We start from the raw sequence: 56,594 nt of genomic DNA on the forward strand, positions 1-56,594 counted from the left end.
TCATCAATGATAACTGTGTTTGATGGGCGCTTGCTGCCTATCGTTCACGCAGCCGCGCCTGATACAAAAACGCCCCGAGAAACCGGACAGGCGTCCGGCGCTCGGGGCGCGGATTCGGGCCGCGGCGTTTCAGCCGGGCTGCAGCCGGATCAAAGAGCCTTGATCGACTTGGCTTGCGGGCCCTTCTGGCCTTCGGCCACTTCGAACGACACGCGCTGGTTTTCTTCCAGCGACTTGTAGCCCGTGCCGAGAATGTCGGAATGATGCGCGAAGAGATCCTTGCCGCCAGAGTCGGGCTTGATGAAGCCATAACCCTTTTCGCTGTTGAACCATTTGACGATGCCGGTTTCCATTACTGTATATCCTTGATAAATAAGGGAGATGAAAGGCGATATTGCCAGACAAGACTGTCAAGGACTGGAGATCCGAGCAAAAAAGCGGCTTTTCCATCCGCCCGGCCGGACAAACCGGCCAAGCCGAAAACCTTAGGCTGCCGCCTGCACGGCCGGTACAAAACAGGATCACTGTCAGGCCCGGCGCACCTGCGAGTCAAGCTTCGGAAAGCGCTGGATTGAGCAAACTTCGACGCACTTGAAAATCTAGGCGTATATATTAACTCGGGAACATACCACAAGTCCAAACGGCCGCCGGAGGATGGCCAGGGTACAAGGCCCCTGGCCCACCCGGCTCACAAGCGCCGTCGCGGGGCTGTTCTAAAATCCCCCAGCCGGCCCTGCCGCTACGGTCGACGCGTCTTATTTTCCCACCGCCCGCCATGAAAAAACTGCCCCGCCGCTTCTACGACCGCGACACTACGCAAGTCGCGCAGGATCTGCTGGGCAAACTGCTGGTTCGGCGCAGCGACGGCCTCACCCGCGTCGGTCGCATCGTCGAGGTGGAAGCCTACCTCGGGCCGCACGACTTGGCCGCACACACATCCAAGGGCCTGACTGCCCGCACCCGCGCCATGTTCGGGCCGCCCGGCCATGCCTACGTCTACCTGATCTACGGCATGCATCACTGCATGAACGTGGTCACCGAAGCCGACGGCACCGGCGCCGCCGTACTGTTGCGGGCCATCGAACCGGTGCGCAACATCGCCGGCAAGACCAGCGGCCCGGGCCTTCTGTGCAAGGCCATGGGCGTCACCATGCAGGAATACGGGCACGACCTGTGCAGCCGGGATTTCTACATTGCCGAAGACCCCGCCGCCGCGCCGCCGGCCATCGTGGCGCGCCCGCGCGTGGGCGTGGACTACGCCGGGGAATGGGCGGCCAAGCCGCTGCGCTTCTACATAGAAGGCAACCGCTACATATCGAAGAAGTAACGGCGGTGCAGCGGCGGCAATACCGTGCTGCCGGCGGCACCGCCCGGCGCCGGAGCGCCGGGTCGCCCTACAGGGCGATGTTCAACAGCGGCTGATCCAGGCACCAGCGCTCGAGATTCCGCACGAAAATATCCGCGACGCGGCCGTAATTGCCATCCGAATGGCCGGCTGAATGCGGCGACACGATGACATTGTCCAGGCCCCACAGCCGGGAATCGGGGCGCAGCGGCTCGTGCGTGTAGACATCCAGAAAGGCTCCCGCCAGCCGGCGGGATTCAAGCGCTTCGAGCAGCGCCGCCTCGTCCACCACATCGCCGCGCGACACATTGACCAGGTGCGCGGTATCCGGCAGCCGGCGCAGGAAATCCGCATCGATCAAGCCGCGCGTCGTCTCGGTCAATGGGCAGGCCAGGATCACCCAATCGTAAGGCGGCGCCGAGCGCCGCAGTTCATCGTAGGAAATCATGGCGGCAACCGGGTCTTCCGCTCCGCGCCCCGGCGCGACGGCGCTGTGCCGCACCACGGTAATTTCCATGCCCAGCATATGCAGGTAATCCGCCACCTTGCGCCCGATCGCGCCCCAGCCGACGATCACCGCCTTCTGCCCGGCCAGGTCGCGCGGCATCAGCTCGCCCAGCAAAGGCCGCCAGACCTTGTCGCGCTGCGCCTGCTCCAGCAGCCGGAACCTTCGATTCAGCGCCAGCACCGCAGCCAGCACGCTTTGCGCGACCACACCGGCATTGCTGCCCGTGGAAGTGGTGATAGTCATTCCGCGCCGCTTCAGATCTGCATAGAAATGCCTGTCTATGCCCGCCGAATGGGTATGCACCCAGCGCAGGCCCGCCCCGGCGCACAGCATGTCGCTGAACAGCTCCAGGATCGGCAGCACCGTGTGCTTGGTGGATTTGCCGGTAATGTCGCGCGACAAAAAGGCGACGTCGGCCGTATCCAGCACAGCGGCCTCGATACGCTCTCCCTCTGTGTAGGGAACGGCTGCTTCCACATAGCGCGACCAGGCATCGGGATGGCGCGCCTCGAGCAGGCGCAAGGCTTGATGAGAGGCCAGGAGACGAACTTTCTTGTGCTGCATGGGGTGCTTCGCAATCACGGGTAAACCCGCATTTTACAAGAGTAGAGACCAGCGGAACCGATTCCCGCCACAAGCGTTTGGCTCGCACCCGCTCGGACGCATCCGATATTAGGCGGCCCCGGGCAATCACTGATCGCCAAGTCGCCCACTTACCGGGCGCATCCCGTTCCTGGCTCAGGAAGCTGGTTCGAGCCGGTAAATTTCCCAAGCCTATGCAACTCTCTGCACGCCGCACCCGCTGGCGGCTGCCCGCAGTGGGGCGAACTGAGCCCCACCCCCGAGCATGGCGGGCACACCAAGCCTGTTTTTGCCAAGCTCGAACTGTTGAAAACGGATTTTGCCGCACTGAGGGCGGAAGGAGTGATATAAGAATCATGTTTGCCACTTTGGCTCTTGGCTGCCGATATGTTCACTTCCTTCGAAAGACCCGACAACCTTCCCGACGCGATTGCCCAGCAGATCCGCTTGAAAATTCTGGCGGGCGACTTCGAGCAGGGCGCAAAGTTGCCAACGGAGTACGAGTTGTCCGAGATTTTCAAGGTCAGCCGCAATGTCGTCAGGGAGGCTATTGCACGGCTCAAGCTCAACGGCCTGATCGAAACGCGGCGCGGCATCGGCTCGTTCGTATCGCAGAACGCTCGCGCCCGCAGGTTCGAAGTGTTGGCGGAAGACCTGCTAGATATCGGCCAGCTTAGGCAGATATACCAGTTGCGCATCGAGATCGAATCAGGAGCCGCAGCCCTAGCCGCCGAGAATCGAACCGAGACACAATTGCTTGCCCTCGAAGACGCCCTGGTTCGCGCGGACGAGTCAAAAGGGGATTGGGAGCGTGGCGTCGAGGTGGCAATCAAATTCCATCTGGCCGTCACTCAATGTTCGAACAATTTCTATTTCATCCGCCTGATGGAGCACTTGAGCTATGTCATCCACAAGGCGGTTCGCACATTGCGCTACAGCAGCACTGGCACCGAAAGAATAGGCCGTGTCGAATACGAACATCATGCCGTAGTCGATGCGATCCGGCTGCAGGATGCCGAGCAGGCACGGCAGGCCATGCGCATGCATCTGAGCAACGGCATGGCGCGCTACAGCTGTATGCAGGAAAATACCAAGAATAAGTAGGAAACGTTTGTTCGAAGGGCTGATTTAGTCAGCCAGCTTGGCCGTGCGCATGGCCTGCAGCGCCCGTTTCAGGTGCTATTCACCGCTGCTGTTCGAGCCATCTCTGCATCCCCGGTCGTGACGGCCTCATCACCGCCCTTTTTAACGCTAATTGGAATAACACCAGGCGAGCTTAAATCTGGCGAAAGCGACACCACCGCATACTCCCGCCAGATCTGCCTACCGCCAAATACCAAGGGCTATTTCAGCAACGCGTGCGCCATGATTTCCACCAGAGCGCCCTCACCCGCATTAAGGCTCTGCACCGTCGCGCGCACAGGCTTGGCGTGGGGATCGACCCACGCATCCCAGGCTTCATTCATCTCGTTGAAGTCGTTGATATCTTCGAGCCAGATGCTAACGCTGATCAAATGCTGCTTGTCACTGCCCGCTTCCGCCAAGCGGCGTTCGATCTGAGCAAGGATGTCGGCCGTTTGCTCTTTGACACCACCGTTTCTGTCGTTGGCCATCAAGCCCGACAAATATACACACCCCTGGACTACCACCGCTGTGGCAAAGCGACCCTCTGTACCGAGACGTTTTATCATTGAGTTACCCTTTTCCTTCTATAAATAGCTGATTAATTATCGAACCGAGGTCGCGGTCATTATTCGAAGCCTAGGGCTTGGCGCCGGAAGCCCGTATCGTATCGCCCCATTTTTTATCTTCTGCTTGTTCGAACTTCAACGCGTCTTGAGGCGTTCCACCCACGGCTATCGCGCCGACATGCGTCAGCTGCTTTTGCACTTGTGGATCTCGCACGGCTCTGCTGGCTTCTTTCGCAAACTTTTCTATTATTTCGGCGGGTGTGCCGTGAGGCGCAAGAATAAGCACCCAAGAACCCATGTCGAAATCGGTAGAAGTCAGTTCGCTGATGGTGGGTACGTCGGGCAGCCCCTCCCAGCGCGTGTTCGATGTAATTGCCAGGATGCGTATGCGGTTGCTTCCCAGCTGCGATGCAAACGTCGGCAGGCCATCGATGACAAAATCGACATGGCCACCGGCAAGCGCCAGCGCAGCCGGCCCGCCACCGCGGAAGGGAATATGGTTCGCCTTTGCTCCAATCGTCGCCAGAAAGCTTTCGGTAATCAGGTGCCCGGTCGACCCATTGCCCGATGAACCAAAATTCAGCCCCGTTTTACTCTTGCGCAGCTGCTGGATAAATTCCTTGCCGCTGCTTGCACTGAACTTCGAGCTCACCACCAGCATCTGAGGAAATTTCGCAATCTGTACAACCGGGACGAAGTCCTTGACGACGTCGTAAGGAATAGAGTTGAAAAAGTTCGGATTGATGGATATGGTTCCGGGCGATCCCACCAGGAAGGTGTATCCGTCTGGTTTGGCCCGCGCAACGTCCTCTGTGCCGATAATCCCACTAGCGCCGGTGCGATTATCGACGACGAACTGTTGCCCCGTTTGTTGGCTTATCTTAGTCATGACGATTCGCGTCACGACGTCAGCGGCCCCGCCGGGTGCGAAAGGCAGCACCATATGCACAGACTGTTTTGGCCATTCTCGAGCGTTCGCCTTGAAAAGCGTGCACGCCAGAAGCAAAAACAGCAGCAGAAGCTTCTTCTTCATCGTATGCCTCGACTAGATATGTTCGGCCCGCACAACGCTATGGCGGCATAGGCGCAGGTGCGAGAAGTCACTAAAAGTTCGTCGATATGAACTCGCTCGTCGGGAGCCGGCCATTCCGGGTACAGCTTGATATTCCCAGGGCCAAACTGCACCGAGGGAATGCCAGCGGCATGAAGAACATTGCCATCGCCGAAATTACCTATGCGCTCGACGCTGCCCACATTGGCAGGTTTTCCCGTTGCCAGCTCGACGCCATCGGCTATGGCGCTTACCAGCGGGTGGCTGCGCGGCAGTTCGGTAGGATCCATGAAAAATGGATCATCGGGGCCATTTGCGGGAATGGTGATTTCGCAGTCCAGCGTCGGATGATCTTTTTTTAGTTTCTTGATAAGATTTTCGACATCGCGACGCACCGATTCAAGCGTCATTCCGGGCACAGTGCGGATCTGGAATACGAGATCGCACCAGCGACCATAATGATCTTTGTGTATGGCATCGTAGCGGATCATCGGGAAGTCTTGCAGTTCGGGATGGCGCTTGAAAGTCAGCCACCCGCCTTCGGGTACTGGTTCCAGGCTACTGCCTACTGCAGCCATGCATACGGCCTGCTGCTCAACGGGGTTCCAATACGCGTTTCGGGCCTCGTCGGTGAAGCGGAAGAACAGCCCAGGCGATGAGGTGCGGATCTTTACCCTGACAGATCCAACAATGACGGAGCCCACCGTGTTGGCGGCGTGCTCTATATTGATGCAATAGTCGGCGGTCACACCTTTTTTCAACATTGTGCGAGTGCCGGTGCCGCCCAATTTATGGGTTGCGACCGGGCAATAAAGCAAATCGCCCTTAAGCTTGACACCCGACCGGACTATGGCCTGGATAGCAACAAAAGCGGCAGCCATGCCGCCCTTGTCGTCTTGCGCGCCCAGCCCCCATATCCAGCCGTCTTCGAACCGCCCCTCGTTGGGATCCACAGTCCAGCCGGGCATGGTGACGTTGACGTCCATATGCCCGTTGAACATCAAGACGGGGCCTCCGCCAGTTCCACGCAAACGTCCTATGGGCTGCCTCGTCATTTTGGCTTCGGTAGGATGCTCGACTTCCATCATGGTTGTTTCCATGCCGAGCGCTTCCATCTTCTTGAACATGAAATCAGCTATCTCACCCTCGCCGAAATTAGGGCTCGGGATAGCGATCATTCGTCGCGCTAGATCGACGATCTCGCTATCGTGAATTTCTGAGTAAACCTTCTCTACAAGGTCTTTGTTTTCCATCTCTCCACCTCTTTTTACGAAAATGTTGGCGCTATTTACTCCGCCGAAATATTCTTTTTCTCGATCAACGGCTTCCACTCTTTGGCCTGGTTATCCAGGAAAGCGCGCGCATCGCTTGCGGATCCCCCGCCAGGCAGCACGGATAGGCCCTTCAAATGTTCCACGACCGCCGGATCAGAAAGCGCTTTATTGAAAGCAGCATTGAGCCGTTCAATGATCTTTGCCGGCGTACCGCTGGGCGCCACCACCATGGCCCAGGCAGCCACCGAGTATCCGGGCACGCCGGCCTCTTGTATGGTGGGGACGTCGGGCAGGCTGCTTGCGCGTTTTTCAGTACTGACGCCAAGAGCCTTAAGGCGCCCGTTCGCCAGGTAGGGCATCGCTTCAGGGACGCTGACAATCATGTAGTCCACCCGGCCACCAACAATATCCGGCAACGCGGCGGAAGAGCCTTTATATGGCACGTGCAGGACATTGATATTCGCCAGGTCGTTGAATCGCTCTCCCGCCAAGTGCGACGCCGACCCGATACCAGACGATGCCATGGTCAATGATCCAGGTTTGGACTTAGCCAGTGCAATGAATTGCTCGACACGATTGACATTCAGTGCTGGACGAACGACCAGCACATTCGGAACCTCGCCCGCCAGCACAATTGGCGCGAACTCGGAAGGACTCCAGGCTATCTTCTTATAGAGAAACGGGTTGGTCGAGCACCCGAACGTGCACATGAGCAAGGTATATCCGTCAGGCGGTGCCTTGGCGCCCAGCGCAAAGCCGATATTGCCGCCAGCGCCCGGCCTATTTTCAACCAAGACTTGCTGGCCCAGATCCTTAGACACCTTTTCTGCCAAGACACGCCCGATGATATCGGGGGCGCCCCCGGCGGAAAAGGGAACGATCAAGCGTATAGGGGAGGTTGGGTATTCCGATTGAGCCTGTGAAAGCCCCGGGTTAAGCAGCAGCCCAAGTGCCGCCACAGCGCAATACATTATGGCTTTCATCTACTATCTCCTATCTACATCGGAAATATCCGATGAACTAGTTAATCGCGATGGGTGTTTTGATAGCCGGGAATCTGCTTGGAGCCACTCGAGTTGTCGACCACACTGGTGCCGCGGTCTTCAATCTTTATGGCGTGGGCCCGATTCCCTAGTCCTCGAGCTGGCGCGTTGCCGCGAGATCGGGCCGCACGCAAGTCAAGCCTGGTACAGTAAAGCGTTGAAGCGGCTTAGCGGCTCCTGATCCGCAACCTCTTCTGTCTCCTACCTGAAAGTTAATTTTGATTATTTACTTGTTGTTGGACATTCTATATCCTATAAATGAAACGCGTCAATCATTATTCAGCTGGGGGGCGAACTGCCAGGTTCATGCGATTTGTGCCATTGCCGCAGACAGAATCCCCCACTCGGGAAGGAAACGGCAGTCCGAAGCAAGTCTCGTCAAATACGGCTACTTTGCGGCTGATCGCGACTCGTCCAGCCAGCAACCATACAGATACAGCCCCGTGCGCGCCGTTCGCCCGTACCTTCGTGCAAGCCGTCACATGGAACGCAGCCTCGTGCTCGGAACCTCAGCGGCTGCGCCGAAAGCGTTAATGAAGATTAGTGCGCGCATGGCTGGCACAACGAAGGGAAAAGGAGACCGAAGAATGGAACGATCTGAGCTGGAATTCGCCACATCCGAAGCCGTCAGGCTGGCAATTCGCGAAAAGCGCTGGCGCGGCGTGACGAAGCGCCTGGCGCTTGGCTATCACCAGGCCAACGTCACGATCGTCCCCAAGGACTTGGCTTTCGATTTCATGCGCTTCTGTTTCAACAATCCCAAACCCTTACCGTTGCTGGACATATGCGAACCGGGCAATCCCTCGCCTCCGCGTGCTGCGCCTAATGCCGACTTGCGTACGGATGTGGGTGGCTATGTGATACTGCGCAATGGAGAAGTCGTAGAAACGGTTTCGTCGCTGGAAAACCACTGGCGAGACGATCATGTCGCGTTCCTGACCGGCTGCAACCTGTCGCTCGATCGCATCATGCTCGAATCGCGCATTCCTCTACCTCACTTGATCAGCGATAAGGCTTTTCCTGCGCAGTTTCGCTCTTCCATATCTTGCGTGCCGGCAGGCCCCTTTCACGGGCCTCTTGTCGTCAGCCTTCGTCCAGTTGCCGAAGAGTTGGTGGTGCCTCTTGTAGAACTGACCTCTCGGTTTCCACTTAGCCACGGCGGGCCCGTGCACATCGGCGACCCGCGCAAGATAGGTGTCGACGACCTGCAACAAGTGCATTGGGGACGGCCCAACGAAATCTTGCCCGGCCAAATACCCATGTTTTGGGCATGTGGCATTACCGTGCAAGCGGTAGCGCTCGCAGCCAAAATACCGGAAATCATCGTGCACGCGCCGGGCAACATGTTCGTTACCGATCTATTGGTGCGCGAGCTTTCGACAGCGCCTGCCGTTTAGCACAATGGCCATCCGTCCGGAAGGCCATCTTCCACGACATTGCTCGAACCGGGCTCCGGCACACGCTCCGGGCTCGCGCCCCGCCCGGGCCCATCCGATATCCGACACTAGACGGATCGCTATACGACAGCCCAAAAAATATGTGTTATAGTTACGCCTCTTTGGAGCGGCTGTAGCTCAGTTGGATAGAGTACTTGGCTACGAACCAAGGGGTCGTGGGTTCGAATCCTGCCAGCCGCGCCATATTTATCAAGGGCTTACAGTTTTTTGTCTGTAGGCCCTTTTTCTTTGGGGCACTCGAGCCCAATGGCGTACATCCCGAAAAAGACCGAAGCGCAGTGAGGGCAAACGGATCCAGCTGCCGCCACAGCACGCTTGGCCGGCTTTGCCTTGGCGGGAGCAGCCTGCTCGGCGGCTTGCGCAGTGAGGCGTACACTCAAGGTGCGGGTTACTTTCAGGATGGTGCAGCGGGGCCTGGCGCCAGCGCCTTGTACAGGCTTTCTCGCCCTAGCCAGGATGGCTTCCAGCCGAGCACCGAACTTCTTCCAGGCTTCGGTTTTCCCGGCTCGATAATCAGGACGCAAGTAAACCCGGCACACTCCGAGCCCATGCCTTGGTGGACATGTAGTATTTTGTAATAGACCTATCTTTATGGGTGCGGATCGATGATAGTGGCGCCGGGGATATCTTTCCCTTCTAAAACTTAGGACTTACATTGAAAACAGAAATTGGTATTGTGAAGTGGTTCAACAACGACAAGGGCTTCGGCTTTATCATGCCGGAAGCCGGCGGCAAGGATCTCTTCGCACACTTCAGCGAAATTCAAGGCACCGGACATAAAACCCTCGAAGAAAACCAGCGTGTCTCTTTTGTGGCTGGCCAAGGGCAGAAAGGCCCCTGCGCGACGCAGATCACAGTAATCTAGAAATGCTGCTTGCCTAGGCAAGCAGCCATCTGGACAGTGAGCGGAATCCTATGAAGCATGGGGTTCCGCTTTTTTGATTCACCGACGAACGGCTCGCCGGTGCGCCGGTCGAGGTAGTAGGAAAAACCACGGTCGAGCTTCACCCCGTAGCCATTCACGATCTGGCACGATTGGCCGACTCGGCCGTCGGTGTCGATGAAGTCGTAAATCGGCGGGGTAATGGGCTTGTCCGGGGCAATGTCGATCAGCCCATAGCGGCGCACGGGAAATTTCCTGCCGGCTGTTGCGCCGTAGCGGACGCTGCGCACGCGGCCATCCGCGGACAGCCGCTTGCCAACCACCGCGTAGCCGTTCTTGAATGGCTGCGCGTCCGCCCAGATGGCGGCAATGGCCATCTTGCCGCCGGCCGTGTCACGGTAGCCGTAGCGGGCCATACCATAACCGCCGTTGGGGTCGATGACCAGCCAGGGCACCGGCGCCGCAGCGGGCGCCGCCGGCGTAGCGCCGCGGGCGGCGACACCGGCAAGCAACACCAACACGATGCCCGCAGCGAACCCGCACAGTGTCATGGTTCATTCCCGGGTTGCTGGAACTTGGCGTAGATACGGCAGGTCAAGGGCCTCGGTGGTAACGCGGCGTGTCGCACAACAACAGAGGCTTTGCATCCTTGCCATCGCCGTCGAACAATAGCGTGCAGCTGTTGCGCTCGCGGTAGCGCTTGCCATCGTATTGGTAATAGGTGATGTCCTCCTGCCCGCAGCAATCGGCGTTGCGCCGGATCTGCAGAATCGGCAAGCCGTTGTGGAGACCGCCCACAGCGGCAGGCCCGGTGTCGGAGTGGCCGCTCAATAACAGGTGCCAGCGACCATCGGGGGCTTGTCTCAGCAGCCAGAAAGGTTCGTTGCGGGCATAGGTCGCGGCGTACACCAGAACGGCTGGATCCTTGCCCAGCATCATTCGCGAAAACAAAAGGGTATCGTCATGCTCATCTTGCCTGCTTGCGGCGGCATCGGCCACATCCTGCTCGAACGCCGCGTCGGCCTTATGCAGGAAGGCCTCGATGCCGGCCCGTGTTCTGTCGTCCACAGGTGCGTCCGGGCTTTTCGTCTCCTGGCCAGCTTTGCAGCTTCTTGCCGCGTCGGCGATCCTGCCCCGGAAGCGGTGCATGGCCTTGTTCAAGCATGTGTCTGTGGCGCAGGCCTCGAGGGCCTTGTCATAAGCCGGGCGCAGCGCCAGGAACACGTCGGGCAGGCAATGCCCGGCCTGTGCGCCATAGTAGGCAAGTTCGGTGGCGCGAGACAGCGCTTCCAGTTCCCGATTGCCGCAGATCCTGCGCGTGGCGGGGTCGACGCTCCCGGGCACCACTGTCGGATCGCTGCGGAAGCAGCGATCCAAGGCTTGCTCAACCAACGGATCGATTTTTGCAGATCGCGTCCCATAACGAGGAAAAAGCGCGTTGAAACTGGCCAGTATCTTGCCGGCCTTGTCGATGAGGACGGCATCCCCCTCTTTCGTGCGCGCGGTCGTTACGCCATGTTCGAACGGTTCGATGTCGTGGAAAGGCCTGAGCGCATCGACGCGCCTCGCCCCCGGGCCGTAGACATCGGCCACGTCGGGGGTATTCGAAGCCCCGGTGCTTACGCCCCATAAGGCATCGCCCAGGTACACGAAGTCGGCATGGCGGTATTGGACGGGCACGAGCGTGTGGCCGTCGGCATCGATCAGCCCCGCCAGGACTTGGTGCGGCGACCTTGGGGTCGCGTGCCAGATCTTCCAATTCGTGTAGCCGTCGCCTGCTTTTACGGGCGCCGGGGCGTACAGGCTGGTCGGATCCAGGCGCTTGCCCCGCCCATCGAAAAACAGGTAGCTGCCCGGCGTATTCCCCGATTGTGCGAGCTTCAACACGGCCAGCTTGTCGCCGAGAACCTCGACCTGTTCGAAACGAGGCTCGGCCAGCCACTTGCCACTGGCGGCAAGCAGGCCCCAGCCGCTATCCGTTTGCAAGGCCAGCGTATCGCCGGGGCCGGCCCTGGCATTGCGATAATCGGCCTTGAATATGAGGCGGCCGTTGCGGTCGAGCACGCCCCAGCGCACCCCATTGCGCTGGCTGCCAAAGCCCAGATAGTGCCGGTTGATGCGGCCCAGATTCGCGTATTTCATGGGCACGATGATCCTGCCACGGGCATCGATGGCGCCCAACCCCCGGCCATTTGTAACCAGCGCATAACCGGCCTGCGCGGTTTGCGGCATGGCGGGGCCGGCACACACGCCGGCGGGTACGGAAACCGGCCGGCCATTCTTATAAAGATAGCGGCCGCAGTCCGGGGCGCCTTTATCGTAGGCCAGGATGAAGAGGTCGTCGCTGCCGAAGAATATCTCTTCATAGCGGCCCACGGGGATCACGGTCTGCCCCTGCGCGTCGACGACGCCTATGCCCTGTCCCGTGGAGACCGCGATCAGATGGCCCGCGAGCGGCCACACATCCGTGTATTGCTGGGCGGTCATGAACTTCAGCCTCCGGTCGATGAGGCCGAATTTCGAGCCGTCGGTGGAGGCCCGGCCGGGCATGCGCCCGTCGCCCGGGATGAAGCGCTTGAAACGGATGGCCGGCTTACCGTGCATGCCGACGAAGACTGCCCCGCAGCGATGGTCGGAAGCCCCGGGCTCGGGGCTTCCCGGCGGGCAGATCCAGTAATACGGACGTCCTTGCCAGACACCCACACCGCTGCTGCCCTCGCGCCGCAGGATCAGTTTGCCGGCATACGTGTAGATGCTGTCCGTGGGCTTCTGGTTTTGGGTGGGCACTGCCCGCCTTGCGACAAGAAACTTCCCGCCGCCCACGATTTCGAGATCGCTATAGATCGGCGCGAGCACCACCCGCCCCTGCGCATCGATCGCGCCACGCTTGCCGTCGTGCTCGAAGATCGCCACCGGCCCCTCGAACGGATGGATCTTCTGGAACAGCCGGGTCGTCACCAGCCCCCCGCGCTGATTCACCAATGCGCAGTAGTCGTCACACAGAATGTATCGCGGCGGCGAGGGCGCTGTCGGAGCCGGGGCGGCCTTGGCCATGCCGGCAATCAGCAATACGCATAGCAGGCACGCCGGCCCGAAGCGGCCCTTCAACGGCAGGCGAAACATAAGGGGTCGTCGGCGCGGCTCATGCCCCGAATGGTAGCGCAGATCCCCCCGCCGGGATCTAGCGCCGGGCACTCCGTATAATGTCGGGCAAACGCCGCGCCCGACAGCGGCCCATACCAGGAGGCCCCCTTGTTCCCCAATACCACGATCACCTGCATCGAAGACTTTCGGCGCTTGGCGCAATGGCGCGTGCCGCGCATGTTCTACGACTACGCGGACTCAGGCTCATGGACTGAAGGCACTTACCGTTCGAACGAAAGCGACTTCCAGCGCCTGAAGCTGCGGCAGAAGGTGGCGGTGAACATCGCGCAACGTTCCATCCGCACCCGCATGCTGGGCGCGGACGTGGCCATGCCCGTGGCCATTGCGCCCACGGGCCTGACCGGCATGCAGCACGCCGACGGCGAAATCCTGGGCGCGCGGGCGGCCGAGAAGTTCGGCATTCCGTTCACCCTGTCGACCATGAGCATCTGCTCCATCGAGGACATCGCGGCCCATACCCGCCAGCCGTTCTGGTTCCAGCTGTACGTGATGCGCGACCGCGACTTCATCGGGCGCCTGATCGACCGCGCCAAGGCCGCAGGTTGCTCGGCGCTGGTGCTGACGCTCGACCTGCAGGTGCTGGGCCAGCGCCACAAGGACATCAAGAACGGCCTGTCCACGCCTCCCAAGCCGACGCTGGCGAACATCCTGAACCTGATGACTAAGCCGCGCTGGTGCCTGGGCATGCTGGGCACGCAGCGGCGCACCTTCGGCAATATCGTAGGCCATGCCAAGGGTGTGACGGATCTTTCCTCGCTGTCGTCCTGGACGGCAGAGCAGTTCGACCCCGGCCTGAACTGGAACGACCTGGAATGGATCAAAGAGCGCTGGGGCGGCAAGCTGGTGCTCAAGGGCATACTGGACGCCGAAGACGCGCGCCACGCCGTGGACGTGGGCGCCGATGCGCTGATCGTGTCCAACCATGGCGGGCGCCAGCTCGACGGCGCGCCTTCGTCGATTTCCGCCCTGCCCCATATCGTCGAAGCGGCCGGCAAAGACATTGAAGTCTGGATGGACGGCGGCGTACGCTCGGGCCAGGACGTGCTGAAGGCCGTGGCGCTCGGCGCCAAGGGCACCATGATCGGGCGCTCGTTCCTGTATTCGCTGGGCGCCATGGGCGAAGCCGGCGTCACCCGCTGCCTCGAGATCATCGCCAACGAGCTGGACATCACCATGGCGTTTTGCGGCCGCACCGACATCAATGATGTCGATCGCTCGATTCTGCTGAATCCGCAGATCTTCGACAAACCGGGCCAGGCCTGATCCCAGGCTTACGGATTATGACTGCGGCGGCCCGGCGCAAGCGTATGCGACCCGGGGCCCGTTCGCCGGGCTCGTGCGGGCCTATAACTGCCAGGCGGCACGGGCCTGCGAGCCCGTGCGTTTCAGAAGATCAGTCCAGCAGCGCGGCATCCCACGCGCGAATTTCCTGGCGCTGCTCGCCCAAGCCCGCAATACCCAGGCGCACTACATCACCCGGCTTCAGGTAAATAGGCGGCTTCTGCCCAAGGCCGACGCCGGGCGGGGTACCGGTGGAGATCAGGTCTCCGGGGTAGAGCGTGGTGAACTGGCTTATATAGTGGATCAGATAAGCCACGCCAAAAATCATGTTGCACGTGTTGCTGTTCTGGAAGCGCTTACCGTTGACATCCAGCCACATCGACAGGTCTTGCGGGTCAGGCACTTCGTCGGACGTCACCAGCCAGGGGCCGATAGGCCCGAAGGTGTCGCAACCCTTGCCCTTGTCCCAGGTGCCGCCACGCTCGATCTGGTATTCGCGTTCCGACACATCGTTGACCACGCAATAGCCCGCCACGCAAGACAGCGCGTCTTCCAGGGCTATATAGCGCGCCTTGCTGCCTATGACCACGCCGAGCTCGACCTCCCAGTCGGTTTTGACCGATCCCTTGGGTACGACGATGGGGTCGTTCGGCCCCGTCGCCCGCGACCATTTGTTGAACAGCACCGGCTCTGTGGGCATTTCGGCGCCGGACTCGGCTACATGATCGCTGTAATTCAGGCCCACACACAGGAATTTTTCCATGCCTGTATAAGGCGTACCGATGCGGCCCGGTTCAGCCACTAGTGGAAGGCTCTCCACATCCAGCCCGCGCAAGGCTGCCAGGCCCTGCGGCGACAGCGCCGCGGCATCGATGCCGGCCAGCTTGCCGGAAAGATCACGTACCCTTCCCTGAGCATCCAGGCATCCGGGCTTCTCGCGGCCGGCCGGGCCGTATCGTAACAACTTCATGACGTCTCCTCGAGATAAAAATGAAAGCAACCGCTTATCGCGGATCCTGAGCAGCAAATGGCGGCAATCCGCAACTCTTGCCTCAACCCTCAGCCAGCCGCCGCTCTTTGACTTCAGCCAGCTGCTGGTTCATACCATACAGGAAAAGCTGCAGATCGTTCTGCAAGGTCGCAATGTGAAAGCCGGCGCGCAGCATGTCCGCCACCATTTGCGCAGAGCTGCAGGCAATACCGCAGATTTTTCCGGCCGACCTAGTGCGCGCGAGAATATGCATGATTGCTTGTTGAACGGGTTCGCAAGGGGTGGCAAGGGCCGGATGGCCCAGCGCCAGCGCGAGGTCATTCGGGCCGACATAGACGCCCGATATGCCGGGCGTAGATAAAATTTCATCGACGTTTTGCAAGCCTTCCTCAGTTTCCACCATAGGCAGGATCACCATTCTTTCCCAGGCCTTCTCAACGTAATCGCCGCCGAAGGCGATCTTGGCACGATGCGGGCCGAACGAGCGCCGGCCATGCGGGGGGTAATGGCAGAAACTTGCCAGGCGCTGCGCGTCAGCCCGATCGTTGATCATGGGGCAGATAACGCCCTCGAAACCCGCATCGAGCGCCTTCATGACAATACCGGGCTCATTCCAGGGCACGCGACACATCGCGGGAACCCCTCTGCCGTCCACGGCCTGCAAAACTCGCAGCGCATCGGCAAAGTCCTGCACCCCGTGTTGCAGGTCGACAGTTAGCGCGGCAAAGCCGGCCGCTGCCATGGCTTCACCAAGCAGGGCCGAGCCCGAAGAGCACCAACCCATTACCAGGCCACCTGGTTTGCGCGACATTTCAGCTAAGCTCATGTTCATTCCTTTTGGAGTATTGGAGTTGATACCGGATCCCATATTATTCGCCTTGCGCCGCATGCTTGTGTCGTCGCGCAACAGCCTCTTGAACCCGGCGATTCTACCGGCGGCCACGCCAATGCGTACCGACACGTCGAGCATTCTAGAAACCGATAGAGACCTTGTCTAACTCAAAAAAGGACAAAAGCCAGCTAAATATTAGGAAAGCTCGCCAGCCACTGTGTGCTGCGTGGCTGCTTCGCCGCCGCTTACCTGCGGAATCTGTATGGTAAGGTTACGAATACCCTGCGCGGCGACAAGGGTGCGCCTGAATATTCTATTTGCTGCAGGCTGCGGATGGGTTTCTTGCCACGGAAGCATCAGCGGCACAGTCGTGGTAAGCAACCTGGGAAAATTTGCACCATGAAGCACCCCTTCGACTTACAACAGCTGCAATGTTTCGTAGCTGTGGCGGACACACTGCATTTCGGCCTGGCGGCTCAGCGCCTGCACATGACTCAATCCCCCTTGAGCCGGCAGGTCGCATTACTGGAAGACCGGCTCGCGGTCAAACTACTGATCCGCGAAAATCGCGTGGTGTCGCTGACCCCTGCGGGGAAATTCCTGCTGGACGAGGCTCGGGTCATTTTGCATCGAGCCAACGAAATCGCCACGAATACGCAACTGGCTTCGCGCGGGGAACAGGGCACTATTGTCATCGGATTTATTTCAACCGCGGCATATGAGCTGATCCCCAGGCTGGTACAACAGCATCGTGAACGATATCCGGGCGTGAACTTCATCTTCAAGGAGTTGTTGATAGAACAGCAGCTGCACATGTTGAGCGAGGCAGCTTTGGGGGTAGCCCTGGTACGCCCTCCGGTGGATCCAGTCAGATTCGAGTCTCATTTGTTGATGAAGGATCACTGGGCATTGGCAATGCCGGCCGGACATCCATTGAGCACTTTGCCGCGGATCCCACTAAGCCGCCTTGACGGCATCCCGATGATCGCATGGTCACCGAATTCCCGGTATTTCAACCTGATACTCGACCGGCTTTATCAAGCACACGGGGTATCACCACAGAATATCGTCTCCATGTCGCAGATTACGGCCATGTTGGGCATGGTACGTCGCGGCGTGGGGGTGGCGGTGCTGCCCTATGCCGTAGAATCCCATGCCGTAGACGGGATCGTCATCCGCCCACTACAGTTCGCGCGCAAATGGACGCACGAGGCCGCACTACAAACCATACTGGTGTGGCGTCGTGACGAGCCCGACGCAGTTATCCGCCGCTTTGTGGACTCCGTCCCACAGTACTTGGCCACGACATAGCAGCAATACGGGTTCGTGCATCAGGCCGCAGGCCGCCGCAGTTGCCTGGCCTCAGCCAGCTGCCGATTCAGGCCGTACATGAACAGCTGCAAATCGCTTTGCAAAGTGGCGATATGAAAGCCCGCGCTTAGCATGTCTGCCAGCATTTGCGCTGAACCGCAGGCTATGCCGCAAAGTTTGCCCGCCGCCCGAGTTCGCGCAAGAATGTGCATGATCGCCTGCTGAACCGGTTTGCATGGAGTGTCCAGGGCTGGCTGGCCCAGCGCCAGCGCAAGGTCTTTCGGCCCTACGTAGACGCCGGATATACCTGGCGTGGAAAGAATTTCGTCCACATTCTTCAGGCCCGCCGCTGTTTCCACCATGGGCAAAATTACCAGCTCATCCCACGTTCTTTCAACATAGCCGCTACCGAAGGCAATGTTGGCTCGATAAGGGCCGAACGAACGCTGCCCGCGCGGAGGATAGTGGCAGTAGCTTGCCAGTCGCTGCGCCTCAGCGCGATCATTGACCATGGGGCAGATGATGCCCTCGAAACCGGCATCGAGCGCCTTCATGACAATGCTTGGCTCGTTCCACGGAACCCGGCACATTGCGGGAACCCCTCTGCCGTCTATGGCCTGCAAGATGCGCAGCGCGTCGGAAAAATCCTGTGCCCCGTGTTGCAGATCAATAGTGATCGCGGCGAAATCCGCCGCAGCCATAGCTTCGCCAAGCAAGGCAGAGCCCGAAGAGCACCAACCCATCATGAGGCCACCAGGCTTGCGCGACATTTCAGCGAGATGCATGTTCATTCCTACTGGGGTTTTATACCCGCTCCGGCGGCGACTTTGCTCCATAGATTCGCGTCATCACCGATCTGTTTTTTGAATCCCGCGGCTGTGCTGCCGATTGCATCCAGGCCCGAAGCACGCATTTTCTCTTTCATCTGCGGGGTCGACATAACGGCAAGCGACGCTTTTTCCAGCTTTTGAATGACGGCAGCGGGAGTCCCTTTGGGCGCCCACAACCCCTGCCAGGTCTCTATACCGAATCCCGGATAACCCTGCTCGGCCACCGTCGGTACATTGGGAAATTCCGGGGAGCGCTTGCTTCCAAAGACGGCGAGCACCTTTGCATTTCCGGCTTTTACCTGGGCCAGTGCAAGTTTCGGCCCCTCCATCACGGCATGTATGCGCCCACCTATGAGGTCGGCCCACGCTGCAGGAGTGCTTTGGTAGAGGATACGTTGTATCTTCGCGCCAGTTACCTGGTTAAGATGTTCGAATACCAAGGTGGTGGCGCCGGAGGGAGAGCCATAAAACACTTGGCCAGGCTTGCTTTTCGACAACTGCACAAGATCTTTTAATGTATTTCCCGCAATGGCATTAGAGCCCACCAGCACGTTATTGCTGGAAGCAATCAGCGAGACTGGCTCGAAGTCTTTGATCGGATCGGGCTTGAAACCTTTGACCAGCAATGGGGCCGCCACGAAGCCACTGGTCGAGAAAAGCAGCGTGTAGCCGTCGGGGGCCGCACGCGCTACAGATTCGGCACCAATCGACTGGGATCCACCCGGCCTGTTCTGCACGACTATCGGCACATTCAGATACTTGCTCAATTCCTTCGAGAAGAGGCGTGCCGAAGTATCGGCTACACCTCCTGCACCGATAGGAACAAGCATGGTAATGGTGCGAGTCGGATATGAATCCGACGTAACCGCCGCGGCGGCGGGAAGCGTGGCCGCCATTGCCGCCGTAACACAAATAGCCGCGGAGCTGGCGAATAGCCTCAAAGACGGGGTAGTTGTCATGACAGCTGGTCTCCTCTTCGTTCTAACTTGTAGGCGGTCGCGCAAGTGGAAAACTGCACGCCGTTGTGTAGAACATTCTAGAAACCGGCTTTGGCCTTGTCTAACTCAAAAAAGGATAAGAGCGAGCTAAATATTGGGAAGATAACCGCCTCAGGCGACGGCGAACCCACAGGGCCGCCCATGTTCGCAGCGGCGGCACGTATCCGAAAAGTAAAGTTGTGTGCTCCGGCCAAGCCACCCGCAGTGCGCGGCGGCCAAGACTCATAGCGGATCGACATCGGCCGGGGTGAAGCGCCTCCGGCCCGGCTCCGGCCGGGATAGCGGATCCACAGCCCGCAGGGTGCCCAGCGAGCGCTGCGTCAGGCGGTGATACATGGCCGTGCCGCGCGACTTTCCGGCGATGTCGGCGTCGCTCAGCTCGCGCACGACACGGGCCGGCGCGCCGACCACCAGGCTGCGCGGCGGTATGGCCAGGCCGGCCTTGACGAAGGCCATGGCGCCGACGATGCTGTTTTCGCCCACGACCGCGCCGTCCATCACCACGGCGTTCATACCCACCATGGCGTTGCGCCCTATGTGGCAGCCGTGCAGGATGGCGCCGTGGCCGATGTGGCCATCGATGTCGACGATGGTGTCGTCCTGTTCGCCGCCGTGCAGCACGCAGCAGTCCTGGACATTGCCGCCGCGCTCGACGATGATGCGGCCGAAGTCGCCGCGCAGGCTCGCCAGGGGGCCGATATAGGCGCCCGGCCCGATGAGCACGTCGCCGATGAGCACGGCGCTGGGGTGTACATAGGCGGTGGGGTCGACCACCGGGGTGAAGCCATCGATTGCGTAGACTTTCGGCATGGGGATCCTCGGCTGGGCCGGGCGGCCCAAAAAGGCCGCCCGCCGTCTGCGTCTACTATAGCGCCGCCGCGCATGCTAGCTAGAACCCCGTCCGTAGCCTGCCTGCGGCGCCGCTGCCCGTGCCGCCCGTGCCACCCCGGCCGTGCCGATGTCAGCCGGCTGCGGCCTGTCGGCCACGCGGCAGCCATGCCGCGCGCCGAGCCGGCGTCAGTCGAGAGCCTCCCACTTTTCAGCGCTGGCGCCGGCCAGGGCGCGCACGCGCTCTTCGTCCTGGCCGAACTCGGCCGCCGCGCCGGTATAGACGATCTGGCCGTCGTCGAGCACATAGGCGCGGTCGGCGACCTCTACCGCCGCGCGCACATTCTGCTCGATCAGCAGTACCGACATGCCTTCATTGCGGGTAGAGACAATGACGCGGAACACGTCCTGCACGATCAGCGGCGCCAGGCCCTGGGAAGGCTCGTCGAGCACCAGCAGCCTGGGGTTGAGCAGCAAGGCGCGGGCAATCGCCAGCATTTCCTGTTCGCCGCCCGATAGCTGGCGCCCCTTGTTGTGCTTGCGCTCGGCCAGCCGCGGGAACAGCTCGTAGACGCGCGCAATGTTCCAGGGGCCGGGGCGATCCATGGGCACCTTGAGATTTTCCTCGACGCTGAGGTTGGCGAAGATGCGCCGCCCTTCGGGCACGAAGCCCACGCCCAGCATGGCGATGCGGTAGGGCGGCGCCTGGGTCGTGTCCTGGCCGAATATGCGGATGCTGCCCGACTTGGCCGGCGTCAGCCCCACGATGCTGCGCAGCGTGGTGGACTTGCCCGCGCCGTTACGGCCCAGCAGCGTGACGAGCTCGCCCTCTTCCACATAAAGATCCACGCCCTTAAGGATGTGGCTCTTGCCGTAATAAGTATTGAGTCCCTGGACTTCTAGTGCCTTCATGCCGCCTTCCCCAAATAAGCCGTCTGCACCTGCTCGCTGGCGGCGATTTCCTCGGGACTACCCTCGGCCAGCACCCGGCCTTCGGCCAGCACGGTGATGCGGTCGGCAAGATTGAAGATCACCCGCATGTCGTGCTCGATCAGCACGATGGTGAGGCTTTGCGACTGATGCAGCTTGCGGATCAGCCTGGCCATGTTGTAGGTTTCCTGGCTGCCCATGCCGGCGGTGGGTTCGTCCAGCAACAGCAGGCGCGGGCGCAAGGCCAGTGACATCATGATCTCGGTGGCGCGCTGGTCACCGTGTGCGAGCTCGCCCACCATGCGGTCGGCGTGTTCCGCCAGGCCGCCCAGCCCCAGCAATTCCTCGACCCGCTGCTCTACTTGTTCTTGCACCTGCTTCGAGGCGCGCAGCTTCAACCGCAAACCCTGCGCCAGCTCTACGGGTATGCGCAGATTCTCGCGTACGGTGAGTTCGGGAAAGATCTCGGTGATCTGGAAGGTACGCGCCATGCCCATGGCCACGCGCTGGTCGGGCGGCAGCAAGGTGATGTCGCGGCCGTCGAAAAATATGCGCCCCGACGTAGGCCGGAAAAAGCCGCTGATGAGATTGAAGAAAGTGGTCTTGCCGGCCCCGTTGGGGCCTATGACGGCATGCAGGCGCCCCGCGTCCACCGCAAGCGACACGTTGTTGACGGCGACCAGGTTGCCGAAGTGTTGAGATACATTGTCTATCTGCAGCAGGCTCATGCTTATTTCCTCCGCAGAAAACCGAGCACGCCCCGCGGGAAGAACAGGACGATGCACACGAAGAATATGCCGATGAAGAACATCCAGTTCTGGGTGTGGCTGGACACGTAGTCTTGCAGCACGACGAAGATCGCCGCCCCCACCAGCGGCCCCCAGAAAGACCGCATGCCGCCCAGCACGGCCATGATCACGAAGTTGCCCGACAGCGTCCAGTGCAGCGAGCGCGGGTCGGTGAAGTTGCTGAGCAGTGCATACAGTGTGCCGGCTATGCTGACGAAGAAGCACGAAATGACAAAGGCGATCCAGATGTGGCGATCGACCGGAATGCCGAGGAAGCGCGCGCGGCGCTCGTTTTCGCGGATGGCCAGCAGCGTGCGGCCGAAAGGCGAACGCAGCAGCAGCGCCATGGCCCCCACCGCCACGGCGAAGACCACCAGCACCAGGTAGTAATAGGCCTTGTCGTGCGTCATGATGTCGATGCGCGTGAAGCCCAGGTCGATGGGCTGGCGCGTGAAGCCCGTCAGGCCGTCGTCGCCGCCCGTGACGGAATGCCAGCGGAATGCGATGAAATAAAAGATCTGGCCGATGGCGATGGTTACCATGGCGAAGTAGATGCCGCGCAGCTTGACGATCAGCAGGCCCACCAGCGCGGCCGCCGCGGTACCCACGAGGATGCCGACCAGCATGGCGGCGGGCGTGCTGGGCACCAGGTATTTCAGCGCCAGCCCGGCGCCATAAGCGCCCAGCCCGAAATAGGCCGCGTGCCCGAAGGACAGCACGCCGGTGAACCCCAGCAGGAAGTTCACCGACATGGCGGCCAGGCCCATTACCAGAACCCGCGTAGCCAGGTCGGTGTAGCCGCCGACATAGCCCATCCAGTAGGGCATGGTCAGCAGCACGATCCACAGGATCGCCAGGGGAATCAGATTGCGCTTGCCGTTCACAGGGTCATTCCTTCTTCGCCAAACAGGCCGCGCGGCCGAACCAGCAGCACGATGGCCATCATGATGTAGATGATGGCCTCGGACGCCGAGGGAAAGAACACCGTGGTGACGCCGGCCACCACACCGATCAGCAGACCGCCGAAAAGCGTGCCGGTCAGGCTGCCCAGGCCGCCCACGATGATGGCCACGAAGCTGGGCATGATCAGCGCATCGCCGATGGTCGGCTGCAGGCCCAGCAGGCCCGCGGCCAGCACGCCCGCCAAGCCGGCGAAATAGATGCCCAGGCCGAAATTCAGGTTGCGCAACACGCGCACATTAACCCCCAGCACGGATACGGTCTCGAGGTCGAGCGTGCCGGCGCGGATGCGCATGCCCAGCCGCGTGCGGTGCAATACGAAGAACAGCACGATGACTGCCACTGCCACCAGCACCACCATGAATACGCGGTAGCCGGTCAGGAAGAACATGTAGTTGCTGAGCGGCTTGGTGAGCCAGGACGGCAGCTGGAACGGCAGGCCCTGCGCGCCCCAGGTATAGCGGATGGAGTCTTCGAACACATAGGCCAGGCCGAACGTGAGCAGCAGGCTGTAGAGCGGATCGCGCCCGTAGCAGTGGCGGATCAGCAGCCGTTCGACCAGCAGCCCCAGCAGCGCGGTGATGACCGGCGCTACGATCAGCGCCCCCCAGAAGCCGGTATAAGGCATGATCGTGTAGGCGATGTACGCCCCCAGGGCGAGGAAGCCGCCGTGCGAGAAGTTGATGACGCTGGTGAGGTTGATGATGAGCGAAAGGCCCAGCGCCATCAACGCATAGAAGGCGCCGACGATCAGGCCATTGAAGACATTGAACAGTAGCAATTGAGTCACTGCGGGCCCCTGGTTGGCGTGCCGTCGCATGCACGCGCCGCCGCCCCGGCGTCAGGGCCGAGGCGGCGGCGTGGGTGCTGCTCTATGGTATGGCATGCGTTGCGTGGCGTGTACTATTTCGAGTGTGATCGTCGTACAGGACATGCGTGGCGGCGCGCCGCGCCGGCTGCGCGATGCGCCCGGGCACACGCGGCTCAGGTCGGCCAGGTCATCTTGCAGCCCGACTCTTCCACGGTGCCCGCGATGGTCTTGCCGTCGACGATGCGCGTGACGTGGAACAGGTCGTCCGGCACGCTGCCCTTGGGCTGCGCGGTGCCCACGTACAGCGAACCGATGAGCTGATTCTGCCCGGCCCGGTAGAACGGCGCATTGGGCATCAGGCCGACTTCGGGCGGCAGCGTGTAGCCTTGCAGCGCCTTGGCCATCTTGACCGGATCCAGCGACTTGGCGTTGTTGGCCGCCAGGGCGCAAGTCCAGCCGCCGACGAAGCCGAACCAGGTGCGCGAAGTGGGCACGCGGCCGGTCTTTTTCTTGATGGCGTCGACGAATTCCATGACGTGCGGCACCTTGGGCTGGTTCCAGTACCACTCGAACACCCAGTCGCCCAGGCGCGCCTCGGGCGGCAGGGCCTCGAGGGTTTCGAGTTCCTGGTTGGCGCCGGCCAGATGAAAGCGCTTGTCCAGCCCGAACTGCACCGCCTGCTTGAGCGCATTGGTGAGGTCGTTGCCGTTCATCAGGAACACGATGACGTTGGGGTTGGCCGCCTGCGCCTTGATGAGGTAGGAAGAAAAGTCGGTGGTACCCAGCGGGATCATGTCCACGCCCAGGTCGACGCCGCCGTCTTCTTTCAGGTTGGCGTCGTAGCCTTCCTGCAAGGTGTGGCCGAAGGCATAATCGGACGTAAGGAAATACATCTTCTTGCCGTACATCTGCATCAGCGACTTGGCGATGGCGTTGGTCAGCATGCGCGTCGTGTTGCAGACACGGAAGACGTTCCAGTGGCAGGTCTTGCCGGTAACCTGGTCGGTATGGCCGCCGGGCACGACGTGCAGCACGCCCTTCTGGAACGAAACCTCGGCCATGGCCACGCTGAGCGCGGAATTTACGTTGCCCAGCAGGAAATTGACCTTGTCGCGATCGATGAGCTTGCGCGCCTTCTGCACCGAGGTGCCGGCATCGCCGCTGGTGGAGTCCTCCGAGAGCAGAACCGCCTGGCGGCCGAGAATGCCGCCCTTGGCGTTGATTTGCTCTACCGCCAGTTGACACCCTATGAGCTCGTTCTTGCCGGTTTCGGCATAGGTGCCCGTCAGGGGGTTGTCCATGCCCAGCTTGACCGGCTGTTCGCCGCGCGCCTCGATCATGAGAGGCGGTACCAGTTGCGCCACCCCTGCCGCCGCGGCCAGTTGCAAGACTGCACGGCGACTGATGCCGGCCGGCTTGGCGCCGGCAGGCTTCTGCTTTGTCTCTTCCATTTGACACTCCTACGATAGGTGCGGAATGCTTCAACAGCTACAGGGAAAGTTACTGCGGTATGTTCTAAATTGCTTATTAAGGCCGCACACTTTGTTCATGAAAACAAAACCCATACAGCTTTTTTTAATTTGCCCCTAACAGCAGTTTTCTGTCAAGATAAAATTTCTTATAGACCCGGATAGCAAACACTTATGAGCCATTCGCCGCTACCTGCGGGGCCGCGGCGGCCGCCTGCTCGAAAATGCGCACCCATTCGATATAGCGCTGGGCGATGCGGCCCGCCGCTTCTGCGCGCGTGGCGCGGCCCTTGCGCTCGTCGGCCACGGCGTCCCAGAAAGTGGTGCGCCCCACCGCGAAGCCGATGAAGCCCGGAACAGCGGCGGCGGTGCGCAGCCAGGCCATCACCCGCTGCTCGTCGGCGCCGCGCCCCAACACGATGCAGCCCACGCCGCGGCGCCCGCCACGCCGCGCGGTGCCCACCAGCTCTTCGCAATCCGCGCGGCTATCCAAGCCTTCGATTTTCCAGACATCGGGCTCGACATCTTCGTCCTGCAGGGCGCGTATGGCACGGCACATCAGCGCCGGGCGCAGTTCGCGGTCATAGGCATCGCGGTCGCCGCCGCAGCGCTGCAACTGCGCCGCATTGGCCGGCACCAGCAACTCGAACATCAAGCGCTGCCCGGCATCGCGGCAGGCGACCGACAGGCTGCGCAGCCTGTCGGCCTGGCGCCGGTTGAGCTGCTCGTCGTCCTCGGGGTTGTAGCGCACCAGCACTTTGGCGAAGGTCGGTGCGATTGCGGCGATATGCTCCATGAATGCATTGCCGTACTCGAAGAAGAACTCGTCCGATCCGCTTTTTTCAACCGACACCGCGGTGACGCAGCCGCTGGCGCGCGCATCGGCCAGCACCGGTGCGCCGAACTCCTCGTCTACCAGTATGCCGGCGCGATCTATAGATACCCCTTCGCTCAGCGCCTCGCGAAAGCCGTCGTATATCAGGCGCTTGCTGTCAGCCACCTCGGTATGCTGCCGCGCGCTCAAGGGCGGCTGGAAACCGAACATGCCGCTGACATAGGAGTGGCGATGATCGAAGGGCAGCAGGTACAGCGGTTTGTCATATCCGGGATTCATGGTGGAGCTCCTTGATGCAATGCCCCGGCCGCTGTGCGAGCGCTGCGCCGCAGCGCGACACGCGGACGGCGCGTGGACTCAGCGGGGACGCGCGGCCTCTAGCAGTGAGGCACGATCCAGGCCGCGCAGATCCGCAATATTCTCCAGCGCGACATCGGCGGCCGGCACCGCCGCGCCGTCGGACTGCCGCGCATAGTGGCCCTGATCTACCGACACCGTGGTCAGGCGTTCCCCCATGACAGCCTTCATGGCGGCAAGAATGTGCGGCTTGTCGTCGACCATGATGTAGTGCCCGGCCGGCAGCCGCGCCTGGATATCGCCCAGCCGGCGGTCTTTATGCACGTAGATAAGCACACGGCCCGCCACCGCGTTCCAGAGCCCGGCGCGGCGGATCTTGTGGGGCTGGAAGACCACGTCGCCGTCGGAAAGAATGGCTGGAGTGGAGTACGCGTGCACGCGCTCGAGCATGTCGAGCGCGCCAGGGTAAAGCCGCTCGGCAAAGGGATAATCGAGCAGGAACGCCGAGGCATCGAACAGCCGCGGATCGTTATCCACTTCAGGGCGCAGACGCTGCAAGGCGGCCAGATAGTCCGCGTATCCCAGCGACGCGCGCAGCTCTTCGAAGATCTGCCAATAGCGCTCGCACGCCGCCTTGCCGAAGCTGCGCTCGAGCAAGGCCCGCAGGTCGTCTTGCACCCGGTCGTTGTCCAACAGCGTGTTGTCGCAGTCGAACAGGAAAACAATTACATCGCTGGCTTGCATACGGCGGCCCTCGGGTAATGTCGATGCCCCTGAACCTAAGGCAGTGCCTGACCCATTCTACCGCCGCCCCCCGAGCCGATGAGGGCATGGTGTGTAACAAATGCCGAGCTTTTATTTCGGCGCTACCCTCTTCTGGCTCGCAGCCGCCTTTGGTACCAGAGCGTCCACAACAGCATGCCGCCATAGATCGCATAGCTGACGATGGGCGATACGACCAGCACACGCTCGACCGGCCAATACCATGCGAGCCAGCAGCGCAACAGGCATTCCAGCGTAAGCCCCGCCCCCCAGACCAGGGTCATCAGGCGCAGCGCGCCGCGCAAGGCCGGAATCTCGCGCCACAGCATCTCGAATCGTGCCGGGCCTTCGGCCTGTTGCCTGGCCAGCGTGGCCCGGGCCAGATAGAAAGTGAGGGGGCGCTGCAGCGCCAGCGAACCCAGGAAAACCAGGCCGATCAGGCCCGAGACCAGCGACTCGCGTACCAGCAGCATTCTGGGGCTGCCGCCCAGGGCCATCACGGCAATGGACAGCGCTATGCCCAGCAGCACGAAGGCGCTCAGGGCGTCGACGCGGCGGAATCTGGCGAATTCGGCCAGGCTCCATATCAGCGGCGGCACGGCCGACGCATACAGCGCCCCCGTCTGGCCGTAATGCGGCAGCGCGGCCCGGTACGCCAGCCACGGCAACAGCAGATTGACGGCGAATTCGAAAATGAGCTTGGGCTTGAATTTCAATGCATGGCACCCCGGTGCGCCCAGGCGGGAATCGCCGGGCGCCGGCGCAAAATATACGCGCCGGCATCGCGCTCCGCAAGCAAGACGGCCGCGCGATCACCCCGGGACGGCAATTATCGGGAGGCTTCCAGAATGCGGCGCGCCTGCTTGGCATGAGGCTCGTCGATCATTTGGCCATCCAATTGCAGCGCACGCTGGCCGGGGTTTTGCGCAAACGCGGCCAGCACGCGCCTGGCCCATTCGATCTTCTCAGGCGAAAAAGTGAAAGCCTGGTTGATGGCTTCGATCTGGGCCGGGTGTATGGCCATCTTGCCGCTGAAGCCATCGCGGAATGCCGCGAGCGCCTCGCGCCTGACGCGTTCGATGTCTTTCAACGCAACGGTGACGGTATCGATCGCCCGCACCCCCGCCGCGGCGGCACCCAGTACACACAGCGATCGCGCCAGGCGAAACGGGTCGGTGTAGACGCCGCTTTCGCTGTTGTTGATCACGCCCATATCGGCTCCCAGATCTTCGCCGCCCCAGGCCAAGCCCCACAAGCGCGCGGTTACACCGGCATAATCCGCCAAACGAAACAGCGATGCCGCCGTCTCGGTGGCAATGGCCAGAATCCGGGTTTGGCCTATGGCGATGCCCGCAGCGGCTTCCAGAGCGTCGAGATAGCAAGCGACGGGAAAAAGCGAATCGCGGCCGCAGCACTTCGGCAGCACGATTCCGTAGGGCGCATGCGGCACGACGGCCGCCAGATCCTGCAGCAGCAGGCCGCTTTCGGCGGGGTTGACGCGCACCCACAACTGCTGGCTCGAAGCCTTGGAGCGCAGCATCTGGATCACATTGCCGCGCGCCTGATCCTTGCCGTCGGGAGGCACCGAATCTTCCAGATCCAGGATCAGGGCGTGCGCATCGCCATTGCAGGCCTTGGCAAATTTTTCCGGCGAGCTGGCCGGCACGAAGAGCATCGACGCGCTCATGTTCAGGACTCCTGCGGCCGCTTGTGCATGAAGGCCGCCCGCTTGCAAATGCAGATGACTTTGTCGTCCTGGTTCAGGCCTACATGCTCGAACTCCACGATACCGGCATGGGGCCGCGACTTGCTTTCGCGCTTGCTCAATACCGTGGTGCGCACATGGATCGTGTCGCCCGCAAACACCGGCGCGGGAAAGCTGGTTTCGCTCATGCCGAGGTTGGCCACCGTGGTGCGCAGCGTCGTGTCATTGACGGACATGCCGATGACCAGCCCCAGCGTGAACAGGCTATTGACCAGCGGTTTCTTGAATTCCGTTCCGGCGGCAAAATGGGCATCGATGTGCAGCGGCTGCACATTCATCGTCAGCGTGCTGAAAAGCACATTGTCCATTTCGGTGACGGTGCGAGTCCATGGATGATCGAACTGCTGTCCAAGCTCGAATTCTTCGTAATAAAGGCCTGCCATATCTTTGCTCCTGCCGGGTTTATGTTCGCATTTATGAATTATTATACGTACCTGTGAATTTTTTGAAATCTTCCCATGAACAGCGACGTAAAAAGCGCCAAGCGAGTACTAAGCATCTTGCAATTCTTCGCACAAACCAAGACGCCCGCGACATTGACGCAGATTTCCTCGGCGCTGGGCTTTCCGAAATCCAGCTGCCTGGCCTTGCTGGACACATTGGAAGGCGAAGGATATGCACGCCTGGATGCGGGCCGCTATTACCTGACGCGACGCTGGCTGAACGAGGCCCGGATTGTCGCCGAGCATGATCAATTGACGGCTCAGATCCGCCCCGAGCTGGAGCGCTTGCGCGACATGCTGGGCGAGACCCTGATCCTGGGGCAGCGCTCGGGGCGCCGGGTGGTGTACCTGGACGTCGCCGAGCCGGATCGAGTGGTGCGGTTCACCGCCTGGGCCGGGCAGACCAAGCCGCTGCATGCATCGGCATCGGGGCGCGCCCTGCTGGGCGCCTTGGATGTGCCGGAAAGAAAGCAACTGCTGGAAAGCCTGGCGCTGGATCGCTATACCGCCAAAACCCCGACCACACTGGCCGCGGTACGCAAAGAAATCGACCGTGGGCTGCGGCGCGGCTGGCACGTCAACCTCGGCGAACACCAGGCAGATACCTTGTCGATCGCCTGCGCCCTGCGCGTCTATGGAACGCCTTACTGCCTGGTGGTGGGGGCGCCGATGGATCGCGCCCAAAAACGCGCGGAAGAAATCGGCCGGGCGCTCGCCGCGTCCTGCGGGTATCTGGCCGAGCACATCGAAGGCGCAAAGGCGCAGGCGCTACAGGAATAACCTCGATCTTCGACAAGCGGGCGGCACAGGGCCGCGCCCATTTTCCATCCACGCAAGCAGCACCTCGACACTGTCCCTGGGGTAATTCCCAATCGCGCACTATTGCCGCCCAAAGTTCATGGATATAAACTCAAGTTCAAAATCCAGAACAGCTAGCTGAACAAGCAATCTGTGGAATTGGGCGCTCGCAGGCCCGTTTGCCGCGCGGCGCCCCGTCTCTATGGCCCGGCACCCTGGTACGCGGGGCCGTCTCATCAAGGAAAAAAGCACAATGCCGGGCGCAATGGATGGAGTACGGATTCTGGATCTGACCAGCGTAGGCATGGGCCCCATGGCCACCCAGATGCTGGGCGACATGGGCGCCGACGTGATCAAGATCGAATCGGCGGCGGGAGACGTGTTTCGCCACGTGACTCCGCAGCGGCACGCCGGCATGAGCCACGCCTACCTCAACCTGAATCGCAACAAGCGCAGTGTCGTGCTCGACATAAAAAGCCCTGCCGGCCGCGAGCAGCTCGAACGCTTGCTGGCGAGCGCCGATGTGCTCATCTCCAATATGCGCGCGCCGGCCATGCGCCGCCTGGGCCTGGATTACGCATCGCTGCAGGCCCGCTATCCGCGGCTGGTGTACTGCGCCTGCTACGGCTATTCCGAGGCCGGGCCGTATGCGGGCCGTGCCGCGATCGACGACACGATCCAGGCTGCCTCGGGGCTGGCCTGGCTGCAGGGCGGCGCGGGCCAGCAGGCGCCGCGTTACGCCAACTCGGTCATGGCCGACAAGGTCGTGGCCCTGTACGTGGCCAACGCGGTAGCCTGCGCGCTCTATGCCCGCGAGCGCAGCGGCCAGGGCCAGGCTGTGGAAGTGCCGATGTTCGAATGCATGACCGCCTTCATGCTGCCGGAGCATCTGGCCGGCCTGACTTTCGTTCCGCCCGAAGGCGGAGCCGGCTATGCGCGGCTGCTCAATGCCTATCGGCGCCCGTTCCGCACGCTCGACGGCTACCTCAGCGTCGTGCCGTATACCGACACGCAATGGCGCCGCTTCTTCGAGCTGGCCGGCGTGCCCGAAATGGCCGAAGATCCGCGCTACAACACGCTCAACAACCGCAGCCGGCACTTCCCCGAACTGTACGGTTTCGTCGAGGACACACTGCCCTCGCGCAGCACGGCCGCATGGGTGTCCCTGCTTACCGAGGCCGACATCCCCTTCGCGCCCGTCAACTCCATCGCGGATCTGCTCGACGACCCGCAGCTTTGCGCCACGGGGTTCTGGCATAGATCCGAGCATCCCACCGAAGGGGCGCTGATCCAGGCCGGCATCCCCGTGCGCTTCAGCGCCACGCCGGGCTCGATCAGGCGGCACGCGCCCGCCCTGGGAGAACACACGGAAGAAGTGCTGAGCGAGCTCGAGCACGGCCAGGCACAAGGAAATTAACCCCCACTGGAGGAACACATCATGCGCAACATCCTGGGCGGCGCCATGCTGGCGCTGGCGTCCCTGCCGGCAATCGCGGCGGCCACTGCTTACCCCGACCCCGCCAAGCCCATCCAGTTTGTCGTCGGCTTTCCGGCCGGCAGCACTATCGACAATGTATCTCGCCTGCTGCTCGACAATATACGCAAGCGCACCGGGGCGACCATCGTGGTCGAGAACAAGCCCGGGGCGCTGGGCGTGATCGGCCTGGGGCTCGTAGCCCACGCGGCGCCCGACGGCTACACGATGATGCCCAGTTCCAGCGCCACAAATTCCTCTGGCCCCTATCTGTCCAAGGCTTTCCAGCGCTATGACACGGTGGGCGGCTTCACCCACGTCGCGCGCGTCGTGCACTTCGACGTGGCGGTCGTCACCAACGCCGCGAAGCAGTATGCCAGCGCCAAAGCCCTCATCGATGCGGCCAAGGCCAAGCCGGGCGCGCTCAGCAGCGGCTATGGCTCGGGCACCGGACGCGTGGCCGCCGCCGCCTTCAGCCGCGCGGCCGGCATCAATGTGGTGGCCGTGCCCTACAAAGGCCAGCCGGCGGCCATCACCGACCTGCTGGGCGGGCGCATCGATTTCGTAGCGGCCGATCTCGGCTCCGTGCTGTCGCAGATCCACGCCAAAAAGCTGAATGCGGTCGCACTGGTTGCCGCCAAGCGCTCGAGCATCCTGCCCGACGTACCCACCGGCAAGGAGCTGGGCCTGGCCGACCTTAACCTGGTCGGCTGGATCGGCGTCTCAGGCCCGGCGCATCTGCCGCAAGATGTCGTGGCCTGGTGGGCCAGGCAGTTGAAGCTGGCCATGGCCGACCCCGACATCGACAAGCGCTTGCTTGCGATCGGCATGGAGCCGGACGTGCTCGCGGGCCCGGCCCTGCACGACTTCGTCATGTCCCAATACAAGAGCTGGGGCGCAGAAATCAAGCATGCCGGCATCAAGCCGGAATAAGCCGGGAAGAACAGCCCGTCAATAACCGACCGTGTAGCGCTGGCGGCTGTGCGCGGGCTTTTCGACCTCGTCGACCAGGGCGACGGCATAGTCTTCGAACGAAATGCTGCTGCCCTTGTCGTTGACCAGCAACTGATCCTTGCCCAGGCGGAACTTGCCCGTGCGCTCGCCCGGCCCGAACATGGCCGAGGGGCACAGGAACGTCCAGTCCAGCGTCGGCTCTTTGCGCAGCAGATCCAGGAAGACGCCGCCCGCCAGCGCCTCGGCCTTGTAGGCATCGGGGAAATCGGGCGTGCTGTACAGCGCCACCCCCGGAGCGACTTCCAGGCTTCCCGCGCCGCCCACCACCAGATAGCGCTGCGCGCCCGCCGCCTTCACGGCGCCGATCAGCACTTGCGGGTCGCTGGCGGTAAAGTGCACAGCGCTGATGACGATATCGTGGCCCTTGAGCTCGGCAGCCAGCGCGGCCTGGTCGCCGGCATCGACCGCCTTGGGCGTAACGCCCGGCAAGCGGGCGATCTTTTCCGGGTGGCGGGCAAGCGCCGTGACCCGGTGGCCGCGGTCGGACAATTCCTTGAGTATGCGCGAGCCGGCATTGCCGGAAGCGCCGATCAGGGCGATAGTGGACATGGGGAGTTCTCCTTGCAAAGAAAGCGGATTGAAAAACCGGGTTCGAAAATCGAACGCACAGGTAGCGATTTCGAAGCCATAAATTTCAAAAACACACCTGGTATCCGAAAGAAACTATAATCCACCCGTGTGCTGCTGTGAAGAACGCACTTTTACGTCACCTGCTTACCTTCAAGAAACCGGCAATGAATCCGAACCCGTCCATGGCCCCGAACCCCTATTCCCGGCAATGCCCTACGCGCCTGGTTCTGGATCGCATCGCGGATAAATGGACCGTGCTGATCATGGGCCTGCTGCGCCAGCGGCCATGGCGCTTCAACGCCCTGCTGCGCGAAATCGACGGCTTGTCGCAAAAAGTGCTGTCACAGACCTTGAAGCGCATGGAACGCGACGGCCTGGTGCATCGCGAGGCATTCCCCACCGTACCCGTCACGGTCGAGTACTCGCTGTCTGCATTGGGTGAAACACTGGCGGGCTCGGTGAACGTGCTGATCGAATGGTCCGAGACGCATATCAAGGCCGTCGTAGCCGCCCAGCAGGCGTACGACGCCCGGCAGTCCGGGGCCCGGCAATAGAGAGGCGGTATGGCTACAACACTTCGGACAAATCGGCCGCGGCAAACATCGAGATGAATTCTCGGGTGAAGCGCCGCAGCGGCTGGCCGCTGCGCAAGCTTACCTTCGCAACCGACACGGGAAAAATTCCCGATGTATCGATTGCTTTCACCCCGCGATCGCGCTCTGGATCGAACGCCATCTTCAAGACCACCGCGATCCCGAGCCCCGCTGCGACATAGGCCTTGACAGCGCCGGCATCCGACGCCTTGATGACGAACCGCGGCGCAAGCCCATGCCGCTGGAACTCGCGCTTGACGACAAACCCCGAATTGAAGCTTTCGTTGTAGCTGATCAGCGGGTATTTCGCGATTTCCTCGATCGAGACTGATTTGCGCATGGCCAGCGGATGGGCGGCAGGCACGATCAGGCAATAATCCATTGGATAGGCGTCAAACGTGAGCACGCGTGGCGGAATACGCTCTGGCACAGTGCAAACGCCGAAATCGGCGTCGCCGGTGGCAACCGCATTAAGGACATCGGCCGGGCGACCATGGCGGATGTCCAGATCGACCGCAGGATAGGTGCGCACGAACCTTTCAATCGCGGGCAGCAGCGCATAGCGGGCATGCAAGGGGGTCGTGCAGATCCGCAGCGTACCGCTTTGATCGGTCTCCATCTCGCGGGCCAAGGCAGCCAGCGAGGCCTTGTCATGCATCATCCTGCGCGCCAACGCAATCGCCTCCCTCCCGGCCTCGGTAACGCCGACCAGGCGATTGCCCTGGCGCATGAAGATTTCCAGATCCAGCTCTTTCTCGAGGGCCCGGATCATCTTGCTGACCGCGGACTGCGTCAAATGCAAGGCGGCTGCCGCGCGCGAGACGCCCAAGTCGTGATCCGCTACGGCACACAGGCATCTGAGCTGCTGCAGTGTCATCCGATCATGACCTTTTAGTAATCGTATGCACGGATATTGTCACTTGTACTCATAAGCAAGGGATTCTAGCATTGAAGCAATAACTGTCGCGCCCCCTGGACGAATCGCCATCGACAACTCTATTCAAGCAGGATCCCATGCCCGTCATCCAACGCCCCAGCAAACCCGACCTGTATTACGAAGTCGATGATTTCACCGACCCCTGGAAGAACGCTCCCTTCATTCTGTTGCAGCACGGTTTCGGCCGCTCTACCAAATTCTGGTATCGCTGGATACCGTATCTGGCGCGATTCTACAAAGTGGTGCGCGCCGACCTGCGCGGGCTGGGGCGTTCGGGCAAGAACTTCGACCTGGCCGATGATTTGCATGCCAACGCCTATATAGACGACATCGACGCGGTACTCGATGCCGTGGGCGCGCAGGACGCGCACTACTGCGGCGAATCGCTGGGCGGCATCCTGGGCATGCTGTACGCGGCCGAACGGCCGCGGCGCGTACGCACGCTCAACCTCGTCTCGACCCCCATATTCCTGGATCAGGATTTCCAGAACCGCTCTTGCTTCGGCTACCCCAGTTGGGAAGAGGCGCTGCGCGCCATGGGTTCGCTCGGCTATGCGAAAGCCAAGAACCAGGGAGACCGCTTCGCCGCAGACACCGATCCCGGCCTGGCTCAGTGGTTCGCCGAGCAGCAAGGGCAGTCCGACGTAGAAGTCCTGATCGCCATGCACCATATCGCCAAACGGATCACCGCACTGCCGGCGCTGCCGCGGCTGGAGTGTCCGGTGCTGGTGCTGATGCCGTCCGACGGCCCTATCGTCACGCGCGAGCAGGAGGCGCTGTTCCGTGAGCACGTACGCGATCTTGCTGTGGTCAAACTGCCGTCCCGGCACCACAACCTGCACGTTACTCAGGCCGCAGCCTGTGCGGATCTCGTCCTGCATTTCGTCGCTCAGCACGACGGCATCGGTTGCCGCGAATGACATGTGCTGCGCGCCTTTCATACGCCCCGACTTGAATGCGGGCCGGGCCTCGCGGCCCGCCAAGCCCGGCCCGGCTCATGCCCACGCCCACGAAAGGCGGCCGGAACCGCCATGCAGCCCACTCCGATTTTTCCAACCAACCCGCTACCCCATGTCCGGAGCCAAGGAGACATCATGACTGCACCATCCCTCCCCCCGCGTACAAGCGCCGGCCGCCGACGCTTCCTGCACGCCGCCTCCACCCTCGCCCTCGCCGGCGGCATCTCTCCCCTTGCGCGTGCCTCCGGCTACCCCGAGCGGCCGGTGCGCATCATCGTGGCCTGGTCGCCAGGCGGCACGGTCGACTTCGTCGCGCGAACCATGGCCGAGCAATATTCAAAGCTGCTCGACGCCAGCTTCGTCGTCGAGAACAGGCCCGGCGCGGCTGGCGTCATCGGCTTTTCCGCACTGGCCCAGGCACCCGCCAACGGCTATACCTATGTCATCGACAACACGGCGCTGTTCCTGACCATGCCGGCGACTTCGGCCCACCTGCCGTTCAACCCCGACAGGGATTTCATAGCGGTGGCGCCGGTGTTCGAGACACCGGTGGCCCTGGTGGTGTCGGCCTCGCTCAATGTAGCGACGCTGAAAGACTTCATCGCCATGGTCAAGGCCAATCCGGGCAAATTCAACTACGGGTCGGGCGGAGCGGCCAGCACCACGCACCTGCAGGCGGCCATTTTCAACGAAGTCGCCGGCATCGACATTGCCCACGTGCCATACAAGGGGGGCGGGGACGCAATGCGGGCAGTAATGGCCGGCGAGGTGCAAATGCTCATCACCGGCGCCCCCACCATACTTTCCCAGGCATCGAGCGGGCGCATCAAAGTACTCGCCGTGTCGGGGCACAAGCGGCTGGCCGGCCTGCCGCTTGTGCCTACCTTCGCCGAAGCAGGCTTACCCGGGTACACGGTCACCAACCGCTATAGCCTGATCGCACCGTCCAAGCTGCCCAAAGACATCGCTGCCAAAATGGTCGACGCCACACAACGCGTATTGGCCGACCCTGTGGCGCAACGACTCATGGCGTCGCGAGGCGGCGTACCCGTAGAGGCAGGAAGCGTGGATTCCGGAAAACCGGATCTGAACGCCGAGCAGTGGAAGAACATTTTGGGGAAGATGCGAACTGGCGGAGCAAGCTAGGGCGTTCGCGTAAGGCATTCGCGCATGCAATAGTCCTTTACGTGCGTCTCTTCACCCCGCATTCCTGTGCGCGGGGAAAATGAACCGCCGACCGTTACACGCGGCTTTTTAAACGGAAGGCACAGCCTGGCCGCAATGGCCACCAGGCGAATTCTCCGATGCGGCCAAGGGCTCGGCCACCCCTAAACGCAAAATTCCACGTATTGGACTATTTCACTGCAAGCACTGCAATAAGCAGCCAATATCTGCTGCTATCATGAACAGCAACTGGTATTAAGGTTCACATAATGGGCCTAGAGGTGCGATCAGCCTACATCTGCGGCCCATCATAATAGGCACGCCGTCCACCGATGCCAGCAAGCCCCATTTTTTTACTCTATTTCATGTCCAGCCGACGTGGAAATATCGAAGGTTGGGCTATTGCGCTTCATCCGGAAGCAAAGGAGACAAAAATGAAACGGTGCAATAACACGCGAATACCACGTGCACTGCATTTTCTGAAAGGGGTTGCCATTGCATCGGCACTATTTGCAATGCAACAGCCAGCGTCCGCGGCGTCAGCCGATGCCGCGACAGCATGGAAAAACGCGCAAAAACTAATACCCGGAATCAGCAAAGAAACGGTCGATGCCGCCTGCAGTGAAGGGTCGGCAATGATGTATTCGCTGATATTGCGCGGCGAGCAGGAAGGCATTATCGGACACTTCGAGAAGCTCTTCCCATGCATCAAGCTGAAAGTATTCAACGCTTCCGGCGGCGTGCTGTCCCAGCGATTTACCAACGAGATGCGCGCCGGCAACAGCCCCACGGACATCTGGATGAACTCCAGCCCGGTATATGGCTCGCGGCTGGCCAAAGAAGGCTTGCTTCTGAACTGGACTCCCCCCACTGCATCGCTGATAGACGATCTCTGGAAAGACGAAGGTTATTGGTACGCAATCGGCTTGGCGCATATCGGAATAATATGGAACACCGAAGACATCAAGCCAGAACAAAAGAAATGGCTGGAAGGGGTAAAAACCTGGGCAGACGTGCCTAACGGGCCATTCCAGAATAATACCGGGCTGGTCGATATACGAGCGGGCGGAACCACACAGATTTTCTACTACTACAACAAACAGAAATACGGAGTCGATTACTGGAAGAAGCTGGCCACTCTCAAGCCAACCATTTTCAGCGGGGTGAATCCGCTGATCGGAAGGCTGGTAGCCGGTGATTTCGCATATGCGGCCGGCATTACGGCCGATACCGCGGGCGCGACGCAATGGCTGAAAGGCGCTCCGCTTCAATGGAAATTCCCCGAGCCTGGCCTTGCCGTGCCCTACTTCATAGGCATCTCCGCCAAAGCCCCTCATCCGAACGCCGCAAAACTCTTCATGGCGTGGTCACTTTCGACGGATGGGCAGAACTCGTGGGTCAACAGCTCTGGGCTGGCGCCGGCCAGCAGCCACGCCACCGACAACCGGCCTTATGCAAAAAAAGCCTGGTACAAATTGCCGAAAACCCATTACCGCGCCGACTGGCAAAAAATAGCCACAGACTTAAAAGCGGATACACAGACCTTTACGTCGATTTTCGGAAAATAGGCGATGACGGGGATAGCCGTGGGTAAGCGCCGGCACTGGCTGAAAAATCGCGGACGCAGCTACAGTCGGGCTGAATCCGCCCTCTGCGCCGTCCTGCTTGTCATTGTCGGTGCGCTGGTTCTTTTACCTCTCGGCTATCTTTTATATGGGGCGCTTCGGGACTCTCCGCCCCGAACGCCCAATGCCGGCTATACCTGGGCAAATCTCGTCGAAATATACGGCTCATTGCACTTTGCCCAGCCATTTCTCACGACTTTGGCAATCGGCATTTCGGTCGGCATCGGCAGTGCCATACTCGGCGTTTTGCTTGCTTGGATCATTACCCGCCTCGACATTCCACGGCCAGGGCTGTGGGAAAAACTATTGACTCTGCCCATTTATTTCTCTCCGCTGATGCTGGCGCTCGCCTTCACGGCGCTAGGCGCTCCGCGGGTCGGCTTCCTGAACCTCATCTGGAAGACACTAGGAGGAGACGGCTCCGCGGTAAGCGTATACAGTTTCAGCGGCATAGTCTTTGTTCTCTGCGTGCACTATGCCCCCTACGCAATGCTGGTGCTCGCCGCGCCGATGCGATCGATCAGTGCCGAACTCGAAGAAGCGGCACGAGTACTGGGCAGTTCGCGGTGGCATCTCATGCGCACAGTCACCATCCCCATGCTGCGGCCCGCGATTTTTTCGGTGGTATTGATCGTCGGGACGCTTGCTGCCGAAAACTTCGCCGTTCCGACATTACTGGGCAGGCAAAGCAAGATCAGCACCATACCCGGCGAAATTTACTTCTGGCTTACTTATGAGCCAAGCAATCCGAACCTGGCCGCGGCAGCCGGGACGCTGCTGCTGCTGGTTACGATCAGCGGGATTTTCGTATATCGCTACATGACGCGGATGTCGGGGCGGTTCGTGACAATTACAGGAAAACCCAAGCTGATTCCCAGATTGCCGCTAGGAAAATGGCGCAGCGCAATAACCGGGCTCTTGGCATTCTATCTGGCCATCACCACGATACTGCCGATCGCCGCCCTGATATTTGGTTCTTTTATGCCATACATCGGGCAGCATATAGACTTCAACAAGCTCACCCTGCACAACTACCAAGCGGCACTGCAAGGCGAGAATTATTCCGCCATCATCCACAGTCTTTTCCTGGCCGTGGTTTCCGCAACCCTTATCACCCTGCTGGGCTTTCTGGTGAGCTACATCATTCGGCGCACCAGCGTACCGGGTAGAGGCCTGCTTGATTATCTCAGCGCCCTTCCCATCGCCATTCCCGGCATGGTTCTGGGTGTCGGCATGGTGTGGGCATATGTAATCGCTCCTTTCGGGCTGTGGGGATCGATATGGATCCTGCTTATTGCGTACATGGCCCGCTTCATCGTGCATGCAGTCCGCGCCATCAATGCCAGCCTGCTGCAAGTCTCGGGGGAAATGGACGAAGCGGCACGAGTACTGGGCGCGGGAATTTTTCGCCGGCTCAGGCAAATCACCATGCCGCTTACCATGCGCACGCTGCTGTCTTCGTGGGTGCTGGTAGCGATTTTTGTGCTGAACGAACTGAGCGCGACGATTCTCTTGTATTCATCGAAATCAATCACCCTATCGGTACTCACCTGGAATGCGCTCGATATGTACGGAGCAATGCAGGCTTTTGCATTTTCCGTAATACAAGGCTGCATGACTGCAATACTTGTATGGGTGTCATATAGATTATCTGGGAAGGCCACATGGTAAATGTTCCTCAAGTGCGCCTGGACAATATAACGAAGAGTTTCGGGGCCACGCAAATTGTCCGGGGAGTAGATATAGCCATCGACCGCGGAGAAATCATCGCGCTGCTGGGCCCGAGCGGCTGCGGAAAGACCACGCTCTTGCGCTGCATCGCCGGCCTGGAACAGCCGACCGGCGGGGAAATAAGCATCGGCCCGAAAAAGGTATTTTCGTCGAGCGAATTCATCAATGAGCCGCCTGAACAGAGGAAAATCGGCCTGGTATTCCAGTCCTATGCGCTCTGGCCGCACATGACAGTTGCGCAAAACGTCGCGTATGGGCTGCATCTGAAAAAAATCCGGAAATCCGAAGCCGAAGCGAAAGTTCAGAAAATATTATCCACGGTAGGCTTGTCCGGCCTGTCGGATCGATTTCCCTCCACCCTCAGCGGGGGCCAGCAACAACGCGTCGCAGTCGCACGAAGCCTGGTGGTTGAAAATGACGTCATACTGTTCGACGAGCCCCTCAGCAATCTCGACCTCAAGCTGCGGGAAGAGATGCGCTTCGAATTGCGGCAATTGATCAACAGGCTCGGCCTCACCGCCATTTTCGTGACGCACGACCAAAGCGAAGCCATGGTGCTGGCCGACAGAATTTGCCTGATGCACGGCGGCAAGCTTTTACAGACCGGCACACCGCGATCGGTCTACGATGAGCCCGAGACCCGCTTCGCAATGAACTTTCTCGGCGCGGCGAATTTTATCGATTGCAGCTTCGTCGATGACCGGACGATCCGCATTCCTTCGGGCACCATCCTGCAAATTCGGGGCCGCAAGAACCAGGCACCGCTGGTCGGCATACGCCCGGAAAAGATCCGCATCGAGCCCGAAGGCAGCGAATCCCCCAACGCCCTGAAGGGCCGCATCACCGACTCCGTATTTCTGGGAGGAACCACGCTATACAGAGTCGAGGCGGAAGGGCTCGACTTGCAAGTGGCAAGCCCCGATCCCGACCATGTCAAGGGAAGCGGCATCGCCGTCGTGCTACCGCCCCAGTTTCTATTGAGCCTCCAAGAGGGGGCATGAGCATGCGCACAGCCAGCAACACGCGGAGAACATCATGAGCGGTACGCTTATTGCGAGATTGGCCGGCCTGGCCGAGGATTTACGGTTCGACAATCTCTCCTCTTCTACTGTAGGCGCTGCGAAACGGGCGGTACTGGACGGGCTGGGCTGCGCCATCGCAGGCACCGGCTGCCCGCCGGCACGGCTTGCAATGGGCATTCCCGTAGGAGGGGCCGGGCAAGCCACCGTAATCGGCGAAGCGCAGCCATCGACCCTGGAGCGAGCCATTCTTTTGAACGGCATCATGCTCAGATACCTGGACATGATGGACGTCTACTGGGCCAAGGACGTATGTCACCCCGCGGAAAATATAACGGTTGCGTTGGCAGCTGTGGAATCCGCCAAAGGCAGCGGCCGGGCTCTCATCGAAGCAGTAGTAGCCGGCTACGAAGCCCAGATGCGCCTGACGCACCTCTTGTCTCTGCAAGGCATGGGCATGCACCACGTCTCTGCGGCGGGCATCGTCGCCCCAATCGTCATAGGCAGCGCCTGGAGGCTGCGCACCGATGTCGTCGAGCAGGCGGTGGCGCTGTCCGGATGCAAGCAATTCACGCTGCACGCCCTCTCGAAAGGCGGCATCAGCATGGCCAAAGCAATAGGCTACCCGTGGTCAGCCATGCAAAGTGTCCTGGGCGTGCGCCTGGCGGAACAGGGGTTCTCAGGCCCCGTCCATTTTCTGGACTGGCTGACGACCGAAGGCCCGGCCAAGGCCAGCTTCGACGCAGAGGCCTTGCAGCCGAACGCGACACCGCTTATCGAGCGGGTAAGCTTCAAGCAGTTCCCCGTCCAGTTCGAATTGCAAACACCCAATGAAGTGGCGTTGCGCTTGCACGAACAGATACAAGGCCGCCGAATATCCGCCGTCCGGATCGCAGTGCCGCCGATTACGGCCAAGCGCACCGCCGACGCGAACAAGTTCCATCCCAAGAACCGGGAAACTGCCGACCACAGCCTGCCCGTGACAGTTGCGATGACTTTGCTGGACGGCAAGCTCACGGCCGCCCAATTCGAGCACGACCGCTGGGCGCAGGACGACGTCGCCACACTGGCGGGCCGAACCACTGTCAGCGCCGAGGAAGAGCTCGCGCTCAAGTATCCCCAAGGCCGTCCCGCACGCGTCACGGTCGTATTCGAGGACGGGCAGAGCTTGCAGGAATTCCAGGACGTCCCGTACGGTGACGTGGCACGACCGCTGGATGACATTGCCTTGGAAAAAAAGTTTCTGGCCAACGCCGCAAGCGTCGTAGGCGAGCCGCGTGCCCGTGAAATCGCAGACCGGGTCGGCGCACTGGAGAACCTCGCCGATATCACCGAGCTTACCAGGCTGCTGGCCGCCGGCTAAGGGCGAACCTTGCGCTTCGGGTAGGGCGCGGCTGCCGGCCGGCCCAGTGAAGCCTGAAAACGCGTTATTGCAACTTAACTATTGCAACTTAACGTGGGCGCTTTCGATGAGATTGCGTGTATTGGCAATGTCCTGGTGCAGAAATTCGGCAAACTGCTGCTGCGAGCTGGCGACAATCTCGGCGCCCTGGCCCTTTAGCAATTTTTCGTATTTCGGGGTATGGAGCACCTGCACGACAGCTGCGCTCAACTTATCGACGACTGCTTTCGGAGTAGCGGCCGGAGCCATCAAACCGATCCACGACACCTCTTGGTAGCCCTTCAACCCCAATTCATCCAGCGTCGGATATTCGGGCGCAATCGTCGAGCGCTTCAAGCTCGTCACGGCCAGTGCACGCAACTTGCCGGATTTGATATTGCCCATGGCGCTTGGCATAGTGGCGAAGTACATTGTCACTCGGCCGGAGATCAGGTCGGTCATGGACGCCGTCCCTCCCTTGTATGGCACATGCAATATGTCTGTGCCCGTCATGTGCTTGAACAACTCCCCCGCCATATGTGTACTGCTTCCCACCCCGGCGGAGGCAAAGGTCAGCTTGCCCGGCTCTTTCTTCGCCAGGGCGATCAGCTCGCGCACCGAATGGGCAGGAACCTTCGGGTTGACCACCAGAATGTTCGGGATCTGCACCAACACGGAAATAGGTGCGAAATCCTTCTCGATATCGAACGGCAGCCGTTTGAACAAAGACGGGTTAATCGCATTGGAGCGGCTGGCGGCAAATAATGTGTAGCCATCCGGCGGCGATTTGGCAACCAGCTCCGCTGCGATATTCGTGGAACCGCCAGGCTTGTTCTCTACAATGACGCTTTGCTGCAAGACTTCCGACATCCCCTCTGCCACAATGCGCGCCGTCGTATCGACGCCGCCACCCGGGGTGAAGGGCACCAGGATCTTGATGGCTCGATTGGGAAAATCCTGGGCAGGCGAATCCGCCCAGCTCGCAGCCGACATCAGCGATAGCGCCGCGGCTATTGCCACCGCGCCCAAGCGGCGCCTGCGCATCGCAATTCGACGCTGTGCATTGTTCTGGTGAAGCAACTCAGTTTGTTTCATTTTCAGTCTCGCCGAATTAGTAGCGCAGCTTCTCGCCCACCGCCGCCACAAACACCGAACGGCGGGCATCGCGCTGCTGGAAAACGCGCCAGGCGGCGCCTATACGCAGAGCCAAATCCAAGATTCAAGATTCAAGATTCAAGATTCAAGATTCAAGATTCAAGATTCAAGATTCAAGATTCAAGAAAGTTTACGTATCAAGAGTCGGTACGCACAGAGTCCTGGCCGTCCCATTAGTTCATGTTATGGAATTCTCTACACCTGGCTTTAAGCCATCTACGCACGGCCCTCCCCCACGACCATGCCACCCGGGGATTGGCGCTATGCAATCGAACGGCTGCTATTGCAGCTTTCCATGCGAGCCGCGATCGATCACAAAGCCCGCTCAGGCCATACAGGCGAATGCGTGCCCAATGGGACGGCCGGACGCGCCCAACGGCCGGGCGTCTCGGACAACTGGGCCACCGGAGCCAAATGCGTCAGCCGCCCGACCGGCGAATCCGAATCCATTAGATAAGTCTCGAGCTCTTCCATCGGCAGGCTCCCGGGCAGTCCCGCTACTGCGGCCGGATCCAGCAGGCCGTGCTGGCGCAGCCAATGTCCGGTGCCCGCCAACGACACACGCACCAGCCAACTGCCGCCTTCGCGCGCGCGCCGCTCCAGCGCCGTCATCGCGCCATAAGCCATCACATAGCCCGCGATGTAATCCTGTGCGGATACCGGCAGAAAGGCTGGCCGCTGATCGGGGCCGCGCCAAGCCAGGCCATTGGCCGACTGCACCACGGTGTCGTAGCCACGCCGCTGGCGCCACGGGCCGGAGTAACCCCAGGCATTAAGCGTCACGTAGACAATACCAGGCCTTAGTTCAGCCAGATCCCGCGGAGAAAAACCACGCGCGTCCAATGAGCCCGGACGGTACGATTGCGAAAAAATATCAGCGTCACGCACCAGTGCCCGCAGTTGCTCGACGCCATCGGGCTCGCGCAAATCTATATAGGTAGAGAGCTTGCCCAAACCGGTATCAAGGTCGAACAGGCCAGAGTCAGGCAAGCCCTTACGCGAGACGCGCATGACGTCGGCACCATGTTCGGCCAATGTGCGCGCGCACGTCGGCCCCGCCAACACGCGCGTCAAATCCAGCGCGCGAAGCCCCGACAAGGGCCTATCTCCCGGTGGCAGCGGTTCAGCGGGAGCATCGCCGATGCGTTCGATCGTGAACAATGGTTCAAGCGCGACGGCGGCGGCCTGTGGTGTAGCAGTCCATTCGTCCTCGCTGCGTACGAAGGCCGCGCAGCCGTCCGCGGCGGCTATAGCTTCTTCCAGTTCAATTCCATCCCATTGCCGGGTCGCGGCCGCGATGGCGTCCGGATCCGCGGCAACGCGCAACACCCCAAGGCTGCGCTCGCGCAGATTGGAGAAATTGCAATGCAGGTAGATCCAGCGGCCATCGCGCACCGGATAAAAACCCGTGACCTTGTCGGTCGGACGCGGCGGCGTGCTGCCGTCAATCTGCAGATAATGGTTGCTGCGCAACGCAGCGGCAGCAGCGCGAGCCCGTACCGAGATCGACTGCCGGCGACCTGTGCGCAGCGCCCACAGCCGATCGGCGGCAATCGCCGCGGCCGCAATCGACGCCGCCCCAAGCTCTGCAATACGATACCGTGTACCGAACACGGGATCGGCGCCCTCGATGACGGTGCGGGCCGCATCGTTCGCGGGCAAGCCCGCCCATTGCAGCAATTCCAGCAATGCCCGACTCATGTTCGTCTCCTGGCCGGAGCATTGTCCGCATCGTCTTCGGCGCAGCAGGCGCCGGCGGCCAGCTCCGTTCTTGCGGGAAAAGGGTCGCGCGCAATACATAACGCGGCTGAAAATTTTGCCATGATGTCAGTCGTTGTCCAGTTGTAGTAAGTGAGTCAACTCGCCGATGTGCCGTATGCGATCCAGCCCCATGACGACATCCAACACCTCATCGGTTGCGCGCCCTAAACTGGGTTCTGCCAGACGGCGGAATTTCTCGACGACCTTGTTCGTCGTAGGCCGCAACATGTCCATTTGCGGCGCCTCGATCTCGTATGTTTTCCCGCCGCAGACGACGCTCACCACCACTCGCTCCTTGTCCCCGGATGGCGGCAGCAATTCGACCTTGGCCGCCAGCGCCAGCACTTCGGGATCGGTGGTCTTGTGATAGAACGCATGCTCCGCGACGGGCTTGCCAAGCAGCGCGGCCGCCGTGCAAAAACTCGCGCTGGTATGTGCCTGTAGCGGATTGGCATAGGGCGCCACATTCTGGAAGCCGGGATTCTCGAAAGTATCCTTGGGCGCGAGAACGGACACGCGCGTAATCTGCGCCGCATCCAGCTTGTGGCGTTTGACCAGGTCACCGGCCAGGTACATGAGTGTCTGCACGAAAATGCAGACTGGATATTCTTTGTAGATGGTGTCGCTGATAAGAAAGCGTTCACCCAGACCCTGCGTCGCCGCTGCGACATGGTCGACATTGCCGCCAAAGGCCCGGAAAAAACCTGATTTGCCTTCGAAGACGGACGGCGACGCCGTGCCGCCCAAGTACGCCAGGCGCGCGGCGCTGACACCGCTGCGCGCGGCCCAGCCCACGTTGAATTTGACCTCCATCGTACCGGCATGAAAACCCTCGCCGAACCCCGAAGCGAACATTGCTGCATAGCCCAGCGCACTCATCAATGCGGCTTCGCCCAGCTTGAACGCCTTACCCGCAGCGGCAGCGGCGCCAATTGCGCCCGCGACGCCCGTCGCCCGAAACCTCGGCAACATGCCCGGCGCCCCCATATACGCGCGCCCGACCAGTTCATACCCCGCCACGACGCTCACGAGGAAATCCGCTCCGGATGCATCCTGCTCTTCGGCCACAGCCATCGCAGCAGGTACAACCACGGCGGCAGGATGGGATTTTTCCAGGAAATCATCCAGCGAACTGCCATTGATGAGCGTGGCATTGACCAGTGCGGCGTCGATGGCGGGAACACGCGAGCGGCTGCCGATCACGGTTGAACTGCCCGTGTTCCCGCGCACAAACGCAGTGGCAAGCTTGGGCGCGGGTACCGGCAAGCCGCGGGATGTCAATGCGGTAGCGATGGCGTCAAGGACGCGGGTTTTGGCCAGCTCGACGATATCCGGCCGCAAACCGTCTATTGTCGTGCCATGAATGAAGGCCGCGAGTTGATTGCTAACCGTAGACATGAATCAATGCACTCCTGCTATCGCACCAGCCACCCAAGACACACCACTGCAATTGAGGGGCTGGCCCAGACTAAAGAAAACCACAGGCACCAGGCGGATTGCGTAGCCGCATAGTCAGCCCTGCTGAAGGGAAAAAGCCGGCAGGCGCAAGCCGCGGCGATGGGTCTCGGCTTTGTACAGATGGCCGTCATACGTCGTCAGGTAGAACGTGCTCATATCGGGCCCGCCAAAACAGCAGTTGGTCGGCATGTCCACCGGCGACGGGTGCGTTTCGAGCACACGGCCCGCAGGCGTCATGATTTGAATCAAGGGGCCGGGCCCGGCTTTTGACCAACCCGTGCATGCAACGATGTTGCCATCCTCATCGAGACACATGCCGTCTATGCCCCGATGCACATTGCGAGCATCTTCTCCCCACGTAAACAACACCGTATGCACTCCCAGACTGCCATCCGCGAGTATGGGATACGCGCGCAATTCTCTTGCAATGCCGAAGGCAAAGCCGCTTTCCGCCACGTACAGCGTTTTCTCGTCGGCGGACAACAGGATGCCATTGGGCTTGGTCACATCGCTGACCACACGCATGGTGTCATAGCTTCCATCGGGCCGCGGCGTCGCGCACAATACAGAGCAATGATCCAGCTCCTGGCGCGCGCCGGCAGGCAGGTTTGCCGGATTCCAGGGGTCGGTAAACCATATTCTTCCCTGCGAGTCGATGGCGAGATCGTTCGGGGTATTGAGGCGCAGGCCCTCCAGGCGCTCGCTGATCACCACATCGGCCCCATCCGGATCGAAGCGCACGATCGCGCGCCTGCCGGAACTGCAGCCATACAGGCACCCTTGATGATCGACGGCCATTCCATTCGTGTTGCCCGTATTCTCACGCCAGAGCTTGATGTCACCCGTCCCGGGCTGATAAACGTAGATACGGCTACCGCGGATGTTGGTGAATAGCAGTTCATGCCCGGTCCACACCGGGCCTTCGGTCACAAGCGGCCCCGTAGGATGCATCAAAAGCTCAAAATTCCATTCCATCGTTACGCTCCCGCGTTGTCGGGACGTGCAGGGTGAAACGGCGCCAGAAAACCCTGAACGTCCCCAGGCGGCTCGCCACGCTCCAACTGATCGAAGACGGCGGCAGCCGCCTCAGCCTGCACGCCACCGTAGGTGACACAGTCAATGAACTTGTCTTTCAGCTCGGCCCAAGTCAGTGGATTCTTGGGATGCCCAGGCGGCGCATGCACACGTACCTTTGCGTGCCTGCCGTTCATGGCCCATGCTTCCACTTCTACAAAGCCGCGCCCTCCGGGGGTCTGCCGGTCAAAATTCGGATCGTCTCCGCGGCAAGAGGGGTCTTCGTAAGCCTCGATTCGATCCAGCAGCCCGTGGATAGCCGTTCTTCGGACAGCGGCATCGGAAAACGTGTCCAAGCCGAAGCGGCCGTCGAGAATGCCCGCCGCCAGCACATACGGCAGACTGAATTTTGCTTCCAAACCCGTCGCGGGGCGCGGATAGATGGCCCCTTGCATCCCTCCCGGCGGCATGCGGCAAATCAGGCGTTTCAGTGTGGATGCATTCAGGTCGAGCCGCGTGCGTAGATCAAGCACGCCTTGCATGCCACGCTGATTGGCGTTGTAGCAAGCGAATTTTCTCAGGCTGGGGCCCGGGTGAGCGATGGCCCATTGCCGACCCCAGTCCGACAAATCTATGGCGCCTGGCGGCCCAGCCCCATAAGCCTCTATGAATCCGGCCGGGCCTTCCAGCGCGTCGGGCGCAGCAGTCAATCCACAGCGCGCCAACTGCACGGCATCCACCGCCGTCCGTGCCGCCAAACCACTATGCAAAGGCTTGCACATGGTGCCAAAGTTGCGGCACAAAGCCGCGCTCATCGAGGCGGCAATGCCCAAGGCTCGCTGCAGTTCGCCGCGATCACATCCGCATAGCCGGCCCATGGCAGCCACCGCTGCAAACACGCCCAGGGTGCCCGTGGCGTGAAACCCCTGGTTGTAATGCGCCAGCGTCATCAGCCGCCCCATCGTGGCGCCTGTTTCCAGACCCAGCACGTGAGCTTCCTGCAGCTCGCCCCACGTTACCGGCCGAGCCGCGGCACAGACTAGCCCCACCGCCAGGATCAGCACGCTGGGATGCGCGGGCATCACCGAAAAAACGTCATCGAAATCCAGAGCCGCACCGAAGGTACCCTGCACCAATGCCGCCATGGCTGGCGTCGTTTGCCAATCTGTCCCCAACACCTTTACGGATCCATGGGTTCCGGCCAGATACTTTTGCATGGGCGAAAACACTTCGCTGCGCGCACCGCCGACCATCACGCCGATACTGTCCGCAAGAATGCGGGAAGAACGATCCCGCACCTCCGGCGAAAAGGCCGAGGGTGTCGTGCAGACAATCAGTCGAGCGAGCTCCCGAGTCAGATCTATCATGAGCAACCATCAGATAACGACGCGCCGGCCAGCGAGTTTCCGGCCTCAGCCGGTTCCCCTTTTTCACGGCGTTTTCGCTTTGCAAAAAAGCGCCTTGCAATATCGTTCCCGGCCAAACCGCCCTACGGAAACCGCCCTGCTGATTCGATAAACCGCCCCTGCGAACCGGTAATAATCCCTGCGCCCGAACCCTTCAGCAAGGCCTGTACGCCGGCACAAGCGCCGGCTGATGGACAGCACGCCCCAAGCAAAGCCGCTGGGCAGGCCCATATGTAAATTCGGCTTTGAGGATTATGAAAGTTTACGTATCAAAACCGGATACACACAGGTTCCGGCGGCCCTACAAGTTCACGTTATGGGATTTTTTGCGTCGGGCCTTGAATAAGGCCCTGAATAATCTACGTACCGTTGCGCTCGGCTTGCGGGCCGCCCCGCCCGGAGCAGAGCAGTGTGGTTCCGAGCATCAATCGGGGCCGCCAAGATCCATGCTCAACAGCCTGGCTTGGCTCTGGACTGCGGGCAGCACCCGCCTGACCACGTCGTCGGAGTAGCGATACAGAGGAATGACCAGGGATATCACTCCCAGCAAACTGCCCTGCTGCCCAAACACTGGACAGGCGATGGCGGCACTTTCCGGATCACGCTCCTGCATCGTTATCCAGTACCCCTGCTTTCGTATCGCATCGTACGGCTCGCCGGGCAGCCGCTCGTCGAATGCCAGGATCACCCGCCCGGCCGCGCCGCGATCCAAAGGAAACAGCTCTCCTTCACGAACATGAGTGCGCACGGTGCGCTGCGGCTGTACGTGGTGAAGGCAGATGCGCCGATCGCCTTCGCGCACATAAAGGCCGGAGCACTCGTGGGTCTGGGCAGTCAGTTCCCGTAAACGCGGCAGTACGTAGTCGGACAGCTTGAACGATTGCCGATACATTTCTGCCAGCGGCACGACGCTCGGGCCCACCACATAGCGCCCATCCGCCAATCTCTTGACATAGCCCGCAAGCATGAGCGAATCCAATAGGCGCAGGATAGTGCTTTCGTACAAGCCCGTCGCGCTGGCCAGCAGCTTCAGCGTCATGCCTTCGGGCGCCGAATTGAACGCCCGCAGAACCGCCAATGCGCGATTCACCGCGGCGACGCCTTCCGGCCTTTCGGCCGCGCTCTGGGGAAGTTTCGTAGGCATGTTTTTTTCTATCGCCAGGCTATTGACTAAATAATAGAATTTTATTCTAATAAAAATAGAAATTAATTCTATTTTATAAAGACAGCGTATGAGCGCTTGCGGCAGCATGCGCACCACTTGGCCAAGCCCACATCGCGAAAGCCCATGAACACCCACTGCGCAAAGCCCCCGGATTCCCGGCGCAGTTGTATGCCAAGGTTGCGGTCGGGGCGCCGACGGATCTTCCGTCATGGCAGCGCGAGGTTAATTCGGGAATCCGTAAACGCCCACACCCTTCATCCGGGTCTTCGAAACAGCAAACACAAATGCCAGGAAGGCAAACAATGATTAACAAAATCGTGGACAGCCTCGATGACGCCGTCGCGGATATTCATGACGGTGCAACAATAATGGTGAGCGGATTCGGCGGGGCTGGACTTCCGTTCCAGTTAGTCGACGCGCTCGTATGCCGGGGCACGAAGGATCTGACCATCATCAGCAACAATGCCGGCAGCCTGGGATCTGGCCTGAGCAAGCTGGTCTCCGCCGGCCAAGTCCGAAAATTTATCTGTTCCTTTCCGCGCCAACCCGGTTCCAATGCCTTCGACGACCTGTACCGCCAAGGAAAACTGGAACTCGAACTGGTTCCGCAAGGCACTCTGGCCGAACGCATACGCGCGGGCGGCGCCGGCATAGGCGGGTTCTTCACCCCCACGGCGGCCGGAACCGAGCTTGCACAAGGCAAGGAAACCCGCGTCATCGCGGGGGTGGAGCACGTCCTGGAGCATCCCCTGCAAGCCGACTTCGCCTTGATAAAAGGGCACTCGGGTGATCGATGGGGCAATCTCACTTATCGCCGTTCGGGCCGCAATTTCGGGCCGGTAATGGCTACGGCCGCCCGCTGCACGATCGCGCAGGTCTCCCACGTCGTAGGCCTCGGAGAACTGGATCCCGAACACATCATCACGCCGGGCATATATGTTCAGCGCATTGTCCTGGCAACGGGGAACCATCCATGAGCAAAAGCTATACACCACGCAGCGTGCGTGAAGTCGCGCGCCGCGTGATCCGCGACATTCCTGACGGCGCCTGCGTAAACCTCGGCATCGGGCGGCCCATGGAAATCTCGAATCTATTGCCGCCGGACAAGGAAATCATCCTGCAAAGCGAGAACGGCGTGGTGGGCATGGGCCCCCTGGCCGAAGACGATGACGTCGATACGGAGCTGGTCAACGCAGGCAAGCAGTTCGTCACGCTGGTTCGGGGGGGGTCTATCGTGCACCATGCAGATTCCTTCGCCATGATCCGCGGAGGCCATATCGATATCTGCGTGCTCGGTGCGTTCCAGGTGTCCGTCCGCGGAGACCTCGCCAACTGGCGCACGCGGGATCGCGATGCGATTCCCGCGGTAGGCGGGGCCATGGATCTGGCACGAGGCGCCAAGCAGGTCTTCGTGATGATGGAACACACCACGCGCAAGGGCGAATCGAAGCTGGTCGAACAATGCAGCTACCCCTTGACCGGCGCTGGCGTCGTCGATCGAATCTATACCGATCTGGCGACCCTGGCCGTTACGCCGGACGGCCTTGTGGTCATCGACCGCGTCGCAGGCCTGACACACCAAGAGCTGGAAGAAATATCGAAAGTGCGCCTACTGCAATCCTGAAACACCGCGAGGCTGGAACCCAAGAGGGTTTCCCAAATCATGGACGTTTCGGGCCATGCGATATGCCGTGCAGCCTGCTGCTTTGGTGAACAATCATATTCACCTTCGGTCGAGGGAGTGCGGCGGCCCCGTTGCGAGCCGCGGCAAAGGCGGGCGGTTCTCCGCCACACCATCCACGACGACTGTGCCATCTTTCTTTCAAGGAGACAAAAGTGTTCATCAAGCAACGTTTCAACTCGAGGATGCTAGCGCTGCTGGCCACAGGCGCCCTGACTTGCTCTGGCCAAGCTTTTGCACAAGACACGCAGGCCTACCCCGACCACGCCATCCATATGCTGGTTCCCTATACCGCGGGAGGGGCTGCCGACGTACTCGCCCGCGCGCTTTCCGCAGAATTGGCCAAGCGCTGGAAGCAGCCCGTGATAGTAGACAATCGGCCCGGTGCAGATGGAGCCATCGCAGTCGACTATCTCGTGAAGAGCGACCCGGACGGCTACACCATGCTTTACGGGCCGAATGCCATTTACTCAATCTTTCCTCATATCCACAAGAAGGCGAAGACCAATGCCCGCAAGGATCTGATACCCGTTGCGATGGTCGGCCTGAGCCCTCTCGTGCTGGCCGTGCCGGCCGCCTCCCCGATTCACGACATACCGCAGCTTATCGCGTACGCCAAGGCGCACCCCGGCAAGCTCAACTTCGGCACACCGGGCTCATCGTCCCTGCACCGGATGGCCGGTGAACAGTTCGATATGAATGCCGGAGTGAAAATGGTGCAAGTTCCCTACAAAGGAACCTCGCAGGCGGCGGTTGATCTCGCCGGCGGCCAACTCGGCTTGTTGTATGCCGTGCCTCAAAGCGTGACGGCCCTGGTCAAGGCGGGCAAGGCACGTATTCTCGCAGTCACCACCGCCCACAGATTCCCATTGATGAAAGATATACCTTCCGTGGGCGAAACTCTAAAAGGCTGGCCCGAATATGCAACCTTCCAAGGTGTTTTTGTTGCCAAAGGAACGCCCCCGGCAGTCACCAAGAAAATTCAGGACACCGTGAAGGAAATAATGAAAGAGCAATCCTTCAAAGACAAACTCGCTATGCTGGATTTCTCGGCCGACTTCCTCGACAGCCAGAAATTCAAGGCAAAACTCGAGCAAGATTACGCGGCTGTAGGAAATATCGTTACCAAGGTCGGGATCACGGCACAGTGACCTCGAACAAAGCAACACGGTGGACTAATTAGTTAGTAGTTAGTCCACTTCGGCGCAGCTGCCATGAAGACTGTGTCGAGTGCATAGGTGCTTGGCCGGAAAGCCAGGGCCGGACGGCATGCCCGAGGCCGTGAAATCAAAGCGGGCAACCGGGCACTCAAGCATCGGCCTCCGGAGCAAATAAGTACTCGTTGCGCTTCAGCTCGCTTTCCACGGATTTGATCGCGTACTGAAGGAAGGTCACCACCTCGCTGACTCGCACGACGTCGAGGCGCGACTCGATAGTGGAAACGCTGATTGCCGCAATTGGCTCCCGAGCCGTGTTGCGAATACACATGCCCACGGAGCGCACCCCCGGCGCCTCGATCACGTCCGTTACGGTATATCCGAGAGCCTGGCTGCTGTATATGCGTTGTGTCAGCTCTTGCTCGGTGTAGTTCGGATAGCGCTCTTTGATACGCGGTCGATTCGCGTTCCTGATTCTGGTGCATTCATCGGGGCTCAAGGCTGCCAGTATGGCAATATTGCTGGCCCCTACGCCCAAGGGCCGGCGCCGGCCGGGCTCGAGGACAAAGACCTTGACTGGATGCGTCCCCTCTTTTCGGTCGACGCACACCCCGTCGAAGCCCGAGCGCACCGTCAGGAAAATCGTATCGCCGGTCTGTTCCGCCAATGCATTCATGTAGGGCTGGCAGATATCCCGAAGCTTGACGGGCGGTGCAACCGCGACGCCCATCTCGTATGCGCCCAGCCCGAGGAAGTAACGCTTGGTGCTCTGCTGCTGAGACACCAGGCGCTCGGCAATAAGCGCCTGCAGTATGCGATGCACGGTGGATCGCTCGATACCCGATGCGCAACTGATATCGACGAGACGCAGCCCGGTTCGATTGTTTGCCGTCAACAAGCGCAGAAGCTGCGCGACCCGGCGGATCAATTGAGTCCCGGGAGCGACCAGCGCATCAGGCTCACTGGGAGCCGTTTGCAAAATACGATCTGCTATAGGGTTGGAAGTCGGCACAGCGTGCATGATGGGCTCGTATTAAATTGGGGACAAACTCATACCGATTACCTGACTACGATTTTACGGCGTACCCGGCGATAAGCCAGCCGAAATAGTCCACCATTTGGGAAACCCGGTCACTTTGCATCTTGCTGTCTTCACCCGCCCACCGGATTCTGGCAGTCTCGTCTTCACATCGAACGACATGGAAAAAAGCGATATATGCGATTCTTAACCGAACAAGATGTTGCGGCATTGCTACCGCTCGAAGCGGCGATAGACTGCGCGAATCAAGCCTTCCGCGATCACGCTGCAGGCCTGGCCTTCGATGTCCCGAGGGTGCGCACCAAGACTGAGCACGGTAGCCTGCATATCCTTCAGGCGGCATCCACGACGCTCGACGCCATCGGCTTCAAGGCCTATTTTCCCGGCCGGGAACGGCGGGTTTTCCATACGCAATTGATCCAATTGTCGACGGGCATGCCTTTGGCGCTCGTCGAATCCGACGAGCTGGGCATTCGCCGCACGGGGGCGGCCACAGCGGTCGCGACACAAGCACTCGCACGGCCTGACGCAAGTGTTGTCGCCTGCTTTGGCAGCGGGCGCCACGGCCTGACACAACTGCGGGCGGTGTGCGCGGTGCGCCCGATCCGATCGGTTCGGATCCACGGAAGAGATCCGGGGCGGCTGCAGAGATTCGCTGACCAGATTCACGAAACGTTGGCGCTGAGCGTGTCCATCGCGAAGAGCGCGCAAGAGGCTCTCGACGGCGCCGACATCGTCAACATCGTCACGCGGGCAGACACCCCCCTATTCGACGGAGCGCTCCTGAAAAAAGGACAGCACATAAACGCCGTAGGATCCAATGCGCTCAACCGAAGAGAAATCGATTTGCAGGCTGTGCGACGGGCAAACGTTCTGGTGGTCGATTCGGTCGATGTCGCGCGCAACGAATGCGGAGACCTGCTGCCGGCTATCGAGGCCGGCTTGCGGCACTGGCATCAAATCCCCGAATTGGGCCAGGTGCTGATCGGACGGCACCCGGGCCGCACCTCTGCGGACGACATCAGTCTCTTCGAGTCGCAAGGGATGGGAATACTGGATCTTTACGCCGCACACCATGTAGCCGAGGCCGCAGCGCGGCACAAAGCCGGAACCATGCTGCCGATCAAGGGGCACCCGGCGCCAGGCTGATGCGCCTGGCCATCGCACGCCTTCCTGCCGGTCAATGCAGGCAGCGACGCAGCCGCCTCCCCTTGCCCGGCGAGGCGCTATGGCCCGCTGCCGCGGGCCTGAAACGCCCGCCATCCGCCGCTGGCGGGCGCACGCCCGATCAAGCCCCGATCACAGAATCCCGGACATAGACCGTGCCTTCCATGATCCGGCGAGCCGTACGGACATAAGAAACTTCTTCTATGTCGCCATTTGGCGCCAGCCCGATGCGCACCGGGAACACCCCGGTCGGATGGCCGATCCGCACATAGCCATCAGTGGACGGACGTGCCACCGCATGTACGATCGTGCCCGGCATATTTGCAGCCATGGCGGTGCATACCGCGCCCGTCGCCGCGAAGGCCTTGTGCAAGCGCGGCGGCGGCCCACCGACCCGCCGGGCGACGAAGCTGACGTCTGCGGCGGACACGGTCTTCTTGGTCATGAAATCGATGTAGTCCGTGGGCTCCAGAACCGACACCGGGTGCGGCAACCGCGACTCGGGCGCCAAGCCGACATGAGCGGCGGCGGCATTGCGTATGGCCCAGAAGCGGTTGAGGATTTCAGGCGTAAATTCGTCGGGGCTTTCCGTACCGCGGATACCTGCATCGCGGGCATGGAAAAACACCGTAGCCTTGGCCATGTCCACGATGGAAACAGGAATCTTCTTGCCGAATTCCGGGATATACAGCTCGTCGACGACATTGCCGCTGGGCAGCAGCTTGCCGGTACTGGCCCCCTTGGTCGCTGCGAAATCCATCCGGATTTCTCCGGAGGTTCCCGGCACCCCCGCAATGGCGCAATCTCCGTCCACCGCCGGTGCGCCGTCGGCGTCCACCGGCACATAAGACACCAGCAGCTGCTGCGTATTGGTATTGAAAATGCGGACGCGGGTCACGGGATGCACCGGCTCCACCAAGCCTTCTTCGATGGCGAAGACACCGACACCCGCGGACAGGTTCCCGCAATTCGCAGAGTAGGACACATAGGGAAGGTCAATACCCACCTGGCCAAAGGTGTAGTCGACATCGGCGCCCGGACGCGAGCTTTTGTCGATGATGACGATTTTGCTGGTGAGATTATCGGCGCCGCCCAGGCCGTCGATCTGGCGCGGATCGGGGCTGCCCATGGCCGCGAGCAGCACTTTGTCGCGCTCTTTGGGATCGGAAGGCAGATCGCGCTCGTGGAAGTAAATC

At 60.8% G+C, this 56,594-nt stretch carries 53 protein-coding genes and 1 tRNA gene (1 of these 54 running past the window's edge); 21 read left to right on the forward strand and 33 right to left on the reverse strand.

From position 1 onward, the window contains the following. Positions 1–149: 149 nt before the first annotated feature. A complete protein-coding gene (locus CEY11_RS10240; protein ID WP_088603307.1) occupies positions 150–353 on the reverse strand; it encodes a cold-shock protein in 204 nt (67 codons plus the stop codon). 422 nt (positions 354–775) lie between these two features. Here CEY11_RS10240 and CEY11_RS10245 point away from each other — a divergent pair, with 422 nt between their 5' ends. Further along, positions 776–1,327: a DNA-3-methyladenine glycosylase gene (locus CEY11_RS10245; RefSeq protein ID WP_088603308.1), complete on the forward strand. Its 552-nt coding sequence runs from the start codon at positions 776–778 to the stop codon at positions 1,325–1,327. A gap of 67 nt (positions 1,328–1,394) precedes the next feature. Here CEY11_RS10245 and CEY11_RS10250 read toward each other — a convergent pair whose 3' ends face one another. Continuing rightward, positions 1,395–2,417, reverse strand: a complete 1,023-nt coding sequence (locus tag CEY11_RS10250; RefSeq protein ID WP_088603309.1) for a D-2-hydroxyacid dehydrogenase — start codon at positions 2,415–2,417, stop codon at positions 1,395–1,397. Positions 2,418–2,822: 405 nt separating this feature from the next. On the opposite strand from CEY11_RS10250, the gene CEY11_RS10255 reads away from it, so the two are divergent. Beyond that, positions 2,823–3,539 (forward strand): FadR/GntR family transcriptional regulator, encoded by a 717-nt coding sequence (locus tag CEY11_RS10255; protein WP_088603640.1) that lies wholly within the window; start codon positions 2,823–2,825, stop codon positions 3,537–3,539. Between the two features lie 239 nt (positions 3,540–3,778). Here CEY11_RS10255 and CEY11_RS10260 read toward each other — a convergent pair whose 3' ends face one another. From CEY11_RS10260 to CEY11_RS10275, 4 genes are all read right to left on the reverse strand, one after another. Further along, positions 3,779–4,126 carry a RidA family protein gene (locus CEY11_RS10260; protein WP_088603310.1) on the reverse strand — a complete coding sequence of 116 codons (348 nt, stop codon included), beginning with the start codon at positions 4,124–4,126 and terminating at the stop codon, positions 3,779–3,781. A 70-nt stretch (positions 4,127–4,196) separates the two neighbouring features. Next, entirely contained in the window at positions 4,197–5,159 is a 963-nt protein-coding gene (locus tag CEY11_RS10265; protein WP_088603311.1) for a Bug family tripartite tricarboxylate transporter substrate binding protein, read from the reverse strand. After that, the gene (locus tag CEY11_RS10270) at positions 5,156–6,508 is read right to left on the reverse strand and encodes a M20 family metallopeptidase (RefSeq protein ID WP_143322788.1); all 1,353 of its coding nucleotides are present in this window, start codon (positions 6,506–6,508) and stop codon (positions 5,156–5,158) included. Before CEY11_RS10270 ends, CEY11_RS10265 begins: the two co-directional genes overlap by 4 nt. Further along, a complete protein-coding gene (locus CEY11_RS10275) occupies positions 6,466–7,434 on the reverse strand; it encodes a Bug family tripartite tricarboxylate transporter substrate binding protein (RefSeq protein WP_088603313.1) in 969 nt (322 codons plus the stop codon). Before CEY11_RS10275 ends, CEY11_RS10270 begins: the two co-directional genes overlap by 43 nt. 542 nt (positions 7,435–7,976) lie before the next feature. Here CEY11_RS10275 and CEY11_RS10280 point away from each other — a divergent pair. From CEY11_RS10280 to CEY11_RS10290, 3 genes are all read left to right on the forward strand, one after another. After that, complete coding sequence (locus tag CEY11_RS10280) at positions 7,977–8,891, forward strand: D-glutamate cyclase family protein (RefSeq protein ID WP_198958880.1); 915 nt, start codon at positions 7,977–7,979, stop codon at positions 8,889–8,891. 166 nt (positions 8,892–9,057) lie between these two features. Next, positions 9,058–9,134: transfer RNA gene (locus CEY11_RS10285), tRNA-Arg, on the forward strand. Between the two features lie 472 nt (positions 9,135–9,606). Then, the gene (locus tag CEY11_RS10290) at positions 9,607–9,816 is read left to right on the forward strand and encodes a cold-shock protein (RefSeq protein WP_088603315.1); all 210 of its coding nucleotides are present in this window, start codon (positions 9,607–9,609) and stop codon (positions 9,814–9,816) included. Here CEY11_RS10290 and CEY11_RS10295 read toward each other — a convergent pair. Both CEY11_RS10295 and CEY11_RS10300 read right to left on the reverse strand, forming a co-directional pair. Further along, positions 9,813–10,385 (reverse strand): hypothetical protein, encoded by a 573-nt coding sequence (locus tag CEY11_RS10295; RefSeq protein ID WP_088603316.1) that lies wholly within the window; start codon positions 10,383–10,385, stop codon positions 9,813–9,815. The genes CEY11_RS10290 and CEY11_RS10295 overlap by 4 nt on opposite strands. A gap of 43 nt (positions 10,386–10,428) precedes the next feature. Beyond that, complete coding sequence (locus CEY11_RS10300; protein WP_088603317.1) at positions 10,429–12,957, reverse strand: WG repeat-containing protein; 2,529 nt, start codon at positions 12,955–12,957, stop codon at positions 10,429–10,431. Positions 12,958–13,086: 129 nt separating this feature from the next. Here CEY11_RS10300 and CEY11_RS10305 point away from each other — a divergent pair, with 129 nt between their 5' ends. Continuing rightward, positions 13,087–14,262, forward strand: coding sequence for an alpha-hydroxy acid oxidase (locus tag CEY11_RS10305; protein WP_088603318.1), 1,176 nt, complete (start codon positions 13,087–13,089; stop codon positions 14,260–14,262). 130 nt (positions 14,263–14,392) lie between these two features. Here the strand turns inward: CEY11_RS10305 and CEY11_RS10310 are convergent, their stop codons facing one another. Together CEY11_RS10310 and CEY11_RS10315 are read right to left on the reverse strand one after the other, a co-directional pair. Next, complete coding sequence (locus CEY11_RS10310) at positions 14,393–15,250, reverse strand: fumarylacetoacetate hydrolase family protein (RefSeq protein ID WP_088603319.1); 858 nt, start codon at positions 15,248–15,250, stop codon at positions 14,393–14,395. An 82-nt stretch (positions 15,251–15,332) separates the two neighbouring features. Beyond that, positions 15,333–16,241: an HpcH/HpaI aldolase family protein gene (locus tag CEY11_RS10315; protein ID WP_088603320.1), complete on the reverse strand. Its 909-nt coding sequence runs from the start codon at positions 16,239–16,241 to the stop codon at positions 15,333–15,335. Positions 16,242–16,502: 261 nt separating this feature from the next. On the opposite strand from CEY11_RS10315, the gene CEY11_RS10320 reads away from it, so the two are divergent. Next, positions 16,503–17,414 (forward strand): LysR family transcriptional regulator, encoded by a 912-nt coding sequence (locus CEY11_RS10320; RefSeq protein ID WP_158215269.1) that lies wholly within the window; start codon positions 16,503–16,505, stop codon positions 17,412–17,414. Positions 17,415–17,434: 20 nt separating this feature from the next. On the opposite strand, the gene CEY11_RS10325 is transcribed toward CEY11_RS10320, so the two are convergent. The 13 genes from CEY11_RS10325 to CEY11_RS10385 all read right to left on the reverse strand — a co-directional run bounded on the left by CEY11_RS10325 (position 17,435) and on the right by CEY11_RS10385 (position 29,070). Beyond that, positions 17,435–18,199 (reverse strand): HpcH/HpaI aldolase family protein, encoded by a 765-nt coding sequence (locus CEY11_RS10325; RefSeq protein ID WP_158215270.1) that lies wholly within the window; start codon positions 18,197–18,199, stop codon positions 17,435–17,437. Positions 18,200–18,207: 8 nt separating this feature from the next. Continuing rightward, positions 18,208–19,203 carry a Bug family tripartite tricarboxylate transporter substrate binding protein gene (locus CEY11_RS10330; protein ID WP_088603323.1) on the reverse strand — a complete coding sequence of 332 codons (996 nt, stop codon included), beginning with the start codon at positions 19,201–19,203 and terminating at the stop codon, positions 18,208–18,210. Positions 19,204–19,464: 261 nt separating this feature from the next. Beyond that, a complete protein-coding gene (locus tag CEY11_RS10335) occupies positions 19,465–20,052 on the reverse strand; it encodes a phenylacetic acid degradation protein PaaY (RefSeq protein ID WP_088603324.1) in 588 nt (195 codons plus the stop codon). Between the two features lie 207 nt (positions 20,053–20,259). Then, complete coding sequence (locus CEY11_RS10340) at positions 20,260–20,982, reverse strand: ABC transporter ATP-binding protein (protein ID WP_088603325.1); 723 nt, start codon at positions 20,980–20,982, stop codon at positions 20,260–20,262. Further along, on the reverse strand, positions 20,979–21,728 hold the full coding sequence (locus CEY11_RS10345) for an ABC transporter ATP-binding protein (RefSeq protein WP_088603326.1): 750 nt from the start codon (positions 21,726–21,728) through the stop codon (positions 20,979–20,981). Before CEY11_RS10345 ends, CEY11_RS10340 begins: the two co-directional genes overlap by 4 nt. Before the next feature lie 2 nt (positions 21,729–21,730). Then, the gene (locus CEY11_RS10350) at positions 21,731–22,615 is read right to left on the reverse strand and encodes a branched-chain amino acid ABC transporter permease (RefSeq protein WP_088603641.1); all 885 of its coding nucleotides are present in this window, start codon (positions 22,613–22,615) and stop codon (positions 21,731–21,733) included. 53 nt (positions 22,616–22,668) lie between these two features. Further along, the gene (locus CEY11_RS10355) at positions 22,669–23,538 is read right to left on the reverse strand and encodes a branched-chain amino acid ABC transporter permease (protein WP_088603327.1); all 870 of its coding nucleotides are present in this window, start codon (positions 23,536–23,538) and stop codon (positions 22,669–22,671) included. Between the two features lie 194 nt (positions 23,539–23,732). Beyond that, positions 23,733–25,010, reverse strand: coding sequence for an ABC transporter substrate-binding protein (locus CEY11_RS10360; RefSeq protein WP_088603328.1), 1,278 nt, complete (start codon positions 25,008–25,010; stop codon positions 23,733–23,735). 190 nt (positions 25,011–25,200) lie between these two features. Next, complete coding sequence (locus CEY11_RS10365) at positions 25,201–26,142, reverse strand: 2-deoxy-5-keto-D-gluconate 6-phosphate aldolase domain-containing protein (protein WP_088603329.1); 942 nt, start codon at positions 26,140–26,142, stop codon at positions 25,201–25,203. A gap of 78 nt (positions 26,143–26,220) precedes the next feature. After that, positions 26,221–26,904, reverse strand: a complete 684-nt coding sequence (locus CEY11_RS10370; protein WP_088603330.1) for an HAD family hydrolase — start codon at positions 26,902–26,904, stop codon at positions 26,221–26,223. A gap of 122 nt (positions 26,905–27,026) precedes the next feature. Beyond that, positions 27,027–27,638, reverse strand: coding sequence for a VC0807 family protein (locus CEY11_RS10375; protein ID WP_088603331.1), 612 nt, complete (start codon positions 27,636–27,638; stop codon positions 27,027–27,029). Positions 27,639–27,751: 113 nt separating this feature from the next. Further along, positions 27,752–28,609: an HpcH/HpaI aldolase/citrate lyase family protein gene (locus CEY11_RS10380; RefSeq protein ID WP_088603332.1), complete on the reverse strand. Its 858-nt coding sequence runs from the start codon at positions 28,607–28,609 to the stop codon at positions 27,752–27,754. 2 nt (positions 28,610–28,611) lie between these two features. Beyond that, positions 28,612–29,070 (reverse strand): MaoC family dehydratase, encoded by a 459-nt coding sequence (locus tag CEY11_RS10385; protein ID WP_088603333.1) that lies wholly within the window; start codon positions 29,068–29,070, stop codon positions 28,612–28,614. Positions 29,071–29,145: 75 nt separating this feature from the next. Here CEY11_RS10385 and CEY11_RS10390 point away from each other — a divergent pair, with 75 nt between their 5' ends. The 3 genes from CEY11_RS10390 (at position 29,146) to CEY11_RS10400 (ending at position 32,335) form a co-directional block, all read left to right on the forward strand. Continuing rightward, positions 29,146–29,910, forward strand: a complete 765-nt coding sequence (locus tag CEY11_RS10390; RefSeq protein ID WP_088603334.1) for an IclR family transcriptional regulator — start codon at positions 29,146–29,148, stop codon at positions 29,908–29,910. Between the two features lie 271 nt (positions 29,911–30,181). Beyond that, positions 30,182–31,345, forward strand: a complete 1,164-nt coding sequence (locus CEY11_RS10395) for a CaiB/BaiF CoA transferase family protein (RefSeq protein WP_088603335.1) — start codon at positions 30,182–30,184, stop codon at positions 31,343–31,345. 21 nt (positions 31,346–31,366) lie between these two features. Beyond that, positions 31,367–32,335: a Bug family tripartite tricarboxylate transporter substrate binding protein gene (locus CEY11_RS10400; RefSeq protein WP_088603336.1), complete on the forward strand. Its 969-nt coding sequence runs from the start codon at positions 31,367–31,369 to the stop codon at positions 32,333–32,335. Between the two features lie 18 nt (positions 32,336–32,353). Here the strand turns inward: CEY11_RS10400 and CEY11_RS10405 are convergent, their stop codons facing one another. After that, the gene (locus CEY11_RS10405; protein ID WP_088603337.1) at positions 32,354–32,965 is read right to left on the reverse strand and encodes an NAD(P)-dependent oxidoreductase; all 612 of its coding nucleotides are present in this window, start codon (positions 32,963–32,965) and stop codon (positions 32,354–32,356) included. A gap of 185 nt (positions 32,966–33,150) precedes the next feature. Between CEY11_RS10405 and CEY11_RS10410 the strand changes: the two genes are divergently transcribed. Next, positions 33,151–33,540, forward strand: a complete 390-nt coding sequence (locus tag CEY11_RS10410; RefSeq protein ID WP_088603338.1) for a winged helix-turn-helix transcriptional regulator — start codon at positions 33,151–33,153, stop codon at positions 33,538–33,540. 13 nt (positions 33,541–33,553) lie between these two features. On the opposite strand, the gene CEY11_RS10415 is transcribed toward CEY11_RS10410, so the two are convergent. After that, positions 33,554–34,456: a LysR substrate-binding domain-containing protein gene (locus tag CEY11_RS10415; RefSeq protein ID WP_088603339.1), complete on the reverse strand. Its 903-nt coding sequence runs from the start codon at positions 34,454–34,456 to the stop codon at positions 33,554–33,556. Positions 34,457–34,593: 137 nt separating this feature from the next. Here CEY11_RS10415 and CEY11_RS10420 point away from each other — a divergent pair, with 137 nt between their 5' ends. The 6 genes from CEY11_RS10420 to CEY11_RS10445 all read left to right on the forward strand — a co-directional run bounded on the left by CEY11_RS10420 (position 34,594) and on the right by CEY11_RS10445 (position 42,377). Further along, positions 34,594–35,436 carry an alpha/beta fold hydrolase gene (locus CEY11_RS10420; protein WP_088603340.1) on the forward strand — a complete coding sequence of 281 codons (843 nt, stop codon included), beginning with the start codon at positions 34,594–34,596 and terminating at the stop codon, positions 35,434–35,436. A gap of 174 nt (positions 35,437–35,610) precedes the next feature. After that, a complete protein-coding gene (locus CEY11_RS10425) occupies positions 35,611–36,621 on the forward strand; it encodes a Bug family tripartite tricarboxylate transporter substrate binding protein (protein WP_158215271.1) in 1,011 nt (336 codons plus the stop codon). 452 nt (positions 36,622–37,073) lie between these two features. Beyond that, the gene (locus CEY11_RS10430; protein WP_158215272.1) at positions 37,074–38,207 is read left to right on the forward strand and encodes an ABC transporter substrate-binding protein; all 1,134 of its coding nucleotides are present in this window, start codon (positions 37,074–37,076) and stop codon (positions 38,205–38,207) included. A gap of 3 nt (positions 38,208–38,210) precedes the next feature. Then, the gene (locus tag CEY11_RS10435) at positions 38,211–39,935 is read left to right on the forward strand and encodes an ABC transporter permease (protein ID WP_088603343.1); all 1,725 of its coding nucleotides are present in this window, start codon (positions 38,211–38,213) and stop codon (positions 39,933–39,935) included. An 11-nt stretch (positions 39,936–39,946) separates the two neighbouring features. Continuing rightward, positions 39,947–40,996: an ABC transporter ATP-binding protein gene (locus CEY11_RS10440; RefSeq protein WP_158215273.1), complete on the forward strand. Its 1,050-nt coding sequence runs from the start codon at positions 39,947–39,949 to the stop codon at positions 40,994–40,996. Positions 40,997–41,030: 34 nt separating this feature from the next. Then, positions 41,031–42,377 carry an MmgE/PrpD family protein gene (locus CEY11_RS10445; RefSeq protein ID WP_088603345.1) on the forward strand — a complete coding sequence of 449 codons (1,347 nt, stop codon included), beginning with the start codon at positions 41,031–41,033 and terminating at the stop codon, positions 42,375–42,377. Between the two features lie 78 nt (positions 42,378–42,455). On the opposite strand, the gene CEY11_RS10450 is transcribed toward CEY11_RS10445, so the two are convergent. The 6 genes from CEY11_RS10450 to CEY11_RS10475 all read right to left on the reverse strand — a co-directional run bounded on the left by CEY11_RS10450 (position 42,456) and on the right by CEY11_RS10475 (position 50,441). After that, a complete protein-coding gene (locus CEY11_RS10450; protein ID WP_088603346.1) occupies positions 42,456–43,490 on the reverse strand; it encodes a tripartite tricarboxylate transporter substrate binding protein in 1,035 nt (344 codons plus the stop codon). Positions 43,491–43,862: 372 nt separating this feature from the next. After that, positions 43,863–45,251: a CoA transferase gene (locus CEY11_RS10455; RefSeq protein WP_088603347.1), complete on the reverse strand. Its 1,389-nt coding sequence runs from the start codon at positions 45,249–45,251 to the stop codon at positions 43,863–43,865. A 126-nt stretch (positions 45,252–45,377) separates the two neighbouring features. Next, the gene (locus CEY11_RS10460) at positions 45,378–46,709 is read right to left on the reverse strand and encodes an MmgE/PrpD family protein (protein WP_088603348.1); all 1,332 of its coding nucleotides are present in this window, start codon (positions 46,707–46,709) and stop codon (positions 45,378–45,380) included. 114 nt (positions 46,710–46,823) lie between these two features. Continuing rightward, a complete protein-coding gene (locus tag CEY11_RS10465) occupies positions 46,824–47,744 on the reverse strand; it encodes an SMP-30/gluconolactonase/LRE family protein (protein WP_088603349.1) in 921 nt (306 codons plus the stop codon). Positions 47,745–47,746: 2 nt separating this feature from the next. After that, positions 47,747–49,150: an MmgE/PrpD family protein gene (locus tag CEY11_RS10470; protein ID WP_143322791.1), complete on the reverse strand. Its 1,404-nt coding sequence runs from the start codon at positions 49,148–49,150 to the stop codon at positions 47,747–47,749. Positions 49,151–49,613: 463 nt separating this feature from the next. Next, positions 49,614–50,441, reverse strand: coding sequence for an IclR family transcriptional regulator (locus CEY11_RS10475; protein WP_158215274.1), 828 nt, complete (start codon positions 50,439–50,441; stop codon positions 49,614–49,616). A gap of 215 nt (positions 50,442–50,656) precedes the next feature. Between CEY11_RS10475 and CEY11_RS10480 the strand changes: the two genes are divergently transcribed. The 3 genes from CEY11_RS10480 to CEY11_RS10490 all read left to right on the forward strand — a co-directional run bounded on the left by CEY11_RS10480 (position 50,657) and on the right by CEY11_RS10490 (position 53,186). After that, positions 50,657–51,331: a 3-oxoacid CoA-transferase subunit A gene (locus CEY11_RS10480; protein WP_088603352.1), complete on the forward strand. Its 675-nt coding sequence runs from the start codon at positions 50,657–50,659 to the stop codon at positions 51,329–51,331. Then, positions 51,328–51,978 (forward strand): 3-oxoacid CoA-transferase subunit B, encoded by a 651-nt coding sequence (locus CEY11_RS10485; RefSeq protein ID WP_088603353.1) that lies wholly within the window; start codon positions 51,328–51,330, stop codon positions 51,976–51,978. The genes CEY11_RS10480 and CEY11_RS10485 overlap by 4 nt, the downstream gene beginning before the upstream one ends. A gap of 212 nt (positions 51,979–52,190) precedes the next feature. After that, the gene (locus CEY11_RS10490) at positions 52,191–53,186 is read left to right on the forward strand and encodes a Bug family tripartite tricarboxylate transporter substrate binding protein (protein ID WP_088603354.1); all 996 of its coding nucleotides are present in this window, start codon (positions 52,191–52,193) and stop codon (positions 53,184–53,186) included. A gap of 157 nt (positions 53,187–53,343) precedes the next feature. Here the strand turns inward: CEY11_RS10490 and CEY11_RS10495 are convergent, their stop codons facing one another. Further along, the gene (locus CEY11_RS10495) at positions 53,344–54,213 is read right to left on the reverse strand and encodes an IclR family transcriptional regulator (protein ID WP_088603355.1); all 870 of its coding nucleotides are present in this window, start codon (positions 54,211–54,213) and stop codon (positions 53,344–53,346) included. A 195-nt stretch (positions 54,214–54,408) separates the two neighbouring features. On the opposite strand from CEY11_RS10495, the gene CEY11_RS10500 reads away from it, so the two are divergent. Next, on the forward strand, positions 54,409–55,380 hold the full coding sequence (locus CEY11_RS10500; RefSeq protein WP_088603356.1) for an ornithine cyclodeaminase family protein: 972 nt from the start codon (positions 54,409–54,411) through the stop codon (positions 55,378–55,380). Between the two features lie 139 nt (positions 55,381–55,519). On the opposite strand, the gene CEY11_RS10505 is transcribed toward CEY11_RS10500, so the two are convergent. Continuing rightward, on the reverse strand, positions 55,520–56,594 hold the 3' portion of the coding sequence (locus CEY11_RS10505; RefSeq protein WP_088603357.1) for a 2-methylaconitate cis-trans isomerase PrpF family protein. It continues 77 nt past the right edge of the window; only the last 1,075 of its 1,152 coding nucleotides appear in the window; the start codon falls outside the window, past its right edge; the stop codon is at positions 55,520–55,522.

The organism is Candidimonas nitroreducens (assembly GCF_002209565.1).
In the GTDB taxonomy this organism is placed as follows: domain Bacteria; phylum Pseudomonadota; class Gammaproteobacteria; order Burkholderiales; family Burkholderiaceae_B; genus Candidimonas; species Candidimonas nitroreducens.

What these genes read in the sequence shown, in the direction of transcription:
- CEY11_RS10325 (WP_158215270.1), bottom strand. Translation starts at nt 18,199, where the DNA reads ATGCATCTCGCTGAAATGTCGCGCAAGCCTGGTGGCCTCATGATGGGT.
- CEY11_RS10415 (WP_088603339.1), bottom strand. Translation starts at nt 34,456, where the DNA reads ATGACACTGCAGCAGCTCAGATGCCTGTGTGCCGTAGCGGATCACGAC.
- CEY11_RS10475 (WP_158215274.1), bottom strand. Translation starts at nt 50,441, where the DNA reads ATGCTGCCGCAAGCGCTCATACGCTGTCTTTATAAAATAGAATTAATT.
- CEY11_RS10240 (WP_088603307.1), bottom strand. Translation starts at nt 353, where the DNA reads ATGGAAACCGGCATCGTCAAATGGTTCAACAGCGAAAAGGGTTATGGC.
- CEY11_RS10445 (WP_088603345.1), top strand. Translation starts at nt 41,031, where the DNA reads ATGAGCGGTACGCTTATTGCGAGATTGGCCGGCCTGGCCGAGGATTTA.
- CEY11_RS10455 (WP_088603347.1), bottom strand. Translation starts at nt 45,251, where the DNA reads ATGAGTCGGGCATTGCTGGAATTGCTGCAATGGGCGGGCTTGCCCGCG.
- CEY11_RS10335 (WP_088603324.1), bottom strand. Translation starts at nt 20,052, where the DNA reads ATGCCGAAAGTCTACGCAATCGATGGCTTCACCCCGGTGGTCGACCCC.
- CEY11_RS10460 (WP_088603348.1), bottom strand. Translation starts at nt 46,709, where the DNA reads ATGTCTACGGTTAGCAATCAACTCGCGGCCTTCATTCATGGCACGACA.
- CEY11_RS10260 (WP_088603310.1), bottom strand. Translation starts at nt 4,126, where the DNA reads ATGATAAAACGTCTCGGTACAGAGGGTCGCTTTGCCACAGCGGTGGTA.
- CEY11_RS10470 (WP_143322791.1), bottom strand. Translation starts at nt 49,150, where the DNA reads ATGATAGATCTGACTCGGGAGCTCGCTCGACTGATTGTCTGCACGACA.
- CEY11_RS10410 (WP_088603338.1), top strand. Translation starts at nt 33,151, where the DNA reads ATGAATCCGAACCCGTCCATGGCCCCGAACCCCTATTCCCGGCAATGC.
- CEY11_RS10310 (WP_088603319.1), bottom strand. Translation starts at nt 15,250, where the DNA reads ATGAAGTTGTTACGATACGGCCCGGCCGGCCGCGAGAAGCCCGGATGC.
- CEY11_RS10430 (WP_158215272.1), top strand. Translation starts at nt 37,074, where the DNA reads ATGAAACGGTGCAATAACACGCGAATACCACGTGCACTGCATTTTCTG.
- CEY11_RS10390 (WP_088603334.1), top strand. Translation starts at nt 29,146, where the DNA reads ATGAACAGCGACGTAAAAAGCGCCAAGCGAGTACTAAGCATCTTGCAA.
- CEY11_RS10295 (WP_088603316.1), bottom strand. Translation starts at nt 10,385, where the DNA reads ATGACACTGTGCGGGTTCGCTGCGGGCATCGTGTTGGTGTTGCTTGCC.
- CEY11_RS10250 (WP_088603309.1), bottom strand. Translation starts at nt 2,417, where the DNA reads ATGCAGCACAAGAAAGTTCGTCTCCTGGCCTCTCATCAAGCCTTGCGC.
- CEY11_RS10245 (WP_088603308.1), top strand. Translation starts at nt 776, where the DNA reads ATGAAAAAACTGCCCCGCCGCTTCTACGACCGCGACACTACGCAAGTC.
- CEY11_RS10480 (WP_088603352.1), top strand. Translation starts at nt 50,657, where the DNA reads ATGATTAACAAAATCGTGGACAGCCTCGATGACGCCGTCGCGGATATT.
- CEY11_RS10465 (WP_088603349.1), bottom strand. Translation starts at nt 47,744, where the DNA reads ATGGAATGGAATTTTGAGCTTTTGATGCATCCTACGGGGCCGCTTGTG.
- CEY11_RS10365 (WP_088603329.1), bottom strand. Translation starts at nt 26,142, where the DNA reads ATGAATCCCGGATATGACAAACCGCTGTACCTGCTGCCCTTCGATCAT.
- CEY11_RS10360 (WP_088603328.1), bottom strand. Translation starts at nt 25,010, where the DNA reads ATGGAAGAGACAAAGCAGAAGCCTGCCGGCGCCAAGCCGGCCGGCATC.
- CEY11_RS10315 (WP_088603320.1), bottom strand. Translation starts at nt 16,241, where the DNA reads ATGCTCGACGTGTCGGTACGCATTGGCGTGGCCGCCGGTAGAATCGCC.
- CEY11_RS10280 (WP_198958880.1), top strand. Translation starts at nt 7,977, where the DNA reads ATGGAACGCAGCCTCGTGCTCGGAACCTCAGCGGCTGCGCCGAAAGCG.
- CEY11_RS10395 (WP_088603335.1), top strand. Translation starts at nt 30,182, where the DNA reads ATGCCGGGCGCAATGGATGGAGTACGGATTCTGGATCTGACCAGCGTA.
- CEY11_RS10450 (WP_088603346.1), bottom strand. Translation starts at nt 43,490, where the DNA reads ATGAAACAAACTGAGTTGCTTCACCAGAACAATGCACAGCGTCGAATT.
- CEY11_RS10265 (WP_088603311.1), bottom strand. Translation starts at nt 5,159, where the DNA reads ATGAAGAAGAAGCTTCTGCTGCTGTTTTTGCTTCTGGCGTGCACGCTT.
- CEY11_RS10340 (WP_088603325.1), bottom strand. Translation starts at nt 20,982, where the DNA reads ATGAAGGCACTAGAAGTCCAGGGACTCAATACTTATTACGGCAAGAGC.
- CEY11_RS10380 (WP_088603332.1), bottom strand. Translation starts at nt 28,609, where the DNA reads ATGAGCGCGTCGATGCTCTTCGTGCCGGCCAGCTCGCCGGAAAAATTT.
- CEY11_RS10435 (WP_088603343.1), top strand. Translation starts at nt 38,211, where the DNA reads ATGACGGGGATAGCCGTGGGTAAGCGCCGGCACTGGCTGAAAAATCGC.
- CEY11_RS10420 (WP_088603340.1), top strand. Translation starts at nt 34,594, where the DNA reads ATGCCCGTCATCCAACGCCCCAGCAAACCCGACCTGTATTACGAAGTC.
- CEY11_RS10345 (WP_088603326.1), bottom strand. Translation starts at nt 21,728, where the DNA reads ATGAGCCTGCTGCAGATAGACAATGTATCTCAACACTTCGGCAACCTG.
- CEY11_RS10300 (WP_088603317.1), bottom strand. Translation starts at nt 12,957, where the DNA reads ATGTTTCGCCTGCCGTTGAAGGGCCGCTTCGGGCCGGCGTGCCTGCTA.
- CEY11_RS10255 (WP_088603640.1), top strand. Translation starts at nt 2,823, where the DNA reads ATGTTCACTTCCTTCGAAAGACCCGACAACCTTCCCGACGCGATTGCC.
- CEY11_RS10350 (WP_088603641.1), bottom strand. Translation starts at nt 22,615, where the DNA reads ATGCCCTACTGGATGGGCTATGTCGGCGGCTACACCGACCTGGCTACG.
- CEY11_RS10385 (WP_088603333.1), bottom strand. Translation starts at nt 29,070, where the DNA reads ATGGCAGGCCTTTATTACGAAGAATTCGAGCTTGGACAGCAGTTCGAT.
- CEY11_RS10330 (WP_088603323.1), bottom strand. Translation starts at nt 19,203, where the DNA reads ATGACAACTACCCCGTCTTTGAGGCTATTCGCCAGCTCCGCGGCTATT.
- CEY11_RS10425 (WP_158215271.1), top strand. Translation starts at nt 35,611, where the DNA reads ATGACTGCACCATCCCTCCCCCCGCGTACAAGCGCCGGCCGCCGACGC.
- CEY11_RS10320 (WP_158215269.1), top strand. Translation starts at nt 16,503, where the DNA reads ATGAAGCACCCCTTCGACTTACAACAGCTGCAATGTTTCGTAGCTGTG.
- CEY11_RS10485 (WP_088603353.1), top strand. Translation starts at nt 51,328, where the DNA reads ATGAGCAAAAGCTATACACCACGCAGCGTGCGTGAAGTCGCGCGCCGC.
- CEY11_RS10370 (WP_088603330.1), bottom strand. Translation starts at nt 26,904, where the DNA reads ATGCAAGCCAGCGATGTAATTGTTTTCCTGTTCGACTGCGACAACACG.
- CEY11_RS10500 (WP_088603356.1), top strand. Translation starts at nt 54,409, where the DNA reads ATGCGATTCTTAACCGAACAAGATGTTGCGGCATTGCTACCGCTCGAA.
- CEY11_RS10405 (WP_088603337.1), bottom strand. Translation starts at nt 32,965, where the DNA reads ATGTCCACTATCGCCCTGATCGGCGCTTCCGGCAATGCCGGCTCGCGC.
- CEY11_RS10495 (WP_088603355.1), bottom strand. Translation starts at nt 54,213, where the DNA reads ATGCACGCTGTGCCGACTTCCAACCCTATAGCAGATCGTATTTTGCAA.
- CEY11_RS10400 (WP_088603336.1), top strand. Translation starts at nt 31,367, where the DNA reads ATGCGCAACATCCTGGGCGGCGCCATGCTGGCGCTGGCGTCCCTGCCG.
- CEY11_RS10275 (WP_088603313.1), bottom strand. Translation starts at nt 7,434, where the DNA reads ATGAAAGCCATAATGTATTGCGCTGTGGCGGCACTTGGGCTGCTGCTT.